Here is a 57,318-nt window from a genome sequence, read left to right as displayed (position 1 = left end):
ATGACATATGTCGCCCGTTCCATGAGCCAGGCGAGCGCCTCTTGTGTTGGTGTAGTGGCGGGAATATCGGGCCTTCACGTAAGCCTCGTTGAGCCTATTGAACCAGGCGACATAGCGGTGCTGGTCGCGGGGCCATGCATCCGTGAGGGCATGGCATCGCTCTTCCGCGAGATTCCGGACAAGGGAAAGGTTGTGGGAGGGTGGACTGTAGTTCGAGAAGACCAGAAGGAGGCCGGAGTAGACCTGCTCAAGCGCTTGATGCAGCAGGAAAGCCGCCTGCCTGAGGTCACCCTCATTATGGTAGAACTTCGCGCCCTTCAGAACTATGGAAGGTGAAACAGGGTAACCGTCATTTCATTGACGTGCAAATATTCGAGCAGTTCCAGCGCAGGATAGAGCATCACGAAGAAAATTGCGTCTCGAAAGGTCCTCCCCAGGGGGCGTGTTGAGAATGTCACTTCCTTTTCGGATTTGAACAGCCTGAAGTCTGGCCAGAAGAACGGCACGGTTTCGGCATATAGCCCGTATCGCGCCCCAAACAAGCTTCGCAGATCGTTTTCTTCCCTTTTTGCCGTGTAGTAGAACACGATGCAGGAGCCAGCGCACAGAGCGACGGCCAGAGCGATCGACCCATAGTAAAGCCCAGCGCCCGTGACGGCGATCGTGGAGAAAAAATAGAGCGGGTTTCGTGTCACGGAATACGGTCCCGTCGTCACCAACGAGACGTTTTTCTTGTTGCCGATGTACAGGATTGACCAAAGACGGCCGAACACCCCGGTCAGTACAAGCAGAAATCCGGATACTTCAAAGAGATCATGGATGGGGGACCTCTCGCTGATAGCCGGGCGGCACAGGATCATCACGATCATCACCGATGCCGCAAACAGCCACAGGAACGTTATTCTATTTTTCTGCCGGAATGGCTTTTGAACCGCCGTCATTGTTATCTTTCACTGCGGGCACGCCTTAGTTGCTCTGATCGAACGCAATTGGCCCGACATTCTTCGGATCGCCGCCACCAATGCGGCCGGCAGCGTCGCACCCAGCCAGATATTGCGCAAGCTCGCCTCCTCGCTACGGCTAAGAGAGGTCGGCCGCATCGAGCGCACGCTGTTCATGATCGGCTGGATTCTGCACGCCGATCTGCAACGCCGCGCCCAGATCGGGCTCAACAAGGGCGAAGCCCATGACGCTCAAGCGCGCCATCAGCTTCCATCGGCGCGGCGAAATCCGCGACCGCTCCGCCGAAGTTCAGCACTGCCGGATCGCCGGCATGGACCTGCTCGCCGCCATCATCATTTTCTGGAATACCAAGAAACTGGGCGAAGTCGTCGCAAACCAGAAACGCGAGGGAAAACCGTTATCGCCCGATCTTTTGGCCCATGTCTCGCCGCTCCCCGATGCACAGCTCATCCTCTATCCGGACGCCAATCACGGAGCACCCTACCAGTATCCCGAACTGTTCGCGAAGCACAGCACACTGTTCCTGGACACCTAACAGCAGGGCGCCGATGCTTATGCGGTAGCAAACTGGCGTATAGCAGCGCGCCAGAAAGTGGTTGCGGGGGCCTGATCGCACCGAGACTTGTAACGGCTGATTAATGAGCGTGTGTTTGCGGCGTAACAGTGATTCATGGAACATAAGTGTTTGATTCAAAAAGAAAGCATCTAGCCTCTCACAAGCATGCCGACATACCTCCATCCACGTTAAGTATGTGGCCATTGACATAGCTTGAGGCGTCCGAGGCGAGAAAAATGCAGGCGCCGGTCAGTTCCTCCAGTCTGCCCCAGCGGCCGGCCGGCGTACGCCGGCCGATCCAGCTTGAAAACTCGGCATCGGCGACGAGCGCGGCGTTCAGCGGGGTATCGAAATAGCCGGGGGCGATGGCATTGACCGCCAGCCCATGGCAGGCCCAGTCGGTCGCCATGCCTTTGGTGAGATTGCCGAGCGCGCCCTTGCTTGCGGTATAGGGTGCAATTCCCGGCCGGGCGAGCGCGGTCTGGATCGAAGCGATGTTGATGATCTTGCCGCGCCCGCGCGCGATCATGTAGCGCGCGACAGCCTGCCCCACATTGAAGGCGCCGGAGACATTCGTGCGCATCAGCAGCTCGAACATCTCGGGGTCAAATTCCTCCAGCGGGCCGCGATGCTGCATGCCGGCATTGTTGACCAGAATATCAATCGGCCCCGTGGATTGCTCGAACCCATCGACGGCTGCACGCACCGCTTTGGCGTCGGTCGTATCGAACGGCAGCGTTTGCGGCGGCGTGCCGGCCGCGCTCAGGACCGCGGCCGCGGCAGAAAGCTTTCCGGCATCACGGCCATTGAGCACGATTTCGGCACCCGCCGCTGCCAAGCCCTGAGCCAGGCTAAACCCGATGCCCTGGCTGGATCCGGTGATCAGGGCACGTTTGCCGGACAGATCGAAGAGCTCAGTACCCTTTTGCATGGCGCCGTTCCCTGGCTCATGCCGAACACTGGCAGACGTCATGACAGCGGCTCCATCGCATCGAAATCCGGCAAGGCGCCGCTCGCATAGCCAACCGCCTCGAGCGAACCGATGGCGATCCGGCCATCGTGGATCGCCAGGAGCGGCCCTTCACCCCCCTGCTCGTAGAGATCTTGATGGGCGGCAGCAAAGCGCGCCCTCTCCGCCTGCGGCGCGCCCTGCATGCCGGCAACATAGTGATGACCGTTGCGTTCGACATGGGATAGGCCGAGCAGAGAGACCAGCGCCAGATCCTGCTGCACGGCAAGTCCGGCCTGACAGGTCAGATCCTCGCCCGAGAGAAACAGCCCCGGCACGGTTCCGGTTTTGATGCGGATCGCCTTGAGCAGCGAGCGGTAGATGCCCTTGCAGGTTTTCGAGGACACACCGGTATAGCCGAGCCTCCGGGCTCGGGCGAAGGCGCTGTCACCATCATCGCTTTCATCGATCAGGAAGGGCAATTGCGCCGCCAGCTTGCCGAGCTGCGTTTCCATCGTGATCTCGCGCGAGAACGGCTGTTCGACAAAGGTAATGGCCGCGCGCAGCCTGGCGAGCCGCGGCGTGGCCTCGATCCGCGCCAGCAATGCGCCGAGCTGTTCGGGGGCGACAAACTGTTCGTTGCCGTCAACCGTCACCCGGTAATCGGGAACGCGGTCCAGCACGGCGGCGATCCGCGTCAGGCGGTCGATATCGGCATCGATCACGCCTGAAAGCTTGATCTTGAACCAGTGATTGCCGTAGTGCGCAATCACCGCCTCCAGGCTCTGCGGCAGATCGTCGTCGACGGGATGGACGATATCGCCCTCGGTGATCGGGTCGATAAGCCCGATCGTATGCCGGGCCGAGATCGAGCCGGCAGGGCGCAGATCGGCCAGCATCGCCGACGCAGCGTCCGCGTCGATATCGCCAGGTAGCATGGGACCGCCGATGCCGACCAGGTTGTGGCGCACCGCATCAAAGAAGGAAATACCTGCAAGGCGGCAATAGGCATCAAGAGCGGCGCGGGCGATGAGCGAAGGACCGAAACAGGCGGCCAATGGATTTCCAGGCAGGCGCCTTACGGTTTCCACCTCGTTGCGCTGGGCGGTGGCGAACAGGGTCGCCGGGGCGGACGGCTCGAGCGAAGCAGCCGCAGCGGTGCGGATCGAGGCGCGCAATTGATCGACATTTTGCACCGGCGTCAGCGCCGGGTTTTTGTCGAACCATTTCGGCACCATCATTTCGGCGGCGCCGCCGATGGCGGTTCGCCCTTCTTCGTCCTCGACGCGTACCCTGAGGAAGGCTTGCGGCGCCCTTTCGAGGGTTGCCGCACCAAAGCGGAATGGCAAGCGCAGCCTGATATCGCGCTCGAAAGCGTCGATCTCGATGAACCTGATGCGCGGCGCCGTCACGGGACCTCCAATGCTTCTATCCATGGTCATGCCATCCGGTCGAGCATGGCGCGGGACACTTCGTGATGGAGCGGTTCCCGGCGAAGAAGCCGGCCGATCTCGTCCACCATAGCCTGCCCCTGGCTGAGATGCGCCTCTTCGGTGTGACCCGAAGCATGCGGCGAAATGGTGACATTGGCCAGCGTGGGATCGCGGAAGGGGCTGTCCGGAGGCAGCGGCTCGTCGTCAAAGACATCCAATGCCGCCGCGATACGTCCGGATCGGATCTCGGCGAGCAGAGCCGCCTCGTCGACCAGCTGCGAACGCGCCGTGTTGATGAACAGCGTGCCGGGGCGCAATAGCGCAAGTTCGCGGGCGCCGATCATACGGTGCGTTTCGGGGAGAACAGGCGCATGCAGGGAAATCACATCGCTCTGAGCCAGCATATCATTCAGCCCGACGCGGGTGACGCCGAGCGCATCTGCCTCACTGTCATCAAGAAACGGATCGACGACCAGGACGCGGCAGCCGAATGGAACCAGCAATCGCATGACCGCCCGGCCGACATATCCGGCACCGACGATACCGACCGTTCTACCGCCAAGCAATCTTTGCGGTATGGCTGCGCGGACATCGAGCCATTCACCCCCGTTGCACAATCCATGATGCAGCCGATGAATGCCGCGCATGGCCAGCAGTGCTTCGGCAACGACGAACTCGGCAACCGAGGCGGCAATTTTCGAGGCGGCATGGGTGACGCGAATGCCGTCATCGAACAGGCGCGCCGGAACCAGTGTGCGAATGCTGCCTGCCGAATGGGCGACAAGGGCGAGTTGCGGATGGCGCTGGCGCGCGGCGGGACCAAAGGGCGGCGTGCCCCATCCGGTGAGGCAGGCAACGGCGCCCTGCAACAGGCGGTCGACATCGGTGGCATCGATTGTGGCGCCGGTCGGCCAACGCACTTCGCCAAGGGCGTTCAATTGGGCGATGGCTGCATCGTCCAGCATCATGCGGCGGGTCTTTTCGGTCAGCAGTACGGCGATGACGGGAGGCTGTTCGCTCATGGTTCTACTCTTTCGCTGCGGCGATCAGGCGCCGGAAATGGGCAAGATCGGCGCGGACCTTGTCGAGCGCCTGTTCTCGGGGAACCCGGTATTGGGAATGCATCGAGAGCACACCGGCAAATCCGGTGGCCACCAGATGCGGGACGATTTCGTTCCAGGGCACCATGCCATCGTCGAGCCCGTACCAATCCGAATGCCAAGCACGCTGGCCGTCGGCTCCGTAAGCCCCGGGAAACCAACCGCTGTTCTTGACGCCCATGCAGCAGAACCACGGATCGAGAATATCGAGGGTCATGCGCCAGTCCTCGCTCCCCTCCCGAATGATCTGATTGGCCGGATCGGGATAGGCGCCGATCCTGATGGGATCACGCCCGGCCAGCAACTGCATCGCCAGCGCGCCGGAGCTGTGCAGGGTTCCACCGTGAAGCTGGATGGTCAGCTTGATGCCGACCTGTCCGGCAAGGCGCTCGAAGCCGTCGAGATCACGCTGCGCCTCATCAAGCTGGACCTTCCAACGCCGCGACGGATCGTAGCGCCAGAAACCGAGCCGGATCTGCCCTATGCCAGCCTCGCTGCAACAACCCAGGAGCCGGGATGCGGCATCGTCGGGTCGCGTGGAGTCGATGGTCGCCATCGGAATGCGCACACCGGCTGAAGCAAACAGCTTTGCGGCATTGGCGATCTCCTCCGGCCTGTCAGGGGAAATGGCATGACCGTCGCGAACGAGAAGATCGGCACACTCGAACCCCAGATCCGCGGTGATCTCTGCCGCCTTGTCAAGCGGCAGACCCTCCAGAGTCTTGGTGAAATAGGCAATATCCATGGTTCATATCCCAGCCGGAAGGCGTCGTTCATGAGCGAGAAACACATAGCTCGCTGCGGCGGCCAAACGCATCGCTGGCACATACCGCATACCGCGCGCCCTCGGGCGGCGACATGTGCAGGAATGCCGTCGAAATCAGCGGGGCGGAACTGACCTGTTCGAACGTCTTGCCATCGGTGTTGACCAGGACATCATAAAAAATGGCGGGGCGGTCGTCGCCGGCAGCCCAGAACAGCATGCGCTCTTCCCGACCGCCGAGACCGCGGTAGCGTTCGACGACGAGGCCGGTCGGCGCAGCCGGAGGCGTGCCGATGTCGGGAACGACAAGCACCTGCGTCAGCGAAGGCAACGGCACATCCAGGTCGACGCTGATCCGGCCGCCGTCGCACTCAATGACGCTGATCGGGTGCAGCAAGGCGGGCTCCTGCGCACGGCGCAGTTCGGCAAACTGCGCTTCCGTTGGTTCCGGCGGCGCGCCGACCGGCTCGAACAGCCCTCGCGGATTGCTTTCGTCGCGCAGGGCTTCCCAGACCTCCATCGGATTGGTGAATTCCTCGTCGATGCGCAACAGGCAAAGCGCGTGGCGACCGGGAACCAGCCCGCTCACCTCGAGACGGACGGCGGTCCGGCCCGAACGGTTGATGGCATCGACGCTATGGATCAGGGTGATGGAAGCGCCGCCACCAGCCAGCCGTGTCGGCAGGATCGCCAAGCCGTCCTGATCGGGAGCAAGCGGTGGTTCGGCCGTCACCTTGCAAACGCTATCGCCAAGCGTTGCCAGCAATTCCATGGATGTGAGGCCAGGCTTCTTGATGAGGTCAAAGGGCGGCGCGCGATCGATATCCGTGACCAGCGTATTGAGATCGGTCTTGTGCTCCCACTGCGCCTTGGTGAAATTGCGCGAACCGAAATAGGCAAAGATCGTGCGCTGGCCCCAGTTGCCGATAAAGGCGTGGTCATTGCTGAGGAAGGAGAAATTCGCCGCTTTTGGCGCGATGATGCGCCGGTCGTGCTGTTCGATGATGCGGGCGATGATGCCGGCATAATAGGCCTTTCCATGCCAACTATGATAATCGCTCCAGCCGAGCTGCGGATCGCATTCATCATTGACGATGGGAAGGCTGGCAAGGCGGGGGTGATGCTCCTTGAGATAATCGACGACGAGCAACGTGCGGTCGACGATGGCGTTCGTTTTCGGGGTCAGGTCTTCCTTGCTGCCGTTGACGCCCTTCTCGTGGATCGAGATGTAGTCAATGCGCGGCGGGTCGTCACCGCTGAGGCAGCTCGTGCCACTGTCGCAATGGGCAACGAGGGCGCGAAAGATCGGCGAGAGCGTACGGGCGGTGCCAGGCCCGCCCATGGGCAGGGTCGGGTCGATGGCATCGAGCCCCGCGACGCAGGCGTCGTAGTAGTTGGTGTAACCCTTGACCCCATAGGTCCACCAGCCGGAATCGGCCTCGTTCGTCGTTTCGAAGTACCACGTGCGCAATTCGTCCATGCCGTAGCGCGCGCCATAGCGCTCGACCGTTGCCGTCACCAAGTCCCGCCAGCGCTTGACCTGATCCATGTCCGCATAATCGGTGAAGAGACCCGACGGGTTGCCCATCAGTTCGAAGAACGGCTTCAGACGGTGTTCGATCATCACGTCGAGCGCGCGGTCCAGCAGGGACCAGTCATAGCCGGCACCGCCAGTCGCGCTCAGCAGATTGTAAAGATAGTGCACACGCAGGAACCTGATGCCTTCGTTCGGCAGGCCCCCGATATAGGCAAGCATCTGACGCATCTCCGGCTCGAGCAGCAGCTCGGCGGGCGAAAAGCCGGTGCCGCGCCAGAACCGATTGAACGGGCGTACCGCTTCACTGGCATCAACGTTTATTCGCGTACGTTCACGCATAGGTCGTCTCTCCTCGGGCGGAAGTTTGGCGGCGCGCCGCAATGCCGGCGCACAAGGCCAGGAGCCGGGTTATTTGAACTTGTCGCGCATCGCATCGATGCCGGGGATGGTTTTGGTCAGATGCTGATGGGCGGGATCGAAGCGCTGGATCAGTCCCCGGCGGTGCTTGCCGACAAGGATGGTGAAGATATATCCCCGGTGCCCCGGGGAGGTGACCGTCGGGTGGTAACCTCGGTCGAGCAGAAAGGTGTCGCCGTTGCGGGTCATGAGGATCTTGACCGGACCATCATCGTCATAGGTGATCTGGCTGCCGAAGCCGGTCTCCGGCTGGAAGCGGTAATGATACAGTTCTTCGTGCCGGCTCTCGACGTCACCGTCTTCCGTATCGTGCTTATGAGGGGGATAACCGGACCAGCACCCCTCGCCGGCATAGAGTTCACTCACCAGGAGATTGCCGCAGCGTCCGTTCTGTCGCTGGCCGAGCAGATGCGCGATCCGCCGCTGGCTATGCGTGTCCGACGAACCGACGTTGACCGCGTCGACCTCACCAGGCGTGACGCGAAACGGGGTGTAGCGCGTGTCGCAGATACCGCCGGCGATCGCAATTTCCGCCGCCGCGCCGCGAGCCGATATCCGGACAGTGGCGCCGACGGGCGCGTAAACCGAGTCCGCATCGCCTCCCCAGATATCGGCTCGCCGGCCCACAGCTTCGAACATGATGTCATCCACCTCGATATCTACCTGACCCGACAGCACGACGTAGAGGCTTTCGTGCGCGGGCAGCCGCCGCGTGTCCCGGCCGTTGGCCGGAAGCGTGACGAGATCGAAGTAGATGAGATCGAGCGTCGCGGAGGAGGTACCCACGATGGGACGCTGCTCGGAGCGTGGAATGAATTCGGGCATCAATTGAACTCCGGAACGGTACGGTCGGCAAAGGGATTAAGCGACAAGGATTCGGCGTGGTGACAGGCCACTGCGTGCCCATCGGCCGTGACGCTACGCAGCGCCGGCACCTCCTGCTTGCAAAGCTCGGTGGCGTAGCGGCAGCGCGGATGAAATGCACAGCCGGGAGGCGGGTGTGCGGGATCGGCAACCTCGCCCGCCAGCCGGATGCGCTGGCCATGGCGGCGCTGCCTCGGATCGGCGATCGGCACCGCCGAGAGCAGCGCTTCGGTATAGGGGTGAAGCGGGCGCGAAAAGATTTGCTCCGTCGGGGCCTTTTCGACGACTCGGCCGACATACATGACGGCAATATTGTCCGAGATGTGCCGGACGACCGATAGGTCGTGGGCGACGAAGAGATAGGTCAAACCGAACTGTTCCTGGAGGTCCTGCAGCAGGTTGATGGTTTGGGCCTGGACGCTGACATCGAGCGCTGAAACGGCTTCATCGGCGATCACCAAGCGCGGGTTCGAAGCCAGCGCCCGGGCGATGCCGATGCGCTGGCGTTCGCCGCCCGAGAAAGCATGCGGATAGCGGCGCATGTATTCGGGCCGCAGACCGACGCTCTGCATCAGTTCGGCGACCCGATGCTCGAGTTCGCGGCCCTTGACGATGCCGTTGACGCTCAGCACCTCGCCGATGATGTCGATGACAGGAAGACGCGGGTTGAGCGAGGATTGCGGGTCCTGAAACACCATGCGCAGGTCGCGATGGATTTCGTCGAGGGCGGAGCCGGACAATGCCGCGAGATCGACCGTGCCGCCACTGCGGCCGCGATAGCGGATTTCTCCGCTCGTCGGCCGATAGATGCGCAGGACAGTGCGGGCAAGCGTGGACTTGCCGCAGCCGGATTCCCCGACGATACCAAGTGTTTCGCCATCCTCGACGCGAAGCGAAACGCCGTCGACCGCCTTGACGTGGCCTACCACGTGCCGGAATGCGCCCTTGCGAATGGGGAAATGCATCCTCAGGTCGTTCAGTTCGAGCAAGGGGCTTGGTGGCTTAGTGGAGCCAGGCATCATTGTCTTCCCTCATAAAGCAGACAGTTGGCGACATGCCCGTCGCCGATGACGACGGGTTGGGGATCCCTATGGTCGCACAGGCCCGCCCTCGCCTCCTTGCACCTGGGATGAAAGCTGCAGCCCTGCGGCCGGTTGAAACGCGAGGGCACCATGCCATCGATGATCGCGAGCCGTTCGGTGGGTTGGCCGTGCATGCGCGGCACCGATTGCAGCAGGGCCTTGGTGTAGGGATGGGCTGGTGCGTGGAAAATCGTGTCGACATCGCCTGCCTCCACAACCCGGCCGACATACATGACAACGACCTCGTCGGCGATCTCAGCCACCACACCGAGATCATGGGTAACGAACAGCACCGAGAGCCCGAAATCGGCCTGCAGCGAGGCCAGGAGATCAAGGATATTGGCCTGGGTGGTCACATCGAGCGCCGTGGTCGGCTCGTCGGCGATCAGGAGCTTGGGGCGGCAGGCCAGTGCCAGGGCGATGCAGACGCGCTGGCGCATGCCGCCGGAAAACTGGAAAGCATAACTTTCCATGCGCTCGGCCGGCCGCGGAATGCCGACCAGAGCCAGCGTCTCGATGGCATGTTCGCGCGCCTCCTTCTTTCCCATCTTGAGATGCAGGCGGATCACTTCCACCATCTGGTTGCCGATCGTATGAACGGGTGAAAGTGCTGCCATCGGCTCCTGGCTGATCAGACCGATCTGGGCACCGCGGATCGCCCGCATGTCGCGGCCTCGCGGATCGAGCGCCGCCAGGTCGACCGGCGGCGCGGCCGGATCGGGCCGGTAGCGGATTGCACCCGAGACGATACGCCCTCCCCGCGGAACCTGGTTGAGGATCGAGCGGCCGGTAATGCTCTTGCCTGAACCTGACTCGCCGACGACGCAGACTGTCTTGCCGCGCGGGATGGTAAAGGAGACGCCGTCAACCGCCCTGATCGTGCCTGCCCCGCCGAAGAAGTGAGTCCGCAGGTCATTGACTTCGATCAGGGGATCGGGATCCCGGCGCTGCCCGCCAGCGACAGTGAAATTGGGATCAGTATTCATAGGGATCTGCAGCATCACGTAATCCATCACCTAGGAAATTGAGAGCCAGCACTGTGACAATGACCGCTAGGCCTGGAAGAAACAGCCAGGGCGCGCTCGAGACTGCGAGAATGTTCTGGGCTTCCTGAAGCAGCACACCCCAACTCACCACCGGCGGGCGCAGGCCGATGCCGAGGAAGGAGAGCGAGGTTTCGGCCAGGATCATCGTCGGGATGGCGAGCGTGACCGAGGCAATGATGTGGCTCATGAAGGAAGGCACCATGTGCCGCCAGATGATGCGCATCCGGGAGCAACCGTCGAGACGGGCAGCGATCACGAAGTCTTCCGTCTTGAGCGACAGGAAGCGCCCGCGCACCACCCGCGCCAGGTCGGTCCAGCCGATCAGCGACAGGATGATCGTGATCCAGAGATAGACCAGGATCGGATCGGCGCTGATCGGAACGGCAGCGGCAAGTCCCATCCATAGCGGGATGGTCGGGATAGAGTTGATGAGTTCGATGCAACGCTGGATCACATCGTCGACCCAGCCGCCATAGAGCCCCGAGATACCGCCGAGGATAATGCCGAGGATGAGGCTGATTGTGACCCCGATCAGTCCCACGGACATCGAAACGCGGGTGCCGTGCACCGTCCGGCTGAAAACGTCGCGGCCCAGCCGGTCGGCCCCGAACAGGTAGAATGGTTTGCCCGCCTCGAGCGGGCCGATGAGGTGCCGGTCGAAATTAAACAGCCCCCAGAGCCGGTAGGGTTCGCCTTTCACGAAGAAGCCGACAGGAATGACGATGGTCGGATCGGTTTGGTAATTGCGGCTAAGGGCGATCGGGTCGATCTTGACCGAATAGCCGTTGACATAGAGCGGATGAAACTGCCCCGTCGCGTCGTAGCCGGCGAACCTGATCTGCTGGGGCGGCGCATAAGTGAAGCGGGAATCGTAGGTCTGCGATGAAACCGGGGCAAGAACCTCTGCAAATAGCGCGACCAGGTAAATCAGCAGAATGACGACGCCTGCCGCGAGCGCCAGCCGGTGACGACAGAAGCGCCGCCAGATGAGCTTCCACTGCCCGGCGACGGCGTCAGAATTCTGGATGAGTTTAGGCGATAGCGCGATGGCTTGATCGGTCATTTGGTTATTGTCCTTCAGCCGTTGCGGATGCGTGGATCAAGCCAGGCGAGCAGCAGGTCGGAAATCAGCGTACCGATGAGCGTCAGCATGCTCATCAGCAGGATGAAGGTGCCGGCCAGATACATGTCCTGAGCAAACAGCGCGTTGAGCAGAAGCGGCCCGGTTATCGGCAGGCTGAGGACGATGGAGACCACCACCGAGCCGGAGACAAGGTGCGGCAGCACCCAGCCGACGGTCGAGACGAACGGGTTGAGCGCCACGCGCACCGGATATTTCAGCAGCAGCCGGATTTCGCTCAAGCCCCGGGCGCGGGCCATGTCGACATAGGGCTTGTTGAGTTCGTCCAGGAGGTTGGCGCGCATGATACGGATCAGTGCCGCCGTTGCGCCGGTGCCGAGCACGACGACCGGTATCCACATATGCGAGATGAGATCGCCGAGCTTCGCCAAGCTCCAGGCGGCATTGATATAGGTGGGCGAAAACAGCCCGCCGGTACTTTGACCGAAATACTGTGCCGAGACATACATCAGCACGAGCGCCAGCAGGAAGTTTGGAATGGCGAGGCCAAGAAAGCCGAAGAAGGTGGCGAAATAATCCCCCACCGAATATTGCCGCACTGCCGAATAGATGCCGATCGGGAGGGCCACCGCCCATACGAAGACCAATGTGGTGACCGAGACCACCATCGTCAGGCTCATGCGTGCCCATATCAACTCGCTGACCGGCTTGTTCCAATCGAAGGACTGGCCAAAATCGCCGCGCAGCACAATGCCGCTGATCCATTTCCAGTATTGGACCGGCCAGGGTTGATCGAGGCCATAGCGTTCGCGCAAGCCGGCGATGACGCCGGGATCGATGGTCTCGCTCTGGGAGGCCAGGCGCGCCGTCATCGCGGTCAGGAAGTCGCCCGGCGGCAACTGGATGATGATGAAGGTCACGACGGAGATCGCGAACATCATCGGGATCATGTAGAGCAGACGTCTGATGATGAAGCCGGCCATCTTCAAGCTCCTTCAACCGGCGATCGCCGATCGGATTGGATGATTGGGACTGGGCTGGTGTTGGAGGGGTGGCGCCCGCGGATGCCATCCCTGCCGGTCGTGTGCCGTTACTGCTGGTAGTAGAAGGTCTCCGGCTTGGCCGGTCCCGGCGTCATGTAGAACGATGTGCTGGGAATGACCTTGGGGACATTGCGCATATTGGTCTTGACGATGCCGACGCGGTCCGGCTCCAGGTTCGTGCCGATAACGTAGAATTCGTCACGCGTGATCGCGAGCAGTTCCTTCATGGCGGCAAGCTGCTTCTCGAGCGTCGGGGCTTCCTGGACCTGCCGGTAGAGATCCATCTGCTTCTTGGCGGCAGCGCTTGGTTCCTGTGCGTTCGGATCGTTGGGATTCTGGTAGAAGAGACCCCAGGCCGTTGCGAAGCTCGACTCGTATTCGTGCGGGAAATACCATTTGGGATCGAGCAGACCGAGGAAGTCGTAGCCGCCACCGCCAACCCAGGCCAGGCCATCATTGTCATTGGTCTGCAGGCGGGCGAAGATCAGCGAACGTTCGGCGGGGCGGGGCTGCATGTCGATGCCGACAGCCCGCCAATAGCGCTGGATCAACTCGAGGGCATCGATCTGGATGGGGCTTCCGGTCAGCGCATCGATCGCAAAGGTGATCCGCTTGTCGTCTTGGCCGAGGCGATAGCCTTCGGCGTCATGCTTGGTAAGGCCTGCCTTATCAAGATACTGATTGGCGAGATCGACATTATATTCCAGATACTGCGTCGCCATCTTCTCGTCGTAGAGCGCAGTGCCTTCACGCGGCGCGGCCTGATAAGGCTTGGCCTGGCCGGCATAGATGAGCTGGTTGAGCTCCTCGCGATTGATGGCGTAGCTGAGGCCGATGCGGAAATCCTTGTTGGAGAAGACAGCGCGCAGCGCCGGGTTCTTGTGGGTCTCGTTCAGGGTGATCAGCAGGGCGTTCGACCATGCCGGCCGGGCGATGAACAATCCGTAACCGCTCTTCTCCTGGTTCTGCACGATGACGGGACGGGCATCCGTCGTCTCGATGAAGCGGTTCTGCATGTCGATTTCGCCGCTGATCGCCTTCAGGATGATCGCCTGGGTATCCTGCATCACGTCGATGGTGATGCGATCGAAGTAAGGCAGCTGGTTTCCAGCGGTATCCACCTTGGCATAGTATGGGTTGCGCTCGGCGACGACCTGCGTGGTGCCGTTATAGGGCGCGGTCAACACCCAGGCATCGAGCGTTGGCCGGCCGAGATCGCGCCAGCGGCCGGGAAACCCGATCTTGTTGTTGAAGAGCTGCACCCAGTCGCTTGCACCGGCTGCCTTCACCAGCGCGTCGATGCCATCGGGATTAAAATCCTTGTGGAACTGCTTGAGATAGTGCGCGGGTGCGGCAGCCAGGATATCGGAGCCGCGCACGGTGGCCATATTCATCAGGAACAGGCCGTTCGGTACGGCAAACTTGAAGACGACCTTGTAGTCGTCGAGCTTTTCGACCTTGACGGTCTCCCCGCCTGCGGTCAGCCAGCCGGGTGCCGCCGGCGTGATCTGGGTATTACGCAGCACGTTTTCGTTCCAGAAAACCAGATCGTCCGCGGTAAAGGGTTCGCCATCCGACCAGCGCGTGCCTTCGCGCAAGGTGAACGTATACTCGGTGGCATTCGCATTGACCTCGACGCTCTTGGCAATATCGGGTATCACCTCGGTCCATTCCGGGTTCCAGCGGACCAGCCGCGTATAGCCGATCGAACGCTCGATCTCGCTGTCGCCGCCGCCAAAGGTGGCCGTGCGCCAGGTGCCACCATAGGCACCCACCGATTCAAGCGGGGTCAGCACCAGCGGCTCCTTGGGCAACCGTTTTTCGACCGGCGGCAGCTTACCGGCGTCGACCAGCGCCTTCAGTTCCGGCGCCTCCTGAAAGGCGAATGCGGCACCGGCCCAACCGGCACCAATGAGGATGGCCGCGGCAACGGTCGAGACAACCTGCCGTCGTAAGATTCTGACGTGTTGCATTCTTTCCTCCCAATGTCCCGCCCTAGGTTATCGTTAACGTATTCTCCTCTTTCTCAACGTTATCGTTACCGTAATATCTTGTCAAAAAGATTCTTTCCGCCATATGCTTAACTTGAATAACCTTGGCTTTCTCGGCAATTATGTTAGTTATCGTTATCGTAAATTCGACCGAAACCTCTAAGAGACAGCCCAGTTGAGTCGCCCCAAAGAGCCAGAATCCAAAATAACCATTGCCGATGTCGCTCGCGCTGCCGGGGTGTCGCCGATGACGGTATCACGCGTCCTCAATGACCAAGGCGGGGCCAGTGCAGAGACCAGCCAACGCATTATTTCAGCGGCAAACGAACTCAATTATCGGCCCAATCCGTTTGCGCGCGGACTGCGGTCCGACCGATCGAAGACCATCGGCCTCCTCGTTCCCGACATCACCAATCCGTTCTTTCCCGAAGTCATCAGGGGAGCCGAGGATGCCGCGAGCGCTGCCGGCTACAATCTGCTTTTGGCTAATGTCGTCGAGAACAGCAAGCGGGAGGAAGAACTCATCGAAACGCTGCTGCTGCATCGGGTCGACGGGATCATCGTCTGCAGCGCGCGACTGCCCGATGCCGCCCTGCACAAGGCGCTCGCACCGCACCGCGCGGTCGTGCTCATCAACCGAGAGGCGCCCAACGAGATCGCAGGGACGATTGTCACGGACTACGAGACCGGAGCGTCCCGCGCCATCGACCATCTGGTCGAGCGCGGGCGCCGCAAGATCGCGATTGTCGCCGGGCCGCGCAGTTCGTTTGGCGGCAAGAGCCGCCTAGTCGGCTTTCGCAAGACGCTGGCCGCCCACGGGCTCAAGGCACAAGGCATCGTCTATTGCGATCCCACCGCAGCGGGCGGGCAGACGGCTGCGGCGCAATTGCTGGCGGAAGCGCCCGGCATCGATGCCCTTGTCTGCTACAACGATCTCAATGCGATCGGCGCCATGAAGGCCTGTCGGGCTGCCGGCATTTCGATTCCCGGGCAAATCGCTTTGATTGGTTTCGACGACATTCCGACGGCCGAATTGCTGTCTCCGGCGCTGACCACCTTGCGGGTGCAAAAACGGGAAATGGGGGAGGAAGCAGTGCGCCTGCTGCTCAGCCGCATCGCAACCAAAAACCGTCAGCACGGCATCGTCATCGTGCCCGAACTCATCGTCCGCGAAACAACCTGAACTCCCATATCAACAGGAGGAATACCCCATGGATGCCGACAATCTCCAGTCACTCGCCCTGCCTGAGGAGAAAAAGGCCTGGTTCGTTCACGACCGGTTCGGCATGTTCGTGCATTGGGGGCTTTATGCGCTGCCGGCGCGCCATGAATGGGTCAAGAGCCGCGAAGAACTGAACGACGCCGATTACCAGCGATATTTCGATCATTTCGATCCCGACCTCTACGACCCGCGCGAATGGGCCAGGCGCGCAAAGGCTGCCGGGATGAAATATGTGGTGCTGACAACCAAGCACCATGACGGGTTCTGCCTCTGGGATACCAAGGCCACCGACTTCAAGGTGACCAACACGCCTTATGGACGGGATCTGTTGGGGCCGTTCGTTGACGCCTTCCGCGCGGAGGGCCTGAGGATCGGCTTCTACTATTCGCTGATCGACTGGCATCATCCCGACTTCACGGTCGATCCGCGCCACCCGCAGCGCAACCATCCCGATGCGCTGAAAATCAACGAAGGCCGGGACATGCATCTTTATGCCGCCTTCATGCGCGAGCAGGTCCGCGAACTGCTGACTGAGTTCGGGCAGATCGACATCATGTGGTTCGATTTCAGCTATCCGCAGTGGAAGCTCGGAGAACTGGTCGGAAAGGGCCATCGCGATTGGGAAAGTGAGAAACTCGTGCGCCTCGTGCGCGAGCTTGCCCCCGACATCATCATCAACAACCGGCTCGATCTGGCAGGCCTGCAGCCCGACATCGTGACACCGGAGCAATATATGCCGCGCGCCCGGCCACTGCGCGATGGCAAGCGCGTCGTCTGGGAAGCCTGCCACACGCTCAGCGGCTCTTGGGGCTACCACCGCGACGAAGACACGTGGAAGAGCACCGAGCAACTGGTGCAGATGCTGGTCGGCACTGTTGCCATGGGCGGCAATCTGCTGATGAATGTCGGGCCAACGGCGCGCGGCGCGCTCGACCAGCGTGCGATTGCCGCCCTTGCTGCCTATGAGGAGTGGATGGCGCTGCACGAACGCAGCATCGTCGGCTGCGCCCAGTCCGACTTCGTCGCTCCGCCGGATTGCCGGTTAACCCAGAATGGCGATCGTCTCTACATCCACCTCTTCAACTGGCCTTATCGCCATCTTCATTTCGATGCGCTGGCCGGTAAGATCGAATATGCGCAGTTCCTTCATGATGCCAGCGAGGTTGCCTGGCTACGTCCGTCCAGCAATACCCTATGGACGAACACCCAGTTTCCTGTCGGTGAGGACGAACTGACATTCGTGCTGCCGGTGCGCCGACCTCAGGTCGTAGTGCCTGTCATCGAAGTTAAACTCAAGCCGGGGAGCGCCACTGGCATCTAGGCCGGAGCGTTCGAAGCATCGAGCAACCGACGCGAGGATCCGGCATGACGCGCGCACGCCAGGTCAAGCGATCACTCGCCTGCTCAGCTCTTTACCGACCCGGCTGCCATGCCTGCGAGGAAGTAGCGTTGGGCAATCAGATACAGGACCAAAAGCGGGAGCGATCCCAGCACGCTCATCGCCATCATCTCGTTCCATTCGAACGCATGTTGGCCCATCAGCAACTCGATACCGATGGGAACGGTACGCATGTCCATCGATTTCGTCAAAGTCAGGGCAAAGAGGAATTCGTTCCATGCCAGCAGAAACGTATAGACGGCGGTCGCGACGATGCCTGGCACCGATAGTGGAATGATCACGCGCCACAGCGCTGTCCAGCTTGACCCGCCATCGACAAGCACTGCCTCATCGAGCTCCCTTGGCAGGGTATTGAGATAGCCGGTCATGAGAAGGATCGCATAAGGCAGGGTAAAGACCATGTAGGTCAAAATCAGAGCGAAATAGGTGTTGAAAATGCCGAAGGCGACGACCATCCCGAAATAGGGGATCAAAAGCGTGATCGGCGGCACGGTCTGCGTGCTGATGATGAACACGTTCAGCGTTTTCTTGAGCCGGAATGAATACCGGCTGAAGGCATAGGCCGTCAGAATGGCGATCAGCACCGTCAGAACCGTTACCACTCCCGCGACGAGATAGCTGTTGAGAAAGAAGCGAACCTTCGTTGGGTCGTTGAAGATCGAAAGATAGGCTACATTGGTGAAATGGTCGGGCAGCAGCCGCGGCGGCAGGGCAAAGATCTCGGTGTTTGACTTCAAAGATGTGAAGAACATCCACAGGATCGGAAAGCCCGCGAAGACCAGACCGAGCGCCAGCCCGATATATGTCAGGAGAGTCGGTAGTATGGTGCGACTGAGAGAACGCTTTGCCATTGCCGGTCACCTGGCCTTCTGATGTTTGATGTAGAAGTATGTCGCGCCCATCGAGATGATCAGAATGAAGATTGCGCTCGCCGAAGCGCGCGAAAATTCGTAGCTCGAGAACGCAAGTTTGTAGGTGTAGGTGCTGAGCACCTCGGTCGCGTGGATCGGACCGCCTCCCGTCGTCATCCACACTAGGGGAAAGACCTGCATCGTCCAGATGAAATCCAGCAAGGCAATGCTGATGATGATCGGCATCAGCTGCGGGATCGTGATGTAGCGGAATTTCTGGAACTCGTTGGCGCCGTCAATGCCGGCGGCCTCGTAGAGATCCTTGGGGATGCCCTGAAGACCAGCGAGAAGGCTGACCATATAGAGCGGGTATCCCGCCCAGATATTCGCAAACGTCAACGCATGCAGCGCGGTTTTCGTCGAAGAGAACCACTCGACCTTGAAGTCAATGACATGCAGCGTCATCAGGATGCTGTTGACCACCCCATTGGGATCCAGCAGCAGCCGCCAGATGATGGCGATGATCACTGCTGTGAAGAGCCACGGCATAATATAGAGAACCCGCAAGATACTTCTGATCAACGGATCGACACGCTGGCTGTTGAGCAAAAGGGCGAAAGCCAGACCGATCAGAAGATGGAAGATGACGCTCATCACCGTGAAGTAGAGCGTCTGCCCGACTGACTGCCAGAAAACCGGATCTTTGAAAATTACCACATAGTTCTGCAATCCGACGAAGGACGCGTCCTTTTTCGTGATCGCGCCGTCCATCAGCGAATAGCGCACGACGGTGAGCATGGGAAACAGCATCAGCAAACAAAACAGAAATGTGGCCGGGGCAACATAGAAGTACGGAACCAGCCTCTTTCTTATTTTGTAAGAAAGCATGCCAGGCTTGCGCTTTTTCGCTTGCGTCCGGATCAGAATTTCTGTGGCGAGGCTCATGAGATGTGATTTTCCGCCTGGTCGTGAAACGTATCAATTCGTCCTGATGCAGTGGCAGCGCGATAAACTCTATCGCGCTGCCGACGATTGGTCGGCGGGGTGATTACTTGCTGAACTCGACCAACCATTGCTTCTGCGTATTGGCAGCCGCCTCCTTCGCGGTTTGCTGACCGTCGAACATCTTTTGAACTTCAACGTTCATTTGACGCATGAGATCTTCGGCCACCGGCAGTCCGACGAATTCGTTGGCCAGCTTCCCGCTTTGGAATATCTTGAAGGCTTCTTCAAACAGCGGGTCCGATTTCGAGAAATCGGGTTTGGCGTGGATATTGCCCGGGAAGGCATTGGCGATCGACACGAGGCGGCTGTTCACCTCAGGGCTCATCAGATATTCGACGAGTTTCCAGGCTTCTGCCTTGTGCTCGCTTTTGTCGCTGATGCCGATACCCCAGGAAGCATAGGGCAGCCCACGCTTGCCGGTGTAGTCGTCGACGGCCGGAAGGGCGGAGATGCCGAACTTCAGATTGGGGTTTCGCTGGCGGATGAGATTGATGTGGGCGAGTGAATCGATCATCATTCCCACCCGGCCATTGACGAACTCTTCCACCTTGTCCTGTTCCTTTTTGGCAAAGATGCCGGGCGAAATCACGCCGGCGTCCTGCAGCGACTTGATGTATTCAAGTGTGCCGACGACGGAGGCGTTTTCCAAATCAGGCTTGCCATCCTTGAGCATGGATGCCCCGGATGCCCAGACCCAGGACATCACGTCATTCTGGATGCCGCCGGGATTTTGCAACGAAAGCGGTAGCACCCAACCGTATTGGTTCTTGTCGGCATTGGTCATCTTCTTCGCGGCAGCGGCGAATTCGGTGCGGTTTGTCGGCATCTTGTCGACGCCGGCGGCCTTTGCCAGATCGAGGTTGACGAAGACCGGGTAGACGAACGAGGCAAGCGGGAACATGACGCTTTGCCCGTTGACCTTGATGATATCGGCAATCTGGCTCTGATCATATTTGGTGTCAGCCATCAGGCTGTCCATCGAGGCGATCGCGCCCTGCTTTGCCAAACCGTTGACCCATGCTCCGTCGAGGCCGACGACATCGCTGAGTGTCCCCGACGCGGCGCCGACGACGATCTGATCATGGGTGGCGGAATAGGGGCCGCTGACCAGCGTCACCTTGATGTCGGGATTTTTGGCTTCAAAGTCGTCCATGATGGTGCGCAGAGCACCGGCGGGCATTTCTGGTTCCCACCATTGGATGAACTCGAGATTGGTCTGAGCGAAGGCGCAGGTGGCGCATAATGCCCAGACGGCCACAGCGGACTGAGCCGCCATGATATATCTTCTGACGTTCATGTTTCCCTCCCTAGGAACGATATTTTGCTCGATCCTCCCGATCGAGATCAAAGTAGGTTCCTTTCGGGGTCTAGCTGTCAATGAAGAACTGCAATCGGAAAAACCAAGAAGGCTGCAGGAGTGAGAAAAATGAAAGTAAGCCATTGATTAATCTATGCTTTACCCCCTGATTTCGCGATGCTTTTTTCTATCCTGTACATTGCTCGTGTCGCATTTTTTCTTTACTTTCGTAAACAAATGAAAGCCGCGCCGCCCAAAGGAAAACAAATGAAAGGCTCGCAGATCGAAGAAAATGGGGTTCGCCTGGGTCGTGCGCGCCGTCGATGTCGCACTTTACGGTTGTGTTCAGGCGCCAACTGGCACCAGAAGAATCTGACCTATGGCTGCAAAGTCACAGGGTTACGAGACGGCGTGAAGATCTCGCGCTCTCGATGCGGAACGCACCAAGCTGCTGGGCGAAAAGCGAGGAGTTGGGCGGCGAATACGTCCGAGCAACGAAGCAAGCAGGCGTTCTTGCGGCTGCCCACCAACCAGATCCGCTATCGCGGATCATGCTAGATTGCCAAATGCGTTTGTGGGTCGAAGAAGTGTAACTTGGCCGTATCGATCGCCAGGTTGATCATTGCGCCCGGCTGGACCGCGCTGACGGCTTCGAACTTCGCGACGGCGTTTGCCGCACCGCTCAAGTCCTCGACGGCATCGGGGTCACCAGAGTCGATACGCACCGCTTCGATCTTCAAATGAACAATCAGTTCGGAGCCCAATTCCTCGATCGATTTTACAAGGGCCGGTATCGTCGCGTAGCGCGATCCTGATTCCAGACTACTGTCGTAAAGATCTTCCGGGCGAATGCCGAAGATGACTGTCTGTCCCTCGAATGCCGCTAGACCGGGAGACTGCTCAAACACACCCGTCGCGACCGGTATGGAAAAGGTCGACAGATGGATCCTGCCGTTCTGCAAACGGCCTTCGAACAGATTCATCGACGGCGAGCCGATGAAACCCGCGACGAAGGCATTGACTGGGCGACTATACAATGTCTTTGGCGTGTCGACCTGCTGAAGGACACCGCCCTTCAAGACCGCGACCCGGTCGCCCATCGTCAAGGCTTCGGTCTGATCGTGTGTTACATAGATCGTCGTCACGCCCAGCTGTCTTTGCAGGCTGACGATCTCGGCACGCATTTGCACACGCAGCTTGGCGTCGAGGTTTGACAGGGGTTCGTCCATGAGAAAGGCCGCCGGTTCCCGCACCATTGCGCGCCCCATGGCGACACGCTGGCGTTGGCCGCCGGACAGCGCTGCCGGTTTGCTGTCGAGCAGCGTATGCAGTTGAAGGGTCTTTGCTATCTCATGGACCCGCTTCGTGCGCTCGGCCTTGCTCTTTCCCGCAAGCTTCATCGAGAAGGCAATGTTGTCGAAGACTGTCATATGCGGATAGAGGGCATAGTTCTGAAAGACCATCGCTATATCCCGGTCTTTCGGCGCGAGATCCTCGACATTCTCTCCACCGATGCTCAGGGTTCCGCTGCTGATCTCCTCCAGCCCCGCGATCATGCGCAATGCCGTCGATTTTCCGCACCCCGAAGGGCCTACGAGGATAAGGAACTCGCCATCATTTATCGTCAGGCTAAGATCCTTGATTGCGTGGAATTTCGTTCCAAAGGTCTTGCAAATCTTGTCCAATACAACAACAGCCACAGCACTTCCTCCCGACTATCACCGCCACCCAATCCTCAGGACAGCCCCTCCCCGGCGCTGCCTCAGATCGAACCGAAACCATCATCTGCGCAGCGCTAGTCCGATCGTCCATGGCACCGGTGTGACGAACTCTCAGTCCGGCGGCGCAATCGGTCTGGGCACGGGCGCATTTTCCCTCGCCAGCCACGCGAGGCAGGCGCTTTGATCTGGCAGAGCCATCCGACCACCTGGACCGGTCACCGAGATCGCCGCTGCAGCAGTTGCGTAAACAGCGCAGGCGACAGGCTGCTTTCCCTGAGTCAGGGCAAAAGCATAAGCGCCGTGAAAGCAATCTCCGGCGCCTGTCGTATCAACCGCTTTGACCTCGTAGGCGGGAAGATGCCACAAAATGGCGTCTCCCGCCTGCCTGATATACGATCCTCGCTCACCGTCAGTCAGAACGACTGCGGTGCGGTCATCAGACCAGAGCTTGCTTAAGATCAACGTCGGATCGGTTTCGCAAGAATAAGTCTGTGCAAATTTTAATGGCAATACCAGGTGGTTGGACAGGCTCATCAATCGTTCGGTTGCGGGTCCGATCGTCCATTCAATGTCTGCCACCACTGCCAAACCCAGCTTGCGGGCGCGCGCAACAACCATATCGGCGTGGGTGGCATAGCCGTCGATCAACAGCACCTGGGCTTGCGCAAGAGTGCTGTCAGCTAACGCCTCGGAGGTTCCGTGCGGCACATCATCGTCATAGGCGATAAACCTGTCGCCTTCTGGTCCGACCGTGATCACCGAACGGATGGGCCTGGCATCGGCACGGCGCGGCGCAAAGGATATATCGACCCCATGCCGTTCAAGCTCGCGGGCGCCGACATCGGCGGGAGGCTGATCGCTCAGCCAACCGATGAAACCGGCCCGCCCGCCCAGCTTTGCGACCGCAACAAGGGCCGTCGCGACGTTACCGCCGTGGTCCTGGGCGCGACTTGTCACCTTTCCCTTGCCGGCGCTCAGCGGTCGATCGACATAGATGATATCGTCGATCGCCAAGGCCCCAAAGCCCAGAACCTGAAGGTTGTGTGTCACCCGTCAACCGCCCGCGGCAGCGAGCGCCTCTTGCGGCGCCATACCGCTGTGAATGACAAGCTTGAAGGCGCGCGCCGCCATCGTCGTGTCGCCATGCCCCCAGAGGTTCCGCCCCACCACTGCGCCCTTTGCTCCCGCGCGCAAGGCATCTGATGTCTGTGTCAGAGCACCAAGCAGATTTTCCGTTTTCGGACCGCCCGCGATAACGACGGGAACCGGGCAAGTGGCGACGGTTTCTTTGAATGAGTCGAAGTCCCCGGTGTATCCGACCTTGATCACGTCAACGCCGGTCTCAAATCCGATCCGCACGGCATAGGCGATTTCGTCGGGGGTGAATACGATCTTGCCGCCGTCTGAATAGTCGCGGGGATAGACATGCGCAACGACCGGCATTTCAAAGCGAGCAGCGGCGTTGACGGTATCGGTGAGCCAGCGAATGTATTCGCCTTCCGTATTGCCGCGCACCGGAATGGCAACGGCCAGAGCATCGGCACCGTAGCGCACAGCATCCTCAGGGGTGGCGATCAACTGACGGATTCGGTCGTCTGGCGTAAAGCAGCCGGCTTGAATGACCAGTGCGGCCTTGCCAGCATAGGCGGGCCACAAATGGCGCGCAGCCCCAGGCTGAATGCTGATATAATCAGGCTCTCCAGCCATCACCCGCTTCAGAGCGCCGGGCAGATCCGCCAAGCCGCCCTCACGGACGTTGCCATAGCCAACGAAGTGGTCGACGGCACCACCGAACAAATGCCCCGACGGATGTGAAAACAGCCGTGACAGGCGAATTTTGGTTCCAAGGCCCATATCAATGCTGTCCCTTTAAGTTTGATTTCGCGTTCAGAACCCTAACTCGAAAATAAACGAATATTCAATATTTCGATTTCTTTCGTTTTGATTTAAACTGACGCCAGAGCGGGCTGGGCTCACGCTGGCACCGCCTTTTCTTGCGTTTCTTTGACCACAATGGTTGCCATGCATTTTCGATTTTCGAAAGCTCAGCAGCGCAACCGAAAGACAATTCGAGATCACACATGCTTGCGGAACAACGGCGACATCAGATCATGCTGGAACTTCAGCGGACCGGCCAGGCGCGCACCAGCCAGCTGGCGGAAAACTTCGGCGTCTCAGAGGTGACGATCAGATCCGACCTGGAAATTCTGGATGCCAAGAAGCAGCTGATCAAAACACATGGCGGTGCGATTGCTTTGCCGGCCAGTTCGCCCGCAGCAGCCTTCGAAGAACGGATGAACCGCAATTTCGATGCCAAACGACGCATCGCGCAGATGGCCGCACGCCAGATCGTCGACAACCAGTCCGTGGTGTTCGACAGCGGCTCGACGCTGCTGCAGGTCGCCATGCAAATGCCCCCGGTCAACAATGTCGTGGTGGCTACAACCGCCATGAATATTGCGCAGCATCTGATGTATCGGCCGGGATTGGACGTGCATATGATCGGCGGCCGGGTCTTTCCGAGCACCGTCAGCACGATTGTATCGGATTCCGACAAGGCCGTGGGCGGTCTTGTCGCCCACCAGGCGTTCCTCAGCGCTCATGCAATTGATCACGCATTCGATGTCGTCGATGTCTCGGAAGACATTGCACGCACCAAACGCAATCTGGTCCGCATGGCGAGGCGCGTGATCCTCGTGGCGGATTCCAGCAAGTGGGATATTGGCGCCTCGTCGAAGGCCTTCTCGCTCTCACGGGTCGATCTGATCATCACCGACACCGGCATGCCGCATGGCATTCGCAGTCGGTTGGACAAGCTGGGAGTCGAAGTGCGCTATGTGTAGAGGCGGCGGCAGCAACGCTGCCAATTGTGCTCAATGTAACAAAAAATTTTGCGCATGCGATATTGTCAGGCTACAAGCGCAGTTCGAGAGCCCTCACACTGACCGCCTTTGCGACATCAGCTGACGCAGACTTGCCTTGGCGCAGTGCAACCAGAATTGCCAATGGACAAGATGACGATCAAAACCATGGACGATTTCGCCCGATCCTGCGGCGTTTCTCGTCCAACGCTTTCGAGGTATTTCGATAGCCCGAGCAGCGTAAAGCCGGCGACGCGCAAACGCATCGAGGACGCGCTGTCGGCATCGGATTACCGTCCTAATCTCTATGCCCGCAACCTCAACCGCAAGAGGACACGGAACATTGGCATTCTCGTGCCTGTCATCACAGATCCATTCTATGCCGAAATGGTCAACCGTCTGGAATTGCTGGTTCGTGGTGAGGGTTACTGGCCAATCGTCATCTCGTCCCACGGCTTACCAGATCTCGAAGCCGAGGCCGTGAACACACTGTTGTCGTTGAAGGCTGCCGGCGCGATCATCGCGCCTCTAGGCCTCACTTCCGAACCTGGCATTTTCGAAAAACTCCGGGAGAGCATTCCGGTTGTCTACTTCGATACGTTCATCGAAGGCGACACGCCCTTCATTGGCAACAACAACGCCCAGAGCGTTGCGACAATCGTCGACTATCTCTCCCGATCGGGCGAGCCGCCTGCATATTTCGACATCCCGCATGTCAATCACAATTCCGGGGAGCGGCTGGCAAGCTATATCGCCACGATGGAGTCGCTCGGATTTGAGCCGGTCGTGTTTGGCGACACTGAGGGTTACGGCTGGGATTTCGAGCGGCTGGGATATGAGCAGACCGATGCAATGATCACGGCTGGTACGCTCCCGGGCAGGACAATTCTCTGCGCGAACGATCGCCTCGCCTTCGGCGCGATGGCAGCCGCCCATTCGCGTGGTCTTCGCGTCGGCCGCAGGAGCGATAGTGATCTTCGCATCGCCGCCCATGACGACCATCCCCTCAGCCGCTATACTTGCCCGCCATTGACGACCATGGCGCAAGACTTCACGGCCATGGCGCGCAGCAGCGTCGACACGCTGCTTTCTATGTTGGACGAAGCCGATGACGCCACAGGGGTCGTTGCACGAAAAATCATACTCGACGGTACATTGGTGATGCGTCAGTCGGCGTGATCGATAAAGCTACGCCATCCGGCAACCGCCTCTTCCACCGCCCGCCGCGCCGCCGGAATGTGCCGCCCCATGGAAACGAAGCCATGGATCTGATCCTGCCAACGCCTAGGGATTACAGGGATACCAGCCTCGGCAAGCCGGCGGGCATAGGCCTCCCCTTCGTCTGCGAGGATATCATGGCCCGCAGTCGCGACGAAGGCTGGCGGCACGCCCGCGACATTCTCGACGCTCAGGGGAGAGACGCGCCAATCACCAATATCAGCCGTATCGCGGACATACTGATCTCGGAACCATCGCATCGTCGAGGTCGTCAAACCGTATCCTTCCGAAAACCTGACGTAGCTGTCGGCCGTCTGTCCGGCATCGGTGTTGGGATAGAGCAGAAGTTGCGCCGAGATTTTCCGCGCAACGCCATCCCGCGAGAGAAGTGACAGGACAGCGGCCAGATTGCCGCCGGCACTATCGCCCGCGACGGCGATTCGATCTGGATCGATACCAAGCGCGCCTGCCTGCTCCACCACGAAGGTAAGAGCCGATACGCAGTCTTCCAAGCCCGCCGGGAACTTGTGCTCAGGTGCCAGCCGATAGTCGGGGCAAAATACGATGCAGGCACCGATATTTGCAAACCACCGGCAGATCTCGTCATGCGATTCAAGCGTGCCGACAACCCAGCCGCCGCCGTGAAGGTAGAGAAGGGCCGGCGCATCCGCGATCGGAGCACCCACTCCGCGATAGATCCTGAGCGGGATCGGGCTGCCCGTCCCCGCAATTGTTCTGTCCTCGATGGCCGCGACCGGCTCGCGATCGCCCTGCAATGTCGGGCAACCCACGTCATAAGCAGCGCGCGCCTCGTCTACCGTCCCGAGTTCAAAGGGTGGCTGGTTGGCGGCGCGACCGAGCGCCAGGACATGCGCGGCGCTGGGATCCAATCGATGCTTCATCGCTTCACCTCAAGCAAGCAGGCTGCGGGCTTCATCTTCGCCGAGCGGCGGCGGTTGCGCGACTGTGCCCGCAATCGCAACCGCGCTCTTGATCTCGCTGGATGTCAGGGTCGCTTCCATGATCTCGAGCACATGCAGCGCCAGATCGCCAGACGCGCGCGGCGCCCTGCCCTCGCCAAGCGCGCGGACGAGATCGGCAACGCCCAGCATGCGATAGTTGGCGCGATCGGGAGCACTATACGGCCAGTTCAGGGCGCCATACAACTCGCCCTCGCTTTCGAAATTCTTCCATTCGGCACCGCGCTCGGAGAGCGAGACCGTTCCGCCGAACGTATCGGGATCGGGCAAGCGCAACGAACCTTCCGTGCCGTGCAACTCGATCGGATGATTGGAGTGCCGAAAGACATCCCACGACGCACCGAAATTCACCGTCGCGCCTGACTGAAACTCGAGAAGCGAGAGCACGTTTGTCGGCGTCCCGACCTTGAACCTGGTGTTCTTGAAGGGGCCGTCAGCCGTGATCAGCCGCTCTTCCTGGCCTTTCGTCGCCAGCGCCATGACGCTTTTTACCGGGCCGAGCAGATTGACCAGCATCGTCAGATAATAGGGGCCCATGTCAAAGAGCGGGCCACCGCCAGGCTGATAGTAGAATTGCGGATTGGGGTGCCAATGCTCCATGCCGCGGCCGAACATGAAGGCAGTGCCACTGACCGGGCGACCGATCGCGCCTGCATCCATCAGGCTTCGCGCACTGCGGCCGGCGGCGCCGAGGAATGTATCGGGAGCGGAACCCAACAAAAGGTCCAGGCTTCTGGCCTCCGCCACAAGCTTGCGGCCCTCGGCAGCCGACGTCGCTAGCGGCTTTTCGGTGAAGACGTGCTTGCCCGCAGAAAGCGCCGACATCGTCACGTCGAAATGCACGGCCGGGATCGTGAGGTTGAGGACAAGGTCGACCTCGGGGTCGGCCAACAGCGCATCGACCTCCATCGCCCGGATACCGTATTCCTTCGCCCTTAAGGCCGACATATCGGATGAGATGTCGGCACATGCCCTCAATTCGGTTCCGGCAAACAGGGCAGCGTTACGCAGATAGGTCATCGAGATATTGCCGCAGCCGATAACGCCTATGCCTAGTCTGGGTCTCATAAATGCTCCCATAAATTGGCCTCCCCGCCAATTCAAATATTTCGACCAATATCGATGGGCATCGCTGCCGCGACAATCGCTATAGAACATTTTATTTCTTGACGCGCGATAGTTTTTTATAAAGCATGCGGAAATATCGATCCGGCGTTCCTACGCGGCTCGCCGGTGGAGGTAGGCATTACAAACTTGGAGCGGGCAACGAACGTCGCTTAGCGAGCGCGTTCTTCCTAGGGAAGGAGATCGCGGGCAGCATTCGCAGTATGCAGGCAACCTTCTAGCTGAAGGTCAGATTTCACCGTTGGAGCCAGGGAGTTCCTCGCCACCTCACCCATCATGCCAATAGCGCGGTCATGCCGATCCGGCAGCATATCATCGAAGGCCTGACGGAAGGCAAAATCAAGGAATAGGGCATGAGTATCAAAGACCTGAAAGTTGGCTGCCAGACATTCACCTGGGAAATGCTCGGGAAAAACTGGAATGGCAGTCCGGACGATCTGCTGACGGCCATTGCAGAGGGCGGCTACGCGGGCATCGAGATTACCGACACAATGATCGGCCGCTACGCAGATAGCCCCGATGGTTTCGCCGCGAGCCTGAAGAAACATGGCTTGACGCTCGTGTCTTTCGCGATCGGCTCGAAAAGCGGCTTCACCGTCAAGGAAGAGATCGAGAACGACCTCAGGACCACACAGCGCTGGATCGATTTCGCGGCCGCTTTTTCCGGCGCTCTCGTTTCAATCGGCTCGGCGACGGTGGTTTCCGAAGGACCGCGCGAGGCAAAATTCGAAATCGCCGCGGAGTTCTACAATCGGGCTGGCGAACTGGGAAAAGCTTCGGGCGTGGATATCGCCGTGCATCCCAGCTCGCACCACAATACGTTGCTGTTCGACCGTGCCGATTATGACAGGATCTTCTCGCTTCTCGACAAGCAGCTCGTCGGCTGGGTGCCGGATACCGGCCATATCCTGCGCGGCCATGAGGATATTCTCGATACACTGCGAACCTATCAGGACCGCATCCGCTATCTGCATCTCAAGGACGTCGATGCGAACGGCAAATGGGCCATGCTTGGCAAGGGGGTCTGCGATACGCCTGCCGTGATCGACATCGTCGCTGCCGCGCCGCGCTTCAACGGCTGGCTGATCCTGGAAGAAGAATCAGACGCGGCCGCTGCCGACCCTGCGACTGCCGTAAAGATGAACCGTGAAACGATGCGCCGCTACGGTGCCTGAGGAAGAGACATGATCCGGAAAGAAGACCGGCGGCTGCGTGTGGGCGTGCTCGGCTGCGGCCCGATCGCACAGTTCGCCCATCTCGAGTCCTGCGTGAAGGCCGGGAATGCCGACCTTTACGCAATTTGTGACACGGCACCTGACCTGCTCGCACGCATGGGTGCGACATACGAACCTCAGAAGATGTATGCCGATTATGACGCGATGCTCGCCGATCCCAAGCTCGAAGCCGTCATCATCGCCACGTCAGACGCCTATCACGTGCCGATGTCGGTCAAGGCGCTCGATGCTGGAAAGCATGTGCTCTGTGAGAAGCCCACCGGTGTGACGATCGAGGAAGGCCAGGCGCTCGCCGACGCCGTCAAGCGCTCCGGCAAAGTGCTGCAGGTCGGTCACATGAAGCGTTTCGACCCGGCGCTGGAGGCCGCCCGGGATTTTGTCCGCGACGATATCGGCGAGATTTTCGCGCTGAAAGCCTGGTACTGCGACTCCACCCACCGCTACACCAACACCGATGCGGTCCAGCCACTGCCGATCACCAGCAAATTCGCCAGGAAACCCGCCGGAAATCCCAAGGCTGACCTACGCCAGTATTTCATGCTGGCGCATGGCTCGCATCTAGTCGATACCGCCCGCTTCCTGTGTGGCGAGATCGTCGCGGTGCGAGCCCGCCTTCTCGAGCGCGCCGGCGCCTATTGCTGGTTCGTGGAAACCGAGTTCGCCAATGGCGCGCTCGGTCATCTCGATCTGACGGTCGCGGTCCGCATGGACTGGCATGAGGGCTTCCAGCTCTATGGCGAAAATGGTTCGGTAATCGCCAAGACCTTCAATCCCTGGTACCTCAGGGCGAGTGAGGTCGAGATCTTCCACGAAAAGGACGCGACGACCCGCAAGCCGCTGGGAGCCGACGGGCACTTCTTCCGCCGGCAACTGGAAGGGCTTGCAGATACCGTGCTGAACGGCGCGCCGATGCGCGGCGCCGATATCCAGGACGGCATCGCCTCCATCCGCGCCATGGTCGCCATCGCCCGCTCGGTGGAAACGGGCGAACGCGTCGAACTCGCAACAGTCACGGGATCGGTCTGATGCAGCTTGGTATCTTTGCAAAGACCTTCCCCGGCACCGATCCCGAGCGCGTGCTCTCGGCCGTGCGTGAAAGTGGGTTTGCGACGACGCAGTTCAATCTCGCCTGTGTCGGCCTGCCATCGATGCCGGATGCAGTGGCGCCGGAAACGATCGCCGCAATCCGCGTGGCATCTGAAGAGACCGGTGTTTCGCTCACGGCACTTTCAGGCACCTACAACATGGCCCATCCGGACAAATCCGTGCGGGATATGGGGCTTAAACAGCTCGGGGTAGTGATCGAAACAGCGGCGGCTTTGCAGATTCCGCTCGTGACGCTTTGCACGGGCAGCCGCCATACGCGGGACCAATGGATGCATCATCCGGACAATGCTCTTCCGTCTGCCTGGGCCGATATGGCGGCCGAAATGGAAAAGGCGCTGGAACTCGCCGAGCGGCACGACATCGATCTTGGCATCGAGCCGGAACAAGCAAACATCGTCACCTCTGCCGCGGATGCAGTGCGGCTGATCGGAGAGATGGGTTCGAAGCGTCTGCGCATCGTGATCGATCCGGCAAATCTCTTCGAGCAGGCGACACCAGCCGAAGTGGCCGACATCGTTGCCAGGGCGATCGATATCTCGGCCGGGCATGTGACGATGGCCCATGCGAAGGACCGCCATGCCGATGGCCGCTTCGCGACAGCGGGTCAGGGTATCGTCGATTTCCCTGCCTTCATCGACGGCCTGCGCGGGACCGGTTTTAACGGCGCGCTCGTCACGCACGGTCTTGCGGCAGCGGAAGCACCCGCCGTCGCCAGATTCCTCTCGGATCTGATCCGATGAAGACGCATATCATCCCCTTCAGACGAGACGATGCCGACCTTGCAGTCCACGACTACGGGACAGGCAAAGCCTTGCTCTTTCAACACGGGCTCGGGGGCAACGAGGCGCAGGTCGCACAGGTCCTCCCCGAGGGACTCGACTGGCGGTCGATCACGACTGAGTGCCGTGGGCATGGCAGCTCGACGCTTGGCACGCGACGCCCCTTCTCGATTGCGATGTTTGCAGCCGACGTCATCGCCGCTGCGGACGAAAAGGGAATAGACCGGTTCATCGCCGGCGGCATCTCCATGGGCGCAGCCATCGCGCTGCATCTGGCAAAAACGCATCCCGAGCGCGTCATGGGTCTCATCCTGGTCCGCCCGGCCTGGTCGTTTGACCGTGCCCCCGATAACCTCGCGCCGATCCGCGAGATCGCGGCATTGCTTCGATCCCATCCGCTTGCCGAAGGCCAGGCATTTTTTGCCAAGTCGGCGACGGCGGAACGTCTGCGGGTGGAAGCGCCTGATAATCTCGCTTCCCTACTCGGCTATTTCGAGCGCCCGGATGCGCCAGCCTTCGCCGACGTGCTAGGCGACATCGCCTCGGATGGAACCGGCGTTTCACAAGAGGACGCGGCAAACCTCGCTATTCCCGCCCTCGTCCTCGGCAACCGGCAGGATACCATTCACCCTCTCGCCGTCGCACAGTTTATGGCTGACGCGCTTCCCAATGCGCATTTCCTCGAAGTGCCCGCGAAGGCGGCTGATGCCGAAGCCCATTTCGCCGCGGTCCGAACCGTCATCCTGCAATTCCTCAACACAGAATTCAAACATCGGAGCCTTGCTTGCTTATGACATCGAAACCTCCCTCAGTCGGCGCCATCGCCGCACTGCCCCGGCACAGACTGCTCGGCGAGTTTTCGCTCTGGTCCGCAGATCTTGCCAATATGGAGCGCGATCTTCGCCGCATCGAACGTTATGTCGATCTCCATCATATCGACGTTGCCGACGCGCGCTTTACGCCCGGCTTCCTGTTCTTTCCCGATTTCGTCGCCCGCATCGCCAAGCTGACGGCAAAACCGATCCATGTGCATCTGATGGTCGAGGCCGAGATTGTCGAGGAGCAGACACGCCAGTTCATCGAGGCAGGCGCCGATCTTATCAGTGTTCATGCCGAGAACGGCGAAGCCGGCTTGCGCGCGGTGGCACTCGCAAAAGAGCTTGGGGCTGAAGCCGGCGTCGTTCTACGGCTGGAAACTCCGGTCGCCGAGGCAGAACCGTTCCTCGCTGAGGTCGCCTTCTTCACGCTGCTCGGGACCTCGATCGGCGTCAAGGGACAAAGCCTTTCGGACAAAGCCTGCGACCGACTGCGCGAAGCGCGCTCGCTGATGAAGCGTGTCGGACGTGAAAAGGAGATCGTTCTTGCGGCGGACGGCGGCATCCGCGAACAGACCGTTCCACTGTTGCGTGCAGCAGGTGCTGAGACGGTCGTGCTCGGATCGCTGGCGTTCGGCGACAAGGATCTGCCGGGCCGTATCGCTTGGCTGCATGCTTTGGAGACCCAGCCCTGATGAGCAGGATTGCGCTTGCATTCGATCTGGGTGGAACGGAGTTGCGCGCCGCACTGGTTGGCGACGGCGGCAAAATGCTGGCGTTCGCGTCGGTGCCAACACGCGCCAGGGATGGACCGGATGCGGTCATCGAACAGATCGCGATGCTTGCGGAGAAAACCTGCTCGGAAGTTCCCGATGCCAGGCCGCTCGGTATCGGCATCGGAGCGCCCGGCCCGCTCGATCCGGTCGCGGGCATCCTCACCGCACCTCCGACCCTCTCGGGCTGGCGTGAAGTCCCCCTCGCGCGCCTCCTTCAGGACCGCTTGAACCTGCCTGTCCGGCTGGAGAACGATGCGAACGCCGCCGCTCTCGGCGAATGGCGTTTCGGCGCCGGCCGCGGCGCGGCCTCGCTGGTTTTCGTCACCGTGTCCACGGGCATAGGCGGCGGAGTGATCTCCGATAACAGGATCGTGCATGGGCGTCGTGGGCTCGCAGGCGAAATCGGCCATATGACCATCACGAGCGAGAGCGAACGATGCCTTTGCGGGGCGGTTGGCTGCTTCGAGGCAGTGGCGTCGGGTACTGCGCTCGGCCGGCGTGCGACGGCTCTGACAAAACCAGGCGACGGCTCGGCGCTGCGAACGCTGTCCCACGACGGCGACGTGACAGGTCGACACGTTGTCGAGGCTGCGCGCGGAGGTGACGAAGCGTCACTTGCGCTGATTGACAAGGAAGCCCACTGGCTGGGCATCGGCTTTACCAATCTGCTTCATCTCTATTCGCCCGACATGATCGTCATGGGTGGTGGAATTTCCTACGGCTACGATCTTCTTCACAAACCGATCGCGGCCACCATTCAGGAGCGAGCGATGCCCGCTTATCGCGACGTGCCGGTCGTGCCGGCGCAGCTCGGCAGGCATGCCGGCTTGATTGGCGCTGCAAGCCTGATCTTTCTCGATTGAGAGATAGCCGAAATACTCACGGGGGTTCGGCTCAGATCAGCAAGCTTCTCGACCGCTTGCCGGCCTCGCCACCCTTGAGATCTAGGAGGAAGAGGGACTGCCGACGCGTTCCGCCGATCTTGCAGGGTATTGGACGGAAGGTTTAGTTTCTAGGGCAGGATTTGTTGTTGTTGTGAAGTCTCAAGCTGGAGAGCGGCAGAGAGCCGAGCGAGGTTTCTTCAAAATTGCCTCCGCGGCCACTATACTCGGCGTCAGAGCCGGGAGAGAGTTTATGCGTCCACTAGCCCAGTGCCAAGCGTTACTGGCCGCGGTTCTCGCGAGCGCTACCGCCGTGGTGTCGACATCCGCGCCCGCTCAGGATCGCCTCGGCGAGCGTGCAGCGATGATCGAGACGATCAAATTGCACGCCCGCTCGGCGCCGTCAGCGGTCGAGGGCCAGGGCATCGATCCGGCTGTGCTGGAGACGATGGGAAACGTGCCGCGCCACTTTTTTGTGCCCGAGGAGCAGCGCGGCGCGGCCTATCGAGATCGGCCACTGCCGATCGGATACGGCCAGACTATCTCGCAGCCCTTCATCGTCGCGCTGATGACCGACCTGATCAACGTTCGGCGTGGCGACGCTGTCCTCGAGATAGGCACTGGCTCGGGTTATCAGGCAGCCGTCTTGTCGCCGCTCGCAGCGAAGGTTTACTCGATTGAGATCATACCCGAACTGGGCGAAAGGGCGGCCGCCCGATTGGCGGAGCTCCGCTTCGACAATGTCGAGGTGAAGGTGGGCGACGGTTACTATGGTTGGCCTGCGCACGCGCCTTTCGACGGTATCGTGGTGACTGCCGCTGCCAGTCACATCCCGCCGCCGCTGGTCGAGCAACTCGCCAAGGGGGGCCGGATGGTCGTCCCCGTGGGCGGCCCCTTCGCGACCCAGTTTCTCATGCTGGTCGAGAAGCGACGGGACGGAAGCATCACGACCCGGCAGCTGCTGCCGGTGGCCTTTGTGCCGCTGAGGGGAGGTAGGGTCCAATGAGAGCGGGGCGCCTGCTGCCAGTTGGTCTCATCTCGGCGGCAACCCTTGCTCACGAAGTGCTGCTGATGCGGCTCTTTTCGATCATTCAGTGGCATCAATTTGCCTATATGATCATAAGCATCGCACTCCTGGGCTTCGGCGCGAGCGGTACGTTCGTTGCCTTGGCCCGCCGCCCCCTGGTGAAACGGTACCCGGCCGCCTTCGCAGCGTCGGCAGCGCTCTTTGGCATCACTGCGGTTGCCAGCTTCGCCGGTGCCGAACGCCTGCCGTTCAACGCGCTCGAGGTCGTCTGGAATCCGGGCCAGCTCGGTTGGCTCGCGGCCATCTATGTTCTCCTGGTCCTGCCGTTCTTTTTTGGTGCAACCTGTATCGGCCTTGCCTTCAGCCGCTATCCTGGCCAGATCGGACGCGTCTATGCCTTCGACCTGGTAGGCGCTGGGGTCGGTGCACTGGGCATCGTCGGACTCTTGTTCCTGGTCTTTCCCTCTGCGGCACTGCGCTTCATCGCTGCGTTGGGATTTGCGGCGGCTGCCCTCGCCGCGACGGGCATGGCTCGCCATCGGCGGCTCGCCGCGGGCAGCCTCGGGCTTGCAGCCGCGGTCATCGCGATGTGGCTGCCACCGTCCTTTACGGCCACCGGCCCGCACATGTCGCAGTACAAGGGCCTAAGCATGGCTCTCGACGTCCCGAATGCATGGGTGGTCGAGGAGCGATCAAGCCCGCTCGGACTATTGACCGTCGTGGAGAGCCCGAGCGTCCCTTTTCGGCACGCGCCGGGCCTCAGCCTCGCCAACACCCAAGAGCCGCCCCCGCAACTCGCCGTCTTCAGCGATGGCGATAGTATTACGGCGATGACCGCCTATGGCGGCGATCCGGCGACGGTCGCTTATCTCGACCGGACAACGGCGGCGCTCCCGTACCGCATGCTTGCGCGGCCGCGAACGCTGGTCCTCGGTGCTGGTGGCGGCGAGCAGGTGCTGCTGGCGCTGCGCACTGGAGCCGATATCGTGGACGCCGTAGAGGTCAACCCGCAGATGATCGACCTGGCTCGCAATCGTTTCGCGAATTTCGTCGGCGGCATCTTCAGCCGACCGAACGTGCATCTGCATCTAGCCGAGGCGCGCGCCTTCGCTGCGACCGCTGGCGAGCGTTACGACCTGATCCAGATGCCGCTCCTTGACTCCTTCAGCGCGGCCGCGGCCGGGGTGCAAAGCATGCATGAGAACTACACCTACACCGTGGAGGCGCTGCGGGATTACCTGGCGGTACTGAAACCAGATGGCGTCGTCGCCATCACGCGATGGCTGCGGGTGCCGCCGCGCGACATCCTCAAGCTGTTCGCCACTGCTATCGCAGCGCTTGAAGCGGATGGCGTGTCCCAGCCCGGCCGGCACCTGGCGCTGATCCGGAGCTGGAACACTGCAACGCTGCTCGTCGCCAAGTCGCCGTTCACGGGCGAGGACATCGCAGCCATCCGCGGCTTCGCGGCCGAGAATTTCTTTGACGTCTCCTGGGCGCCGGGCATCTCCGCGAGCGACGTGAACCGCTTCAACCAACTCGACCGGGAATATCTCTACGAGGGAGCAGTCGCTCTCCTCGGCCCTGAGCGAGCCGACTTCACAGAGCGCTACAAGTTCGATATTGCACCGGCCACTGACGATCGCCCCTATTTCTTCGACTTTTTCCGCTGGCGTGCGCTGCCCGAACTCCTGACGCTGCGCACGCAAGGTGGGGCAGCGATGCTCGACTGGGGCTACTTGATCCTGGTGACGACGCTCGTCCAGGCCGCGATCCTCAGTGCCGTGCTGATCCTGCTGCCGCTCTGGCTTCGCCGGCGCGCACTCGGGAGAGCCGGACACCGGCTGCGCTTCGGGCTCTATTTCCTTACCTTGGGGCTGGCCTTTCTCTTCATTGAGATCGCCTTCATCCAGCGCTTCGTGCTGTTCCTCGGCCATCCGCTCTACGCTGTCGCTGTCGTGCTTGCGGGTTTCCTTGCCTTCGCCGGTCTCGGCAGCGCCGTAGCCGCGCGCTGGACGGAGGCGGTCGGACGCGGATCGGCGGTGCGCGGCATCACCCTCGCGGTCCTGGTGATCGCATTCCTGGCTGGCACCTACCTGCTTGCGCTGCCCTTGATATTCGAACGACTGCTGGCACTCCCAGATGCTGCGAAGATCGCGATCGCACTCCTCCTCATAGCGCCGCTCGCCGTCTTCATGGGCATGCCGTTCCCCCTCGGCCTCGGCCATGTCGGCGCATGCTCCGAGCAGTTTATTCCCTGGGCGTGGGGGATCAATGGCTGTGCGTCGGTGCTGAGCGCGATCCTCGCCGCACTGCTTGCAATGCATGTCGGGTTCACTGGCGTCGTGACGATCGCCACCATCCTCTATCTTGTCGCCCCGGCCTTACTCGCCGGGTCGTGGGACCGATACGATCAGCAGACGTCGCAAGGCTTATCGGAATCGGAACCGTTCGTGAGTTAAACCAGCCGCCGGAAACAACCCTGCTACCCGCTTGTCATAGGCGGCCTGCCTCTCGGCAAGGCCGCCGCCATCGAACACGACTACCGTATGGTCGTTCAGCGTCACCTCGGTGAAAACCGTTATGTGATCGACCAGCTTCCCAAGATTGAGCCGCGCGTTATAGCTCGTAATGTAGCCTGCTTTTTCCAGCCGCTTCACTCGCGCAAGACAGGGCCTCGGAGAAAGCCCCACAGCTTGCGCGAGATCCACGTTGGACAGCCGACTGTTCTGCTGCAACTGCCCGAGAATGTTAATGTCGATACGGTCGAGCTTCGGCAGTCCCAGCATGCGAGCAGTCCCTCACAAAAATGATTAACCTTGCTTCCTCAAGTCTTCCTGGTGCGCCTTCGCCAGATCCGCCATGCTGTCGAAGCGGAAGTCATACTTGGGCATTTCTCCAGGATGCATGGTAGCGCCGAAGCCTTCCTGGTCGTAGCGGCGGTAGATCCAGCAGGATGCGAGACCATACTTGTTGGCCGGACCGTGATCATGAAACATGCTTGCGGCGACGATGCGATGGGAGAGCTGGATGCTGCCAACCGAGATGGGCGTGAAAAGAGAGGTCATCGGATACTCCAATGAAAGAACGCAAGGGGCAAAACGCCTTCAATTAGCGGCTTTCCTTGGGTTCGGTTTCGTTTTGACCGGCGTTCTCGCCGATCGGCCAAGTCTTCCTTTCCGCGGGACAGAATGTTTCCGTCCTGCGGTTCTCGAACCATTCTCCAATGCGTGCCCTAATGCCGCTTCTGGCTTCGGTCACAGGGTGGCGTTCGGCTCCCGGTTTCCCATTCTCCTTGATGAGCGCAGCCCAGTCCTGCCGGGCTCGCTAGAAACCGATCAGGACAACCGGGATATCATCGACGCGCCTTTCCTGGGGCTCGTGCCGCGCGGCTGATAGGCGCGCTGGTCACGCAGGATCTGGAAGGCGATCGTCAAAAGCTTGCGCGCGATCGCAACACGCGCCTTGTTCACTCCTCTGAACTTCAGGTGTTCATACTGGGCGCGAAGCTGCGCATCGCTGGCGATGGCAGGGGTGACGGCTTCAACAAAGGCCCAGCGCAGCCACTTGTTGCCCTGCTTGATGATCTTGCCGTGAAAGGTCTTGCCGCCGGAGGAATAGGTCGAGGGCACCAGCCCGGCATAGGCGGCGAGCTTCTTCGGGTTACTGAACCGCGCTATGTCGTCGATCTCCGCGTCGATCAATCGGGCAAAGAACTCGCCGATGCCGGGGATCGTCTTCAACAGCTTCACATTGGCATTGGCCTTGGTCATTGCCCGGATCGTTGCTTCCGACTGTTTGATGCGCACGTCGATGTCGCCGATGAATTCGAGGCCACGATTGATCTGGATGCGGTCGATCTCTGAGACGTTCACTTGAGCCAGCTGGATGCGGCCGGCCCTGCCGAACAGATCGCCGAGCTTCTTCAGCTGCGCCGTCTGCTCCGGATAGCGATCAAATACCGTGACGATGCGGTTTTTGGTCATCGTGCGCAGCCGCACGTAAAACATCCGCTCGCGCAGCGCGACGCGAAGGTCTCGCGATCTCTCGCTGGGTGCCCAGGCCTCCGGTACCAGATCGGCTCTGAGCAGATGCGCCAGCACCGTCGCATCGATCTTGTCGGTCTTGATCTTGGCGTCGGCAATCGCCTTGACCTTCAAGGGATGGGCGAGAACGACATCATCGCAAATGTCGTCGAGCCAGTCGTACATCACCATCCAGTTGCGGGTCGCCTCGACAACCGCGTGGCTGTTCTCGCGGTAGCGTTCGAGAAACCCGCCGAGCGACTGACGGTCGTTCTTAACACGGCCAGAGCGCAGCGTTTTGCCTGCCGAATCCTGCACCACCAGGTGGCTATAGGATTTGTGGTAGTCCACGCCGATATGGTAATCATAAGAGGCAGTCATGCTTCCAACTCCCTTATTGAGATTTGCAAAACCCCAATAGGATAAGCCGAAAGGCTGGAAGTGTGACTGTCCCTCGATCATCCACTGCATCTCGGTGATCCGTTCTCTCAGCGGCCGCGGCCTCTTTCATGCCAGCTCCTTGAAGCGAGGCCGGCAACGCAGGCGATTGTTCGAAACAAGCAAGCTTCCAGGCCATGAGACGGACTGCAGCCACCGCCCAAGAATTCGCTTCGTGCGCTGAACATCTCAGCGACAGGCCCGCAATCTCGGGCACGCAGCCTTGAAAAAGGTCGCGCTAGGCCCTGGGAAACTCTGTTCCTGTGAGATAAAATCACAGCGTCGCGGCTATGCCAGTAGCCGTTCTCTTTGGGCATCACCCATCCGCAATACCTCGTCCTCAGCGTGCTCTGGGAAGGGGACGGTCAAACGACCCGTTGGTCAAGCGCCTGGAACATGCGGGACTGGTCGTTCGCCAACGGTGATGGTGCTGGGTTCGAGGGCCAGCCGGTCGGCGATGCCGGAAATCGCAGCACGCGCGATGAACGGCAAGTCGGCGTGCATCTGACCGACAGCGGAAAGGCTCTGCGATCGCGAACGGCATGTCTGACGGACACCTGCTGCAGCGCTCCGGGATGACAGTGGAAGAGATCATCTCGCTCAATGAGCGCATTCAGACGTTTCGAAAGGCCTTGACTGAATACGGAGCCGACTAGAGCGTTTCCGCGTTTTTCTGAATCGTGTCGGATTCCCAAATCAGATTTGTTCTGATTCATTTGATGCTGGCTGGATGGAGGCCAGCATCACATGACCGCACCGTTATCGAATGATCTTCGTGAGCGTGTTGTTGCAGCCGTCCTGAACGGCGAAAGTGTCCGTGCCGTGGCTGCCCGTTTTGAGGTGGCCGCGTCTTCGGTGGTGAAGTGGTCCCAGCGCCACCGCGCGACCGGATCGGTTCGTCCCGGCAAGATGGGCGGCCATCGCAAACGCATTCTGGAGCCGCATCGTGGTTTCATTGCCGAGCGGCTCGAGCAGAACCCGCATCTGACGCTGCATGGCCTGAAAGCCGAATTGGCGTCGCGAGGCATTGCCGTCTCCCACAATACCGTCTGGGAGTTCATCCGCAGCGAAGGGCTGCGCTTCAAAAAAACGCTGTTCGCCCTTGAGCAGGCCCGCGCCGATGTCGCCCGCAGAAGAGAGCGATGGAAGACCTTGCAACGGCATCTCGATCCGGGACGCCTTGTCTTCAACGACGAGACCTGGATCAAGACTAACATGACACCCATCAGGGGCTGGGGACCGAAAGGCAGGCGTCTGCGGGCGTTCGCGCCGCACGGTCACTGGCGCACGCTGACATTCCTCGGTGCCTTGAGGAACGACCGGCTGACAGCGCCTTGCGTCTTCGATGGACCGATCAACGGCCAATGCTTTCGCGCCTATGTCGAGCAGCAGTTGGTCCCCGTCCTCAAGCCAGGCGACATCGTCATCATGGACAATCTCGGCAGCCACAAGTCCGCGACAATCCGTCAGGCTATCAAAGCCGCCGGTGCACGGCTCTGGTTCCTGCCGCCCTATTCACCGGACCTCAATCCGATCGAGCAAGCCTTTTCGAAGATCAAGCATTGGATGCGCAACGCACAAAAGCGGACCATCGACGATACCTGGCGGTCCATCGGCAGGCTCGTTGAAACAATCAAACCCGACGAATGCGCCAACTATCTCGAGAATGCTGGCTATGTTGCCGTCAAAACATGAAATGCTCTAAGGGCGTGGCTCGGATCGAACGAGGTCGCTTTCGCGGCTCGGAATATTCTCTATTAGTCCGCCTTGCCCCCTGATGGGACCTTCCTCTCGGAAGTCAGCAAACGATTGAACGCAAGCAACTCCTGTGCCGCGCAGACAGGTCGTACGGCCTACGCCGGGCGAGAACGCGCCGCTCGGAAGCTGCCGCTAGAAGCGACATGTGCCTGACCCTCGTCACCAACTCAAACAGTCAGATGGCGACGCGCCTCCGGCGTATCCAGCGTTTCGGCCAGCCCCTCGTGAACGATCTCGCCGCGATCCATGATGTAGACGTAGTCTGCAAGCTCGCGGCAGAAATCGAGGTACTGCTCGACCAGCAGGATAGCCATGCCGGTGCTGTCGCGCAGATAGCGGATCGCCCGACCGATATCCTTGATGATCGAGGGCTGGATACCTTCCGTCGGTTCGTCGAGAACCAGAATTTTCGGCCGCGTCACCATCGCCCGGCCGATCGCCAGTTGCTGCTGCTGCCCTCCTGACAGGTCGCCGCCGCGCCGCCCCAGCATCGATTGCAGCACCGGAAACAGGCTGAAGATGTCGTCGGGGATGTTTTTGTCACGGCGCGAAAGCGGCGCAAAGCCCGTCTCCAGGTTTTCCTTGACCGTCAGCAGCGGGAATATCTCGCGCCCCTGCGGCACGTAGCCGATCCCCTGTTTGGCACGGGCGTAGGGCGGCAACCCATTGAGCTTGACGTCGTTGAAGGTCACCGCCCCGGCAGATAGGGGGTGCTGGCCGGTAACGGCGCGAAGAAGAGAGCTCTTCCCCACGCCGTTCCGCCCCAGCACACACGTAATCTTTCCCGTCTCCGCCTTGATGGAGATCCCACGCAGCGCCTGTGCTGCGCCATAATGGAGGTTCGCATTCTCGACTGTCAGCATCTCAGCGCCCCAGATAGTTTTCGATCACCTTCGGATCGGAGCTCACGAAATCGATTGATCCCTCGGCCAGCACGGAGCCTTCCGCAAGACACGTGACCTTGACGCCAAGGTCGCGAATGAAGCCCATGTCGTGCTCGACGACAACGACGGAGCGGGTCTTGGCGATCTCCTTGAGCAGGATGGCCGTCTCAGATGTTTCCGCATCGGTCATCCCGGCCACCGGCTCGTCGACGAGAAGCAGCTTCGGCTCCTGTGCCAGCAGCATGCCGATCTCCAGCCACTGCTTCTGCCCATGCGAGAGATTGGCCGCAGGATCGTCCCGACGATGCGTGAGCCGCACCGTCGCCAGGATTTCATCGATGCGGGCGCGGTCATCGGCAGACAGCCGATAGAACAGCGTTGGGAAGACACCGCGTTTGCGGTTCAGTGCCAGCTCGAGATTGTCCCAGACGGTGTGGCTTTCGAAAACCGTCGGCTTCTGGAATTTACGGCCGATGCCGAGCTGGGCGATGTCGGCCTCATCAAGCTTCGTCAAGTCTGTCTGGCCGTTGAAATAGACTTCGCCGGCGTCGGGGCGCGTCTTGCCGGTGATGATATCCATCATCGTCGTCTTGCCGGCACCGTTCGGGCCGATGATCGCGCGCAACTCGCCCGGCTCGATCACGATCGAGAGCGCGTTCAGTGCCTTGAAGCCGTCGAAGGAAACCGAGACGTTGTTGAGATAGAGAACGCTGTTGGGTTTGACATCGGGGATCATGGCGCTCACTCCGCGGCCTGGATTTTTGCGTCAACGCCGTCTTCCTGCTTGGCAGGCGACGCATCAGCGGGGAGCCGTTTGCGCTTGCCCAGAAACTGCGCCAGCGTGCCGACGATGCCCTTGGGCAGGAACACGGTGACCGCAACAAACAGGCCACCGAGCGCAAACAGCCAGAACTCAGGGAAGAGACCCGTGAAAATCGTCTTGCCGCCGTTGACAAGGATGGCGCCGATGATCGGCCCGATCAGCGTCGAGCGACCGCCGACAGCCGTCCAGATGACGACTTCGATCGAATTGGCCGGCGCGAATTCGCCGGGATTGATAATGCCGACCTGCGGCACGTAGAGGGCACCTGCTATGCCTGCCATCATTGCCGAGACGACAAAAGTGAAGAGCTTGAAATGCTCGACGCGGTAGCCGAGGAAGCGGGTACGGCTTTCCGCATCGCGAACGCCGACCAGAACCTTGCCGAACTTCGAGCGCACGATTGCGGACGCCAGCATCAGCGACAGCGCCAGGAAGATCGCGGTTGCAGCAAAGAGTGCTGCACGCGTTCCGTCCGCCTGCACGTTGTAGCCGAGGATTTCCTTGAAATCGGTCATGCCGTTGTTGCCGCCGAAACCCATGTCGTTGCGGAAGAAGGCAAGTAGCAGGGCGTAGGTCATCGCCTGGGTGATGATCGAGAGATAGACGCCATTGACCCTGCTGCGGAAGGCGAACCAGCCGAAAACGAAGGCAAGCAGCCCGGGTACCAAGAGCACCATGATCGCAGCGAACCAGAAGTGGTTGAAGCCGTACCAGAACCAGGGAAGGTCCTTCCAGTTCAGGAACACCATGAAGTCGGGCAGGATCGGGTCGCCATAGACGCCGCGCGAGCCGATCTGCCGCATCAGGTACATTCCCATCGCATAGCCGCCAAGCGCAAAGAAGGCGCCGTGGCCAAGCGAGAGGATGCCGCAGAACCCCCAGACAAGATCGAGTGCCAGCGCCAACAGCGCGTAGGTCAGGTATTTGCCGAACAGCGCCATGATGTAGGTGGGGATGTGCAGCGGGTTCGTCGGCGCCGTCATCAGGTTCAGAACGGGCACCAGGACGGCGATTGCCAGAAGAAGAACGAGCGCAATGACGATCTTGCGATCGAGAGACCGGAGAAGGAAGGCCGTAATCATGCTTCCACCGCCCTTCCTTTGAGTGCGAAGAGCCCACGCGGACGCTTCTGGATGAAGAGAATGATGAGGACGAGCACCAGGATCTTGCCGAGCACGGCACCGGCGAAGGGCTCGAGGAACTTGTTGACGACACCGAGCGACAGCGCGCCGACGAGCGTACCCCATAGATTGCCGACACCGCCGAAGACCACGACCATGAAGCTGTCGATGATGTAGCTCTGGCCGAGGTTCGGCGAGACGTTGTCGATCTGTGAGAGCGCCACCCCCGCCATGCCGGCAATGCCGGAGCCGAGCGCAAAGGTGAAGGCATCGACCCAGCCGGTGCGGATGCCCATCGAAGATGCCATGCGACGGTTTTGCGTAACAGCGCGCATCTGCAGACCGAAGGCGGAACGCTTCAGCAGCATGAACAGTGTCACGAAGACGGCCATCGAGAAGACGATGATCCAGAGGCGGTTCCAGGTGATCGACAGACCGCCGAGTTCGAAGGCGCCGGACATCCAGCTCGGATTGCGAACTTCGCGGTTAGTCGGACCGAAGACGGAACGAACGGCCTGCTGCAGGATCAGTGACACGCCCCACGTCGCCAAGAGCGTCTCGAGCGGCCGGCCGTAGAGGTAGCGGATGACGAGGCGCTCGATCACCAGACCGACGAAGCCGGTAAACACGAAGGCCGCAGGAACGGCAAAGGCAAGCGAATACGTGGCGAGCCCCGGAAATGCGGAGGCGATGTACTCCTGGACGACATAGGTCGTATAGGCGCCGATCATCACCATCTCGCCATGCGCCATGTTGATCACGCCCATGACGCCGAAGGTAATGGCAAGACCGATCGCAGCAAGCAGAAGCACCGAGCCGAGCGACAAGCCATACCAGATGTTCTGAACGACATCCCATAGGGCAAGACTACGATTGATCGAATTGATATGGGCTTGAATCTCGACCTTGAGTTCCTCAGGCGCCGTTGCCATCGCGGTTGTCAGGATGGTCAGAGCGTTGCGCCCTCCGCGGTCGGCAATCGTATCGACGGCGGCTTTCTTGTCCTCGGCGCTGACGTCGCTTTTCAACGTCATCACCGCACGGGCGGCCTCCATCGTGTTCTTGACCTCGAGGTCCTTCTCTTCCGCCAGCGCGGAATTCAGGAGATCAAGGTTCGAGGGGTCCGCGTCTCTGAGCAAGCCTTGGGCTGCTGCGAGCCGCGCATCTCGATCAGGGCTCAGCAGGGTCAGCTGGCTCATCGCCGTGCTGATGACGCCGCGAAGCGAATTGTTGATCTTGACCTTGGACATGTAGTCCGGATCGACGTCGGCGACTGCTTCGCCGCTGATCGGGTCGGAATAGGTCGGCTCATCCTCCGTACCGCCCTGCAAGAGAACCGGGCCACCACTTTCGGAATTTACAAAAAGCTGGCCGTCGCTGAGCTGCTGCAGGATCTTGCTGACGTGGGAATCCCCAGAGGCGACGAGCGCCCTGATGGCAGCCTCGCGTTCCGGGAAGTCACCGACGCCGAGCGCATCGATCAGGGGGTGAATGTCTTCCTGTGCCTTGAGCACCGTCGCAAAGGCCGGCATTGCCAGGCAAAGCGTCAGAAGCAGAATCTTGATGGCGCGACACATCGGCTTTCTTGCCTCGGTTATCGTTGGCCTTCCGGCGCAATCGGGAGAAATCAGTCTTCAAGTCGGCATCGATGCAATGCAGGGACCGCTTTGCCGTCCGAAGCGTCCATGCAGCGCTTTGCAGATGGACCTTCCGCCCGGACAGGAGAGACCGGGCGGAAGTCTTCAGGCACTCAGAGTGACGGAGTGGGAGTCACTCAGGAGCCCTTGCCGCCGCACTTGCCCGTGGCAACGTTGAAGTTGCCGCAGTTCATGGGCTTGCGCCAATCGGAGATCAGGTCCTTGGAGTCCGGCAGGTAGTCGGACCATTCGTCGCCGACGACTGCTGGTGTCTGCTGGACGATTTCGAACTGTCCGTTGCCCTGGATTTCACCAATGAGAACCGGCTTGGTGATGTGGTGGTTCGGCATGACGGTCGCATAGCCGCCCGACAGGTTCGGAACCGTGGTGCCGATAATGGTGTCGAGCACCTTGTCCGTGTCGGTCGTGCCGGCAGCCTGGACGGCCTTAACCCACGCGTTGAAGCCGATATAGGCAGCTTCCATCGGGTCGTTGGTCACGCGCTTGTCGTTCTTGGTGAACGCGTGCCATTCCTTGATGAACTTCTTGTTGGCCGGGCTTTCGACCGACTCGAAGTAGTTCCAGGCGGCGAGGTGGCCGACGAGCGGCTTGGTGTCGAGACCGGCAAGTTCTTCTTCGCCGACCGAGAAGGCGACGACCGGGATGTCGGTTGCCTTGACGCCCTGGTTGCCGAGTTCCTTGTAGAACGGAACGTTGGCGTCACCGTTGATGGTGGAGACGACGGCGGTCTTCTTGCCGGCAGCGCCGAATTCCTTGATCTTGGAAACCTCGGTCTGCCAATCGGAGAAGCCGAACGGCGTGTAGTTGATGATGATGTCTTCCTTCGGAATGCCCTTGGCGATCAGGTAGGCTTCCAGGATCTTGTTGGTGGTGCGCGGATAGACGTAGTCGGTGCCTTCGAGAACGAAGCGCTTAACGCCTTCCTTTTCCATCAGGTAGTCGACAGCCGGGATAGCCTGCTGGTTCGGAGCAGCACCAGTGTAGAAGATGTTGCGCGAGGACTCTTCACCCTCGTACTGGACCGGGTAGAAGAGAATCGAGTTCAGTTCTTCGAAAACCGGCAGAACCGACTTGCGCGACGACGAGGTCCAGCAGCCAAAGACGGCCGCGACCTTGTCCTTTTCGATCAGCTCGCGTGCCTTTTCGGCAAACAGCGGCCAGTCGGAAGCCGGATCGACGACGACCGCTTCGAGCTTCTTGCCGAGAAGGCCGCCCTTCTTGTTCTGCTCGTCGATGAGCATCAGCATGGCGTCTTTCAGCGTCGTTTCGGAAATCGCCATCGTGCCGGACAGCGAATGAAGCACGCCGACCTTGATGGTGTCGTCAGCCGCAACGGCTCCATGGAATGCGGCTGTCGCCGACATGACGGCGCCGAGTGCGGCGCCCGTGATATAGGACTTGAGATTCATCTGGTTGATCCCCTCTTCTTGTTCGACAACAGACCGAAAACGGAAGTTAACTGTTGCTTAAGGGACTATCCGGTGCTGCACTGCGAAAGCGTATACGTAATATGACGTAGTAGACGGGGCGAAATGTGCAGTTTTGCGTTGCAGCACACTCTTAAGCCCTGTGTCGTTCCGTGTTACGAACGCATGACAAGGGGAACAAAGGGTCTGGCACGAACGTATGGCAGCGCGGCAACGCATCATTCCAGTCAGGCGCGAATACAATCGCTGGGTCGCGAACCAGACGCTCGAAGACTACGCGCTGCGCTTTACTGCGAAGAGCGCACGGCAATTCTCCTCCCAGCGTATTTCGCAGACCGCAATCGGAGCGATTTCCTTCCTGGCGCTTGAGGCCATCGGCGGCGCAATTACGCTGTCTTACGGCACGACCAACGCCTTCTACGCGATCCTCGTCGCCTCGATCGCCATGCTGGCGATTGGCCTGCCCATCAGCCGCTATGCGATCCGCCACGGCGTCGACATCGATCTGCTGACGCGCGGTGCGAGCTTCGGCTATATCGGCTCGACCATCACCTCGCTGATCTATGCGAGCTTCACCTTCATGCTGTTTGCCATCGAAGCCTCGATCATGTCGGGTGCGCTGGAGCTGACGCTCGGCATCCCGCTCTGGATTGGCTACATCATCAGCGCCGTCATGGTCATTCCGCTGGTAACGCACGGCGTCCGCCTTATCAGCCGGTTTCAACTGCTCACACAGCCGTTCTGGATCGTGCTCAACGTTCTTCCCTTCATTTTCATTGCCGTGATGGACTGGGAGAAGTTCGATCTCTGGCGGGCCTTTGCTGGCATCCGCCATGCCTCCGGCCCCCCGGGCACTGTCGCGTCCTTCGATCTCGTAGAGTTCGGCGCCGCCTCTGCTGTCATTCTAGCGCTGATGTCGCAGATCGGCGAGCAGGCCGACTTCCTCCGCTTCCTGCCGCCGGAAAAGCAACGCAACTGGCGCCATCGCCTGGCCGTCTTCCTTGCTGGTCCAGGCTGGGTGATCATCGGGGCACCGAAGCTGCTTGCGGGCTCCTTTCTGGTCGTGCTGACCTTCGCCTCGGGCGTACCGGTCGATCGCGCCGCCGATCCGGCACAGATGTACCTGACGGCCTTCGGCTACATGATCCCCTGGCACAATGCCGCATTGCTGCTGATGGCCGCCTTCGTGGTGGTCTCGCAGCTGAAGATCAATGTGATGAACGCCTATGCCGGATCGCTCGCCTGGTCGAACTTCTTCTCACGCCTGACGCATAGCCATCCTGGCCGCGTCATCTGGCTCATTTTCAACGTGGCGATTGCGCTTCTTCTGATGGAGCTTGGCATCTACAGGCTGCTCGAGGAGACGCTGGGCATCTTTTCGATTATCGCCATGGCATGGCTTTGCACGATCTCCGCCGATCTCTTCATCAACAAGCCGCTTGGCCTCGCCCCTCCCGGCATCGAATTCAAGCGCGCCCACCTCTACGATATCAACCCGGTCGGCCTTGGCGCCATGACGCTGTCGGCCGGCATCGCGTTGATTGCGCATTTCGGCGTCTTCGGCTCCATCGCCGCGTCGCTGGCGCCCTACATCAGTCTCGTTGTCGCGCTGATTGCCTCGCCGCTGATCGCCTGGGGTACGAAGGGCAAGTTCTACCTCGCGCGCAAGCCGCGCCACAGCTGGAAGAACCTGGCCAACATCACCTGCTCCGTCTGCGAGCATCCCTTCGAGCCAGAGGACATGGCTTGGTGCCCGGCCTACGCGGCACCGATCTGCTCGCTCTGCTGTTCGCTCGACAGCCGTTGCCACGATATGTGCAAGCCGAAGGCACGCTTGAATGCCCAGATCGGCACGGTCGCCAAGGCAGTGCTGCCTGAGACCGTCGTCGAGAAGCTGACCACCCGCCTTGGCCGCTACGGCATCGCCGTCGTGCTGGCGCTCACTGCCGTCGGCGCCATCCTGGCGATGATTGCCCATCAAGTCTCCGCGGCTTCGCCGGAAACTGCCGAGGTGGTCAACCGCACCATCCTGGTCGTCTTCTTCGTCTTTGCGGTCATCGCCGGTGTCGTGTGCTGGTTCTATGTGCTTGCCCATGACAGCCGGGTCGTGGCCGAGGAGGAATCCTCGCGGCAGAACACGCTGCTGCTGAAGGAAATCGCTGCCCACAAGAAGACGGACGCGGCCCTTCAGACCGCCAAGGAAACAGCAGAGGCGGCCAACCGTGCCAAGAGCCGTTACGTCGTCGGCCTCAGTCACGAATTGCGCACACCGCTCAATGCCGTCCTCGGCTACGCGCAGATCCTTGAACGCGACGAGACGATCCCCGCCCCGCGGCAATCCTCGATCAAGGTGATCCGCCGCAGCGCCGAGCATCTGTCTGGTCTTATCGACGGGCTGCTCGATATTTCCAAGATCGAAGCCGGGCGCCTGCAGGTCTATTCCAACGAGATCAACATCCAGGACTTCCTGGATCAGATCGTCGACATGTTCCGTCCGCAGGCACATGCCAAAGGACTGACCTTCCATCATGAGCGCTCGCCGGCCCTTCCGCAATTTGTGCGCACCGACGAGAAGCGGCTGCGCCAGATTCTTGTCAACCTGCTCTCCAACGCCATCAAGTTCACCGACGAGGGCAGCGTCACCTTCGACGTCGGATACCGCAGCCAGGTGGCGACCTTCACCGTCACCGATACAGGCCGCGGCATCTCCGAGAAGGACTTGAGCCGCATCTACGAGCCGTTCCAGCGTGGCGAGGCCGACAGCATCCGGCCGATGCCCGGCCTCGGTCTCGGCTTAACGATCACGCGGCTTTTGACCAACACGCTCGGCGGCGAAATCTCAGTGAGCAGCGAGAGGGACCGTGGAACAGTGTTCCGCGTTCGGCTTATGCTTTCGGCCGTGCTTCGCGAAATGATCGTCCCACCACAGGAGAAGAAGATCATCAGTTACGACGGGCCGCGTCGTACGATTGTCGTCGTGGACGACAATGAAGACCACCGCGAAATGATGCGCGAGGTTCTTGTCCCTCTCGACTTTGTCGTCCTGACTGCGGCGAGCGGCGCCGACTGCCTGACCTTGATCGAAGGCATCCTGCCCGATCTTTTTCTCGTCGATATCTTGATGCCCGGCATGAATGGATGGCAACTCGTTTCGCGCCTGCGCGCACATGGCCAGGCCGCTCCGATCGTCATGTTGTCAGCCAATATCGGCGATGCCGCCGCTCATCGCGACAGCGACGACAGTCACAACGATGCAATCGGCAAGCCGGTCGACATCAAGCAGCTGCGTGACAAGCTTGCGCTCCATCTGGGCTTGAAATGGCTCTATGGGGAGGCGACCCCACCTACCCCCACCAAGCATGAACGGCCGCTGCTCAGCCCGGGACCCGCGCATCTGCAGGAATTGTTGCGGCTCGCCGAGATCGGCTACATCAGGGGCATCGAGGCGAAGCTTGCCGACCTTGCCAAGGTGGAGGCAAATCAGCCATTTACGGAAGAACTCCGTATTTATGTTGCCGCCTTCGATCTCAACGGCTTCATGAATTTCCTGCATCACTTTGATAAGAAGGTAGAAACCCTTGGCTGAGCTTCCGCGCGACATCGTTCTGCTGGTGGATGACTCGCCGGAAGCACTGGGGTTCCTGACCGACGCTCTGGAGCAATCCGGATTCTCCGTATTGATTGCAACGTCGGGATCGGCTGCGCTGAACATCGTGGAGCGCATTACCCCCGACCTCATACTGCTGGATGCAGTCATGCCATCCATGGATGGCTTTGAAACCTGCAGGAAACTGAAGGCAAACCCAGCAATCAGCCAGATTCCCGTCATCTTCATGACCGGGCTGACGGAGACCGAGCACGTCGTTCGTGCTCTCGAATCCGGAGGCGTCGACTACCTGACGAAGCCGATCAACATCGATGAGCTGCGCGCCCGCATCGGAGTCCATCTCCGCAATGCGCGTTCGGCGCTGAGCGCCCGAGTGGCGCTCGATGCTGCCGGTCGGCATCTCCTTGCGGTCAAGGGCAATGGCGACATTCACTGGTCGACGCCACAGGCAACCCGCCTCGTCAATGCCGCAATGGAGCGAGACGACGCGATGGATACCGTGGTCGGCAAAATTGCCGATTGGATGAAGGCCCGCTCGGGATCGGCGCGCGACGGCGCGATCTCCGTTTCGCGTGCAGGCAAAGACGTGCTTCAGCTCGCCTTCCTCGGCGCGATCGGTGCTGACGAATATCTGTTTCGTCTCACGGCGAACAATGCGCGCGCCGGCGACGAGGTGCTGCGCCGGCATTTTTCGCTGACACAGAGGGAATCCGAGGTGTTGCTATGGATTGCGAAGGGCAAGGCAAACCGCGACATTGGCGAGATTCTTGGCCTTTCGGCGCGCACCGTAAACAAGCATCTCGAACAGATCTACGTGAAGCTCGGTGTCGAAAACCGCGCCTCTGCCGCCGTCAAAGCCGCTCATGTCCTGCACGAGATGTGATTCACTTAGAATGCTTCGGAGAAAGCCGCATTGATCCGCAAAGCGCCCGAACGCGCTATCCAATCGCTCCAAGGTTTCACTCGAAAACATTGCGCAGACCGGCTGCCTAACGAATGGCGGTAGCTAAAGTTCAAGCCCATGCAGCCGAGCCCAACTGCTGTGGCTTGCTGCCCCTGGATGAGAACTCGCTTTCTTCATGGATATTGCCTCTTTTGCTTCAATGCGCAGAGGATTGCCCGTTCGGGCTAGCGCGATTATGTAACGAGTGTCGCCGGCTCGGATAGTAAAGGTGGTATCCAGGAAGTGATGACATGCTTTCTTCCAAAGTAGCCGACCGATTTGATGTGAGGGCAACCTTTAGCTGGGCTTCCAAATGACGCGGTAAGAGAGTCGTCCATGAAGGCTCACTTCAGCCTGGGGAGAAAAATCCTTGTGGGGAAAGTGTTAATAGAAATGCGGGGAAAGCGTCAATAGGAGCGCGGGGAATGTGTCAATAGGTGTGCGGGGGGTCGCATCGCCGCGATCCGGCCGCGTGGTGAATCGACGGGTTGATCGCCGGGACCGCGATCGTCCACGAGCCGATCCTGGTCACACGCAATGTCAAGGATTTCGAAGACACGGACGTATCTGCGATCAATCCGTGGGAGGCACCGGCGTGAGGAGCTCTATGATGTACCTCTATCAACCATGCTACGAATGTAGGCGCAGAACATGTCAGCCATGGCGTCGGCATAGGCCTCTATCTCGGCCGGTCTCCGTGGCGTCTCTGAAAACTCCTTACCGACAGCGCTCATCGTCGTGATGATTAGGTCGGCGGCCAGTTTCCGGGCGGTACCGGTGCTGTGGGGAAGCACTTCCAACATGAAATTTCCGAAGATTGGATCGCCCGCTTCCTTTGCCTCTCTTGCTTCAGGCGCATCTCGATAGAGCGGGGCGGCGTCATCGAGCGCGACGCGGACCGTCGCTTCCTCGCATTCGGACCGGATAAAGGCGTGGACGAGGGTCCGTAACCGCTGAAACGGCGAACGTGTGCGGTCGTCGAGAATGCGCCGCAGAAGATCCGTGGTCTGCTGCCACTCGTCGCTTTGCAACCGAAAAAGGATCGCGGCCTTGTTGGGAAAATACTGGTAGAGCGATCCTATGCTTACGCCGGCTTTTTCCGCCACTCGAGCGGTGGTGAACCTCTGAGCACCCTCCTCTGCCAAAACCTGAACAGCAGCCTGCAAAATGGCTTGGACAAGCTCGTTCGAGCGCGCCTGCCTCGGCTGTTTTCTTGAGGATATACGGGCACTTGGACGATCCGTCATCGGGGCGCTCGGCAATGCGATTAGCGAATGCGACGAATTATTCGTATTTTCGATCCTAACACAAGTCGCTTTCCTGCCACGGAGCTTTTCATGACTACCTTGACGACAGAACCTCTCGCACCGCTTCTCGATCGCCTGTTCAAGGAAGCTGACGCGGCATCAAGCCCGGCGATGGCCGCGCTTTCGCGCGACGAGCGCGAGCGTCTCATGCGCAGCAAGACAGACTATCTCGATTTGTATGGGCGGATGAAGGATCTCTGGCTTCCGGTGTCGCGCGAGACGGGCACGCTGCTCTATGTGCTGGCCCGCAGCTGCGGCGCAAAATCGATCGTGGAATTCGGCACATCGTTCGGCATCTCGACGCTCCACCTTGCCGCCGCGCTGCGGGACAATGGCGGTGGGAGATTGATCACCAGCGAGTTCGAGCCCTCCAAGATCGTGCGGGCGCGCCAAAACCTGGCTGACGGCGGCCTTATCGACCTTGTCGAAATCCGGGAGGGTGATGCGCTTAAGACCCTGAGCGCCGATCTTCCCGAGGCGATCGATGTGTTGCTGCTTGATGGGGCCAAGTCCCTGTACCGCGAGGTTCTGGACCTCGTGGAAGATCGCCTCAAACCCGGCGCACTGATCGTCGCGGACAACGCCGATTACTGTCCCGACTACCTCGCCCATGTTCGTACATCCGCGTCGGGCTACATCTCCGTGCCTTTCGCGGACGATGTCGAGCTGTCTATGCGGGTCGGATAAATCGGCTGCTACTCAGCCTTCAAGACTCGTCCCCGAGATCGGAGAACCATCATGCACGTATTCGTAACACGCGCCACTGGCTGGCTGGGTCGGCTCGGCCATCGTGGACGACCTTTTGAGCGCCGGCCATCGCGTCACCGGCCTCGCCCGCTCAATGGCGAAGGAAGAGCATCTTGTCGCCGGTGGCGCCAACGTGATCCAGGGTTCACTTGATGACATTGATATCCTGCGGAAAGCCGCGGCGACGGCGGACGCCGTCATCCATACCGCTTTCAACCACGGGCGAGTTCAGGGCGAGCGAGGCTGCGGCCCCTCGACAGACTCGCCGTTCGGGTTCGGCGCCGGGGTGTCTCTCGTGTCTCGGCATGGCTGTTTGCGATCACGCGACTCAACTGGCGCTTCGTCGTCGTCGGGACGGCGGACAGGCTGCCTTTCAGGAATTCGCCCTTTGGGTGGGGCAACAATTTTCTTGGGCATGGCCGTTACTCCAGCTTCAAACATAACAACCGGCTCGAAGGACTGAAAGTTCCCAAAGGCGAACCCCGAGGCGCCCATTGCTTCGTTCGGGCGGCGTAGGAACCAAGTGCGTCGAGCAGCGTCTGCTGGCGAACCGGTATGGTAGCTTTAGCGTTGTGCAGAAGTTCTTGACCATACGCGATGATCGAAAGGCCGCCCGGCAACGTGGCGGCGCAAGATCAAAAGCCCGAACGAGATTCACTCGTGGGACAACCCTGTCCCGGCAAATAGGAGGAGCGACGATGGTCAACTCTAATCTGAATCAATCGCACGACCTTCTTTCCACCGACAACGTGGCGGGGACAAACGCGTCGCCACCGAGATGGCGCTAAACGTGCTCGCCTACAACATGAAGCGAGTGACGGCCATACTGGGAGTTGACGGATTAATGGAGGCGATGCGGGCATGAGGCGATCCTCAGCGTGCTAAATCCATCATTGCCGCCGACTGCTGCGATCACCGAGGTCTACAAGGCCAAATTTCGCGAGAATAGTCTTCTCGAACCGACAAAACCCGCTAGACCGAAATTCCATCTTTACGACCGCCATCCGAACAGGTTTTCACACAGCCTGGACCCATTGCGGACCTTATTGCCTCCGGCGAAATTCAGAGAGAGCTTGCGCGCGAGGCAATCATCTTCAACATGAATGGGAAACAGTGGGCCGCCGCCTACGCTGCCGGTGGACGATACCGAATTGACTTCGCCTTTTCCAAAGCTTGGATCGTATCGTCAACACTGAGGAGGACAGTGGTCTCAATAGAGCTGAGCGCGCCTCCTGCGCCGATAGCAAGGGCGACAGCTGCCATCGATACGTTATCAGGCGCTTCCCACAGATTCCAACCATCGTGCTCGCCAAAAGCGTACCAGAACCCATGGAGCTTTCCGCCGACGGATTCAATGTAAATACGTGCCGCCTCTCGGCGATCCTCGGGGTTTTCGATCATGCGCGCCCACGTCTCGGGCGTGTAGCTGAAGCGCGTGAGATACAGGGCCATGGTTTGCCTCCTCCGTCAGAAGAACACAGTTAGCGCTCAAGCCCAGGAGAACGCGAGTCATTTCCAATGTGCGGGCAGGTGCCTCCCTGCCTGCTTCGTTCGCAAAGCTTCTTGGATGCTGTTATCAAAGGCGCTTTTCCAGTGCCGGTGAAGGTCACCTGGACTTTGAGACCATCGTCAAGCGGCCCCCGCGTTAAAATCCGGATCAGCATGAGGCGCAGTTCTTTTTGCTCGCTGTCGGGACAGAACAAAAAGCGAATCCCGGAGAAGCGGACGCGGGAGCATGTATATTCTAGTAAAAATGTAGAGACACTTTAATTTAGCCTCGTCTTATTCCGGAGGGCATGATGAAAATCACAAGACGAGCTTTCACTGCGGTGGTGGCAGGTGCCATCGCGACACCTTTGACGCATGTTCGACTGGCTCGCGCGGCTGACAAGGTCATACGTATCGGCTACCAGAAATATGGGACTCTGGTGCTTCTCAAAGGCAAAGGGACGCTGGAGAAGAAACTTGAACCCATCGACTACAAGGTTGAATGGACCGAGTTTCCGGGCGGTCCCCAGCTCCTCGAGGCCCTGAACGCGGGTGCTGTCGATTTCGGATCGACCGGCGAAACGCCGCCGATCTTCGCCCAGGCCGCGAACGCTCCGCTTGTCTACGTCGCACACGAGCCGCCCGCCCCGCGCGGCGAAGCCATACTTGTCCCGAAGGATAGCCCCATAAAGTCTGTTGCGGACCTGAAGGGCAAGAAGGTCGCCTTCAACAAGGGCTCGAACGTGCATTACCTGCTCGTTAAGGCGCTCGAAGAAGCTGGTTTGTCCTATAAGGACGTGGAGACATCCTTCCTCGCCCCCGCCGACGGTCGCGCAGCGTTCGAAAAGGGCGCGGTGGATGCATGGGTCATCTGGGATCCCTTCCAGGCAGCTGCGGAAGTGGCGATCGAAGCGCGAGAGCTCAGAAACGGCGAGGGAATCGTTCCCAATCACCAGTTCTATCTCGGCACCAGGGCGCTGGTCGACGGCCACGGCCAGGCGATCGATGTCTTGATCGACGCCATTTCCGAGATTGACCAATGGACCAAGTCCGACACGGCGGCTGCGGCTGCGGAGTTATCACCATCGGTCGGCATCCCTGAACCTGTCCTCGTCAAGGCGCTCGAGCGTCAGTCCTACGGGGTCAAGAACCTGGATGACTCCGTTGTCGCGCAGCAGCAGGACATCGCCGACACCTTTTTCAAACTCAAGCTCATTCCCAAGAAGGTGACGATTGCCGACGTTGTCCGCAAGGGCAAGGCGTGACGCCCAGCTGCCGCACGCGTCGCGTCGACCGATAGATAAACGAGTTCCGCTTCTGTCGGGACTCGCAGACTTTCGGGAAAAAGGTTGAAAGCCGCTAGCTGGGAGACGACCGTCAGATAATCGTAATTCCTGCGCGCTTACCCCAGCCCCTCAACCCGAGAAGAAGATTGGGATTTGTCGCAACATCGTAAGCGGTTAGCCGATGGCGTCAGGCTTGAAGTTCCATGGCATAAGCGCCTCGAGCTCGGATACTGGCCAGCCTTTAGCGATGCGGGTCAAGGTCTGGGAAAGCCAGTCGAGCGGATCGACGTTGTTCATTTTGGCCGTCTGGAGAAGCGTGGCCAGTGTTGCCCACGTCCGTCCACCGCCTTCACTACCGGCGAATAGACTGTTTTTCCTTGTGATCGTTTGGGGCCTGATCGCGCGCTCAACGGTATTGGAGTCAATTTCGATGCGACCGTCCGTCAGGAAACGCTCCAGTGCTTCGCGCCGGGTGAGCGCGTAGCGGATTGCGTCAGCGGTCTTGGACTTGCCAGAGACCTTACCCAGTTCCTTTTCCCAAAGATCAAAGAGGCCGGAGACGATGGTTGCAGATCTTTCCTGACGCAGCATGGAGCGGCTGTCGGCATCGCGACCGCGGACCTCATCCTCGATGCGCCACAGCTCGGTCATCGCGATGATCGTGTCCGTTGCTGCCTTTGAGACA

49 protein-coding genes and 3 pseudogenes (2 of these 52 cut by a window edge) are annotated in these 57,318 nt (G+C 60.1%); 20 read left to right on the top strand and 32 right to left on the bottom strand.

What is annotated here, in order from left to right; genetic code table 11:
• Together ACSQ9D_RS30365 and ACSQ9D_RS30360 are read right to left on the bottom strand one after the other, a co-directional pair.
• On the bottom strand, positions 1–264 hold the 5' portion of the coding sequence (locus tag ACSQ9D_RS30365; protein WP_436285952.1) for a HEPN domain-containing protein. It extends 138 nt beyond the left edge of the window; 264 of the gene's 402 nt are visible here — the first part of the coding sequence; it begins with the start codon at positions 262–264; the stop codon falls past the left edge of the window.
• A gap of 59 nt (positions 265–323) precedes the next feature.
• Positions 324–941 (bottom strand): methyltransferase family protein, encoded by a 618-nt coding sequence (locus tag ACSQ9D_RS30360; RefSeq protein WP_436285516.1) that lies wholly within the window; start codon positions 939–941, stop codon positions 324–326.
• A 34-nt stretch (positions 942–975) separates the two neighbouring features.
• Here ACSQ9D_RS30360 and ACSQ9D_RS30355 point away from each other — a divergent pair.
• Positions 976–1,498, top strand: a pseudogene (locus ACSQ9D_RS30355) (Tn3 family transposase); the annotation flags it as partial.
• A 178-nt stretch (positions 1,499–1,676) separates the two neighbouring features.
• Here ACSQ9D_RS30355 and ACSQ9D_RS30350 read toward each other — a convergent pair.
• The 11 genes from ACSQ9D_RS30350 to ACSQ9D_RS30300 form a co-directional block, all read right to left on the bottom strand.
• On the bottom strand, positions 1,677–2,450 hold the full coding sequence (locus ACSQ9D_RS30350) for an SDR family oxidoreductase (protein WP_436285515.1): 774 nt from the start codon (positions 2,448–2,450) through the stop codon (positions 1,677–1,679).
• A 38-nt stretch (positions 2,451–2,488) separates the two neighbouring features.
• Entirely contained in the window at positions 2,489–3,910 is a 1,422-nt protein-coding gene (locus ACSQ9D_RS30345) for a mandelate racemase (protein ID WP_436285514.1), read from the bottom strand.
• Positions 3,907–4,923: a hydroxyacid dehydrogenase gene (locus ACSQ9D_RS30340; RefSeq protein WP_436285513.1), complete on the bottom strand. Its 1,017-nt coding sequence runs from the start codon at positions 4,921–4,923 to the stop codon at positions 3,907–3,909. The genes ACSQ9D_RS30345 and ACSQ9D_RS30340 overlap by 4 nt, the downstream gene beginning before the upstream one ends.
• Before the next feature lie 4 nt (positions 4,924–4,927).
• Positions 4,928–5,746, bottom strand: a complete 819-nt coding sequence (locus ACSQ9D_RS30335; RefSeq protein ID WP_436285512.1) for a sugar phosphate isomerase/epimerase family protein — start codon at positions 5,744–5,746, stop codon at positions 4,928–4,930.
• A gap of 28 nt (positions 5,747–5,774) precedes the next feature.
• Positions 5,775–7,640 (bottom strand): GH39 family glycosyl hydrolase, encoded by a 1,866-nt coding sequence (locus tag ACSQ9D_RS30330; RefSeq protein WP_436285511.1) that lies wholly within the window; start codon positions 7,638–7,640, stop codon positions 5,775–5,777.
• 69 nt (positions 7,641–7,709) lie between these two features.
• Positions 7,710–8,543 (bottom strand): 5-deoxy-glucuronate isomerase, encoded by an 834-nt coding sequence (locus ACSQ9D_RS30325; protein WP_436285510.1) that lies wholly within the window; start codon positions 8,541–8,543, stop codon positions 7,710–7,712.
• Complete coding sequence (locus ACSQ9D_RS30320; RefSeq protein ID WP_436285509.1) at positions 8,543–9,601, bottom strand: ABC transporter ATP-binding protein; 1,059 nt, start codon at positions 9,599–9,601, stop codon at positions 8,543–8,545. Before ACSQ9D_RS30320 ends, ACSQ9D_RS30325 begins: the two co-directional genes overlap by 1 nt.
• Positions 9,601–10,665 carry an ABC transporter ATP-binding protein gene (locus ACSQ9D_RS30315; protein ID WP_197067733.1) on the bottom strand — a complete coding sequence of 355 codons (1,065 nt, stop codon included), beginning with the start codon at positions 10,663–10,665 and terminating at the stop codon, positions 9,601–9,603. The genes ACSQ9D_RS30320 and ACSQ9D_RS30315 overlap by 1 nt, the downstream gene beginning before the upstream one ends.
• Positions 10,640–11,773, bottom strand: a complete 1,134-nt coding sequence (locus tag ACSQ9D_RS30310; RefSeq protein ID WP_436285508.1) for an ABC transporter permease — start codon at positions 11,771–11,773, stop codon at positions 10,640–10,642. Before ACSQ9D_RS30310 ends, ACSQ9D_RS30315 begins: the two co-directional genes overlap by 26 nt.
• 14 nt (positions 11,774–11,787) lie before the next feature.
• Positions 11,788–12,774: an ABC transporter permease gene (locus ACSQ9D_RS30305; protein WP_436285507.1), complete on the bottom strand. Its 987-nt coding sequence runs from the start codon at positions 12,772–12,774 to the stop codon at positions 11,788–11,790.
• 107 nt (positions 12,775–12,881) lie between these two features.
• The gene (locus ACSQ9D_RS30300) at positions 12,882–14,807 is read right to left on the bottom strand and encodes an ABC transporter substrate-binding protein (RefSeq protein WP_436285506.1); all 1,926 of its coding nucleotides are present in this window, start codon (positions 14,805–14,807) and stop codon (positions 12,882–12,884) included.
• 193 nt (positions 14,808–15,000) lie between these two features.
• On the opposite strand from ACSQ9D_RS30300, the gene ACSQ9D_RS30295 reads away from it, so the two are divergent.
• Entirely contained in the window at positions 15,001–16,008 is a 1,008-nt protein-coding gene (locus ACSQ9D_RS30295; protein ID WP_436285505.1) for a LacI family DNA-binding transcriptional regulator, read from the top strand.
• Between the two features lie 16 nt (positions 16,009–16,024).
• Positions 16,025–17,368, top strand: a pseudogene (locus ACSQ9D_RS30290) (alpha-L-fucosidase); the annotation flags it as partial.
• Positions 17,369–17,451: 83 nt separating this feature from the next.
• Here the strand turns inward: ACSQ9D_RS30290 and ACSQ9D_RS30285 are convergent.
• The 6 genes from ACSQ9D_RS30285 to ACSQ9D_RS30260 all read right to left on the bottom strand — a co-directional run bounded on the left by ACSQ9D_RS30285 (position 17,452) and on the right by ACSQ9D_RS30260 (position 24,174).
• A complete protein-coding gene (locus tag ACSQ9D_RS30285) occupies positions 17,452–18,297 on the bottom strand; it encodes a carbohydrate ABC transporter permease (RefSeq protein WP_436285504.1) in 846 nt (281 codons plus the stop codon).
• A gap of 6 nt (positions 18,298–18,303) precedes the next feature.
• Complete coding sequence (locus ACSQ9D_RS30280; protein ID WP_436285951.1) at positions 18,304–19,185, bottom strand: carbohydrate ABC transporter permease; 882 nt, start codon at positions 19,183–19,185, stop codon at positions 18,304–18,306.
• A 160-nt stretch (positions 19,186–19,345) separates the two neighbouring features.
• A complete protein-coding gene (locus ACSQ9D_RS30275) occupies positions 19,346–20,599 on the bottom strand; it encodes an ABC transporter substrate-binding protein (RefSeq protein WP_436285503.1) in 1,254 nt (417 codons plus the stop codon).
• Positions 20,600–21,153: 554 nt separating this feature from the next.
• Complete coding sequence (locus ACSQ9D_RS30270; protein WP_436285502.1) at positions 21,154–22,299, bottom strand: ABC transporter ATP-binding protein; 1,146 nt, start codon at positions 22,297–22,299, stop codon at positions 21,154–21,156.
• A gap of 132 nt (positions 22,300–22,431) precedes the next feature.
• Positions 22,432–23,370 (bottom strand): PfkB family carbohydrate kinase, encoded by a 939-nt coding sequence (locus tag ACSQ9D_RS30265; protein ID WP_436285501.1) that lies wholly within the window; start codon positions 23,368–23,370, stop codon positions 22,432–22,434.
• A gap of 3 nt (positions 23,371–23,373) precedes the next feature.
• Positions 23,374–24,174: a class I fructose-bisphosphate aldolase gene (locus ACSQ9D_RS30260; protein WP_037123394.1), complete on the bottom strand. Its 801-nt coding sequence runs from the start codon at positions 24,172–24,174 to the stop codon at positions 23,374–23,376.
• Positions 24,175–24,401: 227 nt separating this feature from the next.
• On the opposite strand from ACSQ9D_RS30260, the gene ACSQ9D_RS30255 reads away from it, so the two are divergent.
• Positions 24,402–25,163, top strand: coding sequence for a DeoR/GlpR family DNA-binding transcription regulator (locus tag ACSQ9D_RS30255; protein ID WP_436285500.1), 762 nt, complete (start codon positions 24,402–24,404; stop codon positions 25,161–25,163).
• A gap of 162 nt (positions 25,164–25,325) precedes the next feature.
• The gene (locus tag ACSQ9D_RS30250; protein ID WP_436285499.1) at positions 25,326–26,360 is read left to right on the top strand and encodes a LacI family DNA-binding transcriptional regulator; all 1,035 of its coding nucleotides are present in this window, start codon (positions 25,326–25,328) and stop codon (positions 26,358–26,360) included.
• Here ACSQ9D_RS30250 and ACSQ9D_RS30245 read toward each other — a convergent pair.
• Positions 26,348–27,301 (bottom strand): alpha/beta hydrolase, encoded by a 954-nt coding sequence (locus tag ACSQ9D_RS30245; RefSeq protein ID WP_436285498.1) that lies wholly within the window; start codon positions 27,299–27,301, stop codon positions 26,348–26,350. The genes ACSQ9D_RS30250 and ACSQ9D_RS30245 overlap by 13 nt on opposite strands.
• 9 nt (positions 27,302–27,310) lie before the next feature.
• Positions 27,311–28,447, bottom strand: a complete 1,137-nt coding sequence (locus ACSQ9D_RS30240; protein ID WP_436285497.1) for a Gfo/Idh/MocA family protein — start codon at positions 28,445–28,447, stop codon at positions 27,311–27,313.
• A gap of 410 nt (positions 28,448–28,857) precedes the next feature.
• Here ACSQ9D_RS30240 and ACSQ9D_RS30235 point away from each other — a divergent pair, with 410 nt between their 5' ends.
• The 8 genes from ACSQ9D_RS30235 to ACSQ9D_RS30200 all read left to right on the top strand — a co-directional run bounded on the left by ACSQ9D_RS30235 (position 28,858) and on the right by ACSQ9D_RS30200 (position 37,583).
• On the top strand, positions 28,858–29,679 hold the full coding sequence (locus tag ACSQ9D_RS30235; RefSeq protein ID WP_436285496.1) for a sugar phosphate isomerase/epimerase family protein: 822 nt from the start codon (positions 28,858–28,860) through the stop codon (positions 29,677–29,679).
• Positions 29,680–29,688: 9 nt separating this feature from the next.
• A complete protein-coding gene (locus tag ACSQ9D_RS30230) occupies positions 29,689–30,765 on the top strand; it encodes a Gfo/Idh/MocA family protein (RefSeq protein ID WP_436285495.1) in 1,077 nt (358 codons plus the stop codon).
• Positions 30,765–31,586, top strand: coding sequence for a sugar phosphate isomerase/epimerase family protein (locus tag ACSQ9D_RS30225; protein ID WP_436285494.1), 822 nt, complete (start codon positions 30,765–30,767; stop codon positions 31,584–31,586). Before ACSQ9D_RS30230 ends, ACSQ9D_RS30225 begins: the two co-directional genes overlap by 1 nt.
• Positions 31,583–32,419 (top strand): alpha/beta fold hydrolase, encoded by an 837-nt coding sequence (locus tag ACSQ9D_RS30220; protein ID WP_436285493.1) that lies wholly within the window; start codon positions 31,583–31,585, stop codon positions 32,417–32,419. Before ACSQ9D_RS30225 ends, ACSQ9D_RS30220 begins: the two co-directional genes overlap by 4 nt.
• Complete coding sequence (locus tag ACSQ9D_RS30215; protein WP_436285492.1) at positions 32,416–33,135, top strand: ribulose-phosphate 3-epimerase; 720 nt, start codon at positions 32,416–32,418, stop codon at positions 33,133–33,135. Before ACSQ9D_RS30220 ends, ACSQ9D_RS30215 begins: the two co-directional genes overlap by 4 nt.
• On the top strand, positions 33,135–34,079 hold the full coding sequence (locus ACSQ9D_RS30210; RefSeq protein ID WP_436285491.1) for an ROK family protein: 945 nt from the start codon (positions 33,135–33,137) through the stop codon (positions 34,077–34,079). The genes ACSQ9D_RS30215 and ACSQ9D_RS30210 overlap by 1 nt, the downstream gene beginning before the upstream one ends.
• A gap of 271 nt (positions 34,080–34,350) precedes the next feature.
• Complete coding sequence (locus ACSQ9D_RS30205; RefSeq protein WP_436285490.1) at positions 34,351–35,103, top strand: protein-L-isoaspartate(D-aspartate) O-methyltransferase; 753 nt, start codon at positions 34,351–34,353, stop codon at positions 35,101–35,103.
• Positions 35,100–37,583: an SAM-dependent methyltransferase gene (locus tag ACSQ9D_RS30200; protein ID WP_436285489.1), complete on the top strand. Its 2,484-nt coding sequence runs from the start codon at positions 35,100–35,102 to the stop codon at positions 37,581–37,583. The genes ACSQ9D_RS30205 and ACSQ9D_RS30200 overlap by 4 nt, the downstream gene beginning before the upstream one ends.
• Here the strand turns inward: ACSQ9D_RS30200 and ACSQ9D_RS30195 are convergent.
• The 3 genes from ACSQ9D_RS30195 to ACSQ9D_RS30185 all read right to left on the bottom strand — a co-directional run bounded on the left by ACSQ9D_RS30195 (position 37,554) and on the right by ACSQ9D_RS30185 (position 39,527).
• The gene (locus ACSQ9D_RS30195) at positions 37,554–37,910 is read right to left on the bottom strand and encodes a winged helix-turn-helix transcriptional regulator (protein ID WP_436285488.1); all 357 of its coding nucleotides are present in this window, start codon (positions 37,908–37,910) and stop codon (positions 37,554–37,556) included. The genes ACSQ9D_RS30200 and ACSQ9D_RS30195 overlap by 30 nt on opposite strands.
• 24 nt (positions 37,911–37,934) lie before the next feature.
• The gene (locus tag ACSQ9D_RS30190; RefSeq protein ID WP_436285487.1) at positions 37,935–38,189 is read right to left on the bottom strand and encodes a hypothetical protein; all 255 of its coding nucleotides are present in this window, start codon (positions 38,187–38,189) and stop codon (positions 37,935–37,937) included.
• 270 nt (positions 38,190–38,459) lie between these two features.
• The gene (locus tag ACSQ9D_RS30185) at positions 38,460–39,527 is read right to left on the bottom strand and encodes an IS110 family transposase (protein ID WP_436283844.1); all 1,068 of its coding nucleotides are present in this window, start codon (positions 39,525–39,527) and stop codon (positions 38,460–38,462) included.
• An 804-nt stretch (positions 39,528–40,331) separates the two neighbouring features.
• On the opposite strand from ACSQ9D_RS30185, the gene ACSQ9D_RS30180 reads away from it, so the two are divergent.
• Positions 40,332–41,279: an IS630 family transposase gene (locus ACSQ9D_RS30180; RefSeq protein ID WP_436285486.1), complete on the top strand. Its 948-nt coding sequence runs from the start codon at positions 40,332–40,334 to the stop codon at positions 41,277–41,279.
• Positions 41,280–41,509: 230 nt separating this feature from the next.
• Here the strand turns inward: ACSQ9D_RS30180 and urtE are convergent, their stop codons facing one another.
• From urtE to urtA, 5 genes are all read right to left on the bottom strand, one after another.
• The gene (gene urtE / locus ACSQ9D_RS30175; RefSeq protein WP_436285485.1) at positions 41,510–42,205 is read right to left on the bottom strand and encodes an urea ABC transporter ATP-binding subunit UrtE; all 696 of its coding nucleotides are present in this window, start codon (positions 42,203–42,205) and stop codon (positions 41,510–41,512) included.
• Position 42,206: 1 nt separating this feature from the next.
• Positions 42,207–42,962: an urea ABC transporter ATP-binding protein UrtD gene (urtD, locus tag ACSQ9D_RS30170; protein WP_436285484.1), complete on the bottom strand. Its 756-nt coding sequence runs from the start codon at positions 42,960–42,962 to the stop codon at positions 42,207–42,209.
• 5 nt (positions 42,963–42,967) lie between these two features.
• Positions 42,968–44,131, bottom strand: coding sequence for an urea ABC transporter permease subunit UrtC (gene urtC / locus ACSQ9D_RS30165; protein ID WP_436285483.1), 1,164 nt, complete (start codon positions 44,129–44,131; stop codon positions 42,968–42,970).
• Complete coding sequence (gene urtB, locus ACSQ9D_RS30160) at positions 44,128–45,747, bottom strand: urea ABC transporter permease subunit UrtB (protein ID WP_436285482.1); 1,620 nt, start codon at positions 45,745–45,747, stop codon at positions 44,128–44,130. The genes urtC and urtB overlap by 4 nt, the downstream gene beginning before the upstream one ends.
• A gap of 197 nt (positions 45,748–45,944) precedes the next feature.
• A complete protein-coding gene (urtA, locus tag ACSQ9D_RS30155; protein ID WP_307147355.1) occupies positions 45,945–47,237 on the bottom strand; it encodes an urea ABC transporter substrate-binding protein in 1,293 nt (430 codons plus the stop codon).
• Positions 47,238–47,454: 217 nt separating this feature from the next.
• Here urtA and ACSQ9D_RS30150 point away from each other — a divergent pair, with 217 nt between their 5' ends.
• The 3 genes and pseudogenes from ACSQ9D_RS30150 to ACSQ9D_RS30140 all read left to right on the top strand — a co-directional run.
• Positions 47,455–50,841, top strand: a complete 3,387-nt coding sequence (locus ACSQ9D_RS30150; protein ID WP_436285481.1) for a hybrid sensor histidine kinase/response regulator — start codon at positions 47,455–47,457, stop codon at positions 50,839–50,841.
• Positions 50,834–51,745 (top strand): response regulator, encoded by a 912-nt coding sequence (locus tag ACSQ9D_RS30145; protein ID WP_436285480.1) that lies wholly within the window; start codon positions 50,834–50,836, stop codon positions 51,743–51,745. Before ACSQ9D_RS30150 ends, ACSQ9D_RS30145 begins: the two co-directional genes overlap by 8 nt.
• Before the next feature lie 507 nt (positions 51,746–52,252).
• A pseudogene (locus ACSQ9D_RS30140) lies at positions 52,253–52,404 on the top strand (type II toxin-antitoxin system VapC family toxin); the annotation flags it as partial.
• 6 nt (positions 52,405–52,410) lie between these two features.
• On the opposite strand, the gene ACSQ9D_RS30135 reads toward ACSQ9D_RS30140, so the two are convergent.
• Entirely contained in the window at positions 52,411–53,052 is a 642-nt protein-coding gene (locus ACSQ9D_RS30135; RefSeq protein WP_436285479.1) for a TetR family transcriptional regulator, read from the bottom strand.
• Between the two features lie 90 nt (positions 53,053–53,142).
• Between ACSQ9D_RS30135 and ACSQ9D_RS30130 the strand changes: the two genes are divergently transcribed.
• Together ACSQ9D_RS30130 and ACSQ9D_RS30125 are read left to right on the top strand one after the other, a co-directional pair.
• The gene (locus ACSQ9D_RS30130; RefSeq protein ID WP_436285478.1) at positions 53,143–53,799 is read left to right on the top strand and encodes an O-methyltransferase; all 657 of its coding nucleotides are present in this window, start codon (positions 53,143–53,145) and stop codon (positions 53,797–53,799) included.
• Between the two features lie 103 nt (positions 53,800–53,902).
• Positions 53,903–54,322 (top strand): NAD(P)H-binding protein, encoded by a 420-nt coding sequence (locus ACSQ9D_RS30125; protein WP_436285477.1) that lies wholly within the window; start codon positions 53,903–53,905, stop codon positions 54,320–54,322.
• Positions 54,323–54,984: 662 nt separating this feature from the next.
• Here the strand turns inward: ACSQ9D_RS30125 and ACSQ9D_RS30120 are convergent.
• Positions 54,985–55,311, bottom strand: coding sequence for a GYD domain-containing protein (locus tag ACSQ9D_RS30120; RefSeq protein WP_436285476.1), 327 nt, complete (start codon positions 55,309–55,311; stop codon positions 54,985–54,987).
• Positions 55,312–55,658: 347 nt separating this feature from the next.
• Here ACSQ9D_RS30120 and ACSQ9D_RS30115 point away from each other — a divergent pair, with 347 nt between their 5' ends.
• Positions 55,659–56,612: a sulfonate ABC transporter substrate-binding protein gene (locus ACSQ9D_RS30115; protein WP_436285475.1), complete on the top strand. Its 954-nt coding sequence runs from the start codon at positions 55,659–55,661 to the stop codon at positions 56,610–56,612.
• A gap of 195 nt (positions 56,613–56,807) precedes the next feature.
• On the opposite strand, the gene tnpC is transcribed toward ACSQ9D_RS30115, so the two are convergent.
• Positions 56,808–57,318: the final stretch of an IS66 family transposase gene (gene tnpC / locus ACSQ9D_RS30110; protein WP_436282212.1), read on the bottom strand. The gene runs 1,109 nt beyond the window's last position; only the last 511 of its 1,620 coding nucleotides appear in the window; its start codon lies off the right edge, out of view; it ends in the stop codon at positions 56,808–56,810.

It is taken from the genome of Rhizobium sp. LjRoot258, assembly GCF_964254185.1.
Taxonomy (GTDB): Bacteria; Pseudomonadota; Alphaproteobacteria; order Rhizobiales; family Rhizobiaceae; genus Rhizobium.
This window is presented reverse-complemented; position numbering and strand designations above follow the sequence as displayed.

Bases quoted from the DNA above. Each gene is read 5' to 3' on its own strand.
- ACSQ9D_RS30120 (WP_436285476.1), bottom strand. From the start codon at position 55,311: ATGGCCCTGTATCTCACGCGCTTCAGCTACACGCCCGAGACGTGGGCG.
- ACSQ9D_RS30240 (WP_436285497.1), bottom strand. From the start codon at position 28,447: ATGAGACCCAGACTAGGCATAGGCGTTATCGGCTGCGGCAATATCTCG.
- ACSQ9D_RS30335 (WP_436285512.1), bottom strand. From the start codon at position 5,746: ATGGATATTGCCTATTTCACCAAGACTCTGGAGGGTCTGCCGCTTGAC.
- ACSQ9D_RS30255 (WP_436285500.1), top strand. From the start codon at position 24,402: ATGCTTGCGGAACAACGGCGACATCAGATCATGCTGGAACTTCAGCGG.
- ACSQ9D_RS30345 (WP_436285514.1), bottom strand. From the start codon at position 3,910: ATGACCATGGATAGAAGCATTGGAGGTCCCGTGACGGCGCCGCGCATC.
- ACSQ9D_RS30135 (WP_436285479.1), bottom strand. From the start codon at position 53,052: ATGACGGATCGTCCAAGTGCCCGTATATCCTCAAGAAAACAGCCGAGG.
- ACSQ9D_RS30315 (WP_197067733.1), bottom strand. From the start codon at position 10,665: ATGCTGCAGATCCCTATGAATACTGATCCCAATTTCACTGTCGCTGGC.
- ACSQ9D_RS30285 (WP_436285504.1), bottom strand. From the start codon at position 18,297: ATGGCAAAGCGTTCTCTCAGTCGCACCATACTACCGACTCTCCTGACA.
- ACSQ9D_RS30115 (WP_436285475.1), top strand. From the start codon at position 55,659: ATGAAAATCACAAGACGAGCTTTCACTGCGGTGGTGGCAGGTGCCATC.
- urtA (WP_307147355.1), bottom strand. From the start codon at position 47,237: ATGAATCTCAAGTCCTATATCACGGGCGCCGCACTCGGCGCCGTCATG.
- ACSQ9D_RS30300 (WP_436285506.1), bottom strand. From the start codon at position 14,807: ATGCAACACGTCAGAATCTTACGACGGCAGGTTGTCTCGACCGTTGCC.
- ACSQ9D_RS30275 (WP_436285503.1), bottom strand. From the start codon at position 20,599: ATGAACGTCAGAAGATATATCATGGCGGCTCAGTCCGCTGTGGCCGTC.
- ACSQ9D_RS30330 (WP_436285511.1), bottom strand. From the start codon at position 7,640: ATGCGTGAACGTACGCGAATAAACGTTGATGCCAGTGAAGCGGTACGC.
- ACSQ9D_RS30320 (WP_436285509.1), bottom strand. From the start codon at position 9,601: ATGCCTGGCTCCACTAAGCCACCAAGCCCCTTGCTCGAACTGAACGAC.
- ACSQ9D_RS30260 (WP_037123394.1), bottom strand. From the start codon at position 24,174: ATGGGCCTTGGAACCAAAATTCGCCTGTCACGGCTGTTTTCACATCCG.
- urtE (WP_436285485.1), bottom strand. From the start codon at position 42,205: ATGCTGACAGTCGAGAATGCGAACCTCCATTATGGCGCAGCACAGGCG.
- urtB (WP_436285482.1), bottom strand. From the start codon at position 45,747: ATGTGTCGCGCCATCAAGATTCTGCTTCTGACGCTTTGCCTGGCAATG.
- ACSQ9D_RS30220 (WP_436285493.1), top strand. From the start codon at position 31,583: ATGAAGACGCATATCATCCCCTTCAGACGAGACGATGCCGACCTTGCA.
- ACSQ9D_RS30200 (WP_436285489.1), top strand. From the start codon at position 35,100: ATGAGAGCGGGGCGCCTGCTGCCAGTTGGTCTCATCTCGGCGGCAACC.
- ACSQ9D_RS30185 (WP_436283844.1), bottom strand. From the start codon at position 39,527: ATGACTGCCTCTTATGATTACCATATCGGCGTGGACTACCACAAATCC.
- ACSQ9D_RS30215 (WP_436285492.1), top strand. From the start codon at position 32,416: ATGACATCGAAACCTCCCTCAGTCGGCGCCATCGCCGCACTGCCCCGG.
- ACSQ9D_RS30250 (WP_436285499.1), top strand. From the start codon at position 25,326: ATGGACAAGATGACGATCAAAACCATGGACGATTTCGCCCGATCCTGC.
- ACSQ9D_RS30305 (WP_436285507.1), bottom strand. From the start codon at position 12,774: ATGGCCGGCTTCATCATCAGACGTCTGCTCTACATGATCCCGATGATG.
- ACSQ9D_RS30195 (WP_436285488.1), bottom strand. From the start codon at position 37,910: ATGCTGGGACTGCCGAAGCTCGACCGTATCGACATTAACATTCTCGGG.
- ACSQ9D_RS30210 (WP_436285491.1), top strand. From the start codon at position 33,135: ATGAGCAGGATTGCGCTTGCATTCGATCTGGGTGGAACGGAGTTGCGC.
- ACSQ9D_RS30280 (WP_436285951.1), bottom strand. From the start codon at position 19,185: ATGCTTTCTTACAAAATAAGAAAGAGGCTGGTTCCGTACTTCTATGTT.
- urtD (WP_436285484.1), bottom strand. From the start codon at position 42,962: ATGATCCCCGATGTCAAACCCAACAGCGTTCTCTATCTCAACAACGTC.
- ACSQ9D_RS30205 (WP_436285490.1), top strand. From the start codon at position 34,351: ATGCGTCCACTAGCCCAGTGCCAAGCGTTACTGGCCGCGGTTCTCGCG.
- ACSQ9D_RS30180 (WP_436285486.1), top strand. From the start codon at position 40,332: ATGACCGCACCGTTATCGAATGATCTTCGTGAGCGTGTTGTTGCAGCC.
- ACSQ9D_RS30190 (WP_436285487.1), bottom strand. From the start codon at position 38,189: ATGACCTCTCTTTTCACGCCCATCTCGGTTGGCAGCATCCAGCTCTCC.
- urtC (WP_436285483.1), bottom strand. From the start codon at position 44,131: ATGATTACGGCCTTCCTTCTCCGGTCTCTCGATCGCAAGATCGTCATT.
- ACSQ9D_RS30325 (WP_436285510.1), bottom strand. From the start codon at position 8,543: ATGCCCGAATTCATTCCACGCTCCGAGCAGCGTCCCATCGTGGGTACC.
- ACSQ9D_RS30340 (WP_436285513.1), bottom strand. From the start codon at position 4,923: ATGAGCGAACAGCCTCCCGTCATCGCCGTACTGCTGACCGAAAAGACC.
- ACSQ9D_RS30225 (WP_436285494.1), top strand. From the start codon at position 30,765: ATGCAGCTTGGTATCTTTGCAAAGACCTTCCCCGGCACCGATCCCGAG.
- ACSQ9D_RS30130 (WP_436285478.1), top strand. From the start codon at position 53,143: ATGACTACCTTGACGACAGAACCTCTCGCACCGCTTCTCGATCGCCTG.
- ACSQ9D_RS30350 (WP_436285515.1), bottom strand. From the start codon at position 2,450: ATGCAAAAGGGTACTGAGCTCTTCGATCTGTCCGGCAAACGTGCCCTG.
- ACSQ9D_RS30245 (WP_436285498.1), bottom strand. From the start codon at position 27,301: ATGAAGCATCGATTGGATCCCAGCGCCGCGCATGTCCTGGCGCTCGGT.
- ACSQ9D_RS30360 (WP_436285516.1), bottom strand. From the start codon at position 941: ATGACGGCGGTTCAAAAGCCATTCCGGCAGAAAAATAGAATAACGTTC.
- ACSQ9D_RS30310 (WP_436285508.1), bottom strand. From the start codon at position 11,773: ATGACCGATCAAGCCATCGCGCTATCGCCTAAACTCATCCAGAATTCT.
- ACSQ9D_RS30150 (WP_436285481.1), top strand. From the start codon at position 47,455: ATGGCAGCGCGGCAACGCATCATTCCAGTCAGGCGCGAATACAATCGC.
- ACSQ9D_RS30235 (WP_436285496.1), top strand. From the start codon at position 28,858: ATGAGTATCAAAGACCTGAAAGTTGGCTGCCAGACATTCACCTGGGAA.
- ACSQ9D_RS30230 (WP_436285495.1), top strand. From the start codon at position 29,689: ATGATCCGGAAAGAAGACCGGCGGCTGCGTGTGGGCGTGCTCGGCTGC.